The organism is Rhodobacter sp. TJ_12, from assembly GCF_020023995.1.
Classification (GTDB): Bacteria; Pseudomonadota; Alphaproteobacteria; order Rhodobacterales; family Rhodobacteraceae; genus Rhodobacter.
In genome coordinates, this window is the sequence record NZ_NRRD01000024.1 from 1 (window position 1) to 51,090 (window position 51,090).

Sequence of the window (51,090 nt, forward strand, 5' to 3'; positions counted from 1 at the left end):
CGCCAGCCCCCGCCGCGCGCGAGGCCGCCCGGCTTTCGGAGGGTTGCTTTGCGGGTTGCGGCGCGGGTTTGGGCGGTTGCTCTTCGGGCCGGTGCTGCTGCGCCTTGGGCGGCTCCTGCGGCTTCGGGCGCGGGCGCTCGGTGGGCGTGGGACTTTCGACCTCAATCTTTGGCGGCCCAGGCGGCAGCAGCACCGGATCGGGCAGCCGCACCTGTGGCACCTCGATCACCGGGGCGGTGAGCGGCAAGGTCATCTCGGGCGCGGGCAGGGCGATCTCGGGCGCCAGATCGACGAGCTGCGCCGCGATCGCCTCGAGGCTCTCGATATCTTCGCCGCCTGCCCCGGCCGCCACCAGCGCCGCGGGCGCGGCCTCGCGCCCCGAGAGCAGCGTGACGGCGAGCCCATGCACGACGACCGAAACCGCCAGCCCCAGAAGCAGCGCCCGACCGGGGCCTTCGGGGCGCTCAGGCAGCGCAAGGCTCATCGGGCCGCCTCTTCCAGCCCGACCAGCCCGATCTTGAGGTATCCGCCCGCGCGAAGCTGATCGAGAAGCCCCATCATATCGCCGTAAGGCACGGATTTGTCAGCAGACACGAAGATCCGCGTGTCAAGCTTGCCCTCTGTCGCCGCGGCCAGACGCGCGGGCAGATCGGCGGGCGCGACCGGCTCGCGCCCCAGCATCAGCCCCTGTTCGGCACTCAGGCTTAGAACCACCGGCGCCTTCGGGCGCGGCTGCGGCGCGCCGCTCGCCACCGGCAGATCGACCGGCACATCGACGGTGGAAAGCGGCGCTGCCACCATGAAAATGATCAAAAGCACCAGCATCACGTCGATGAAAGGCGTGATGTTGATCTGCGCTTCGGGGGCGAGATCGTCACCCTCAGAGACCCGGAGCGCCATTATTCCGCGACCAGATGCAGGGGCGTGGCCGAGGTGCCCTCGGACGCCAGCCGCGCCCGGTCAAGATCGCGCGACAGCGTGCGCTCCACCAGCGCCGCCGCGTCGGACAGACAGGCGCGATGCGCGCCAAGCGCCCGGGTCAGATGGTTGTAAAGCAGCACCGCGGGGATCGCCGCAACAAGGCCGAGCGCGGTCGCCATCAGCGCCTCGGCAATGCCCGGCGCGACCACGGCCAAGCTCGACGAGCCGCTTTGCGCAATGCCGACAAAGGCGTTCATGATGCCCCAGACGGTGCCGAAAAGCCCGACGAAGGGCGCGGTGGCGCCGATCGAGCCGAGCGCTGTCACCCCCGATTGCATCGCCCGCGCCGCCCCCGCCTCGATCCGCGCAAGCTCGATCGCGACGCGCTCCTTGATCCCGGCGGCGGGCAGGGCTTCCGAGGCGGCGATCTCGGCCAGCGCCGCGCGCTGCATCCGCGCGATCAACCCCTCGGGCAGCGGCCCACCCAGCCGCCCCGCCGCGGCCAGAGTGCGGTAATCGCGCGAAAGCCCCCGCCGCGCCCGCGCCAGATGCACAAGCTTCGCCACCCAGATCGCCCAGGCCAGCACCGAAGCCCCCAGCAGCCCTGCCATCACCGCCTGCACCAGCGCATCGGCCTGCGCGAACATCGACAAAGGCGTCAGCGCCTCCGACCCCGCCGCCGCCCGCAAGGCATCGGCAAGCGTGCCAAGACCAAGGCGGTCGAGCAGAAGGGACAGGGTCGGGTCGGCGGGGGGCATGGCGAACCTCGCAGTAGGGGGACAGACCGCGCGAAAGTGCTCGAGTCTTTCTATCGGACATTCATGGAGCTTATTTACTATTCTTGTCAACTATTAGCTTTGCCCCAGCCTCCTGGCCCCGATCAGGGCCTAGGGGGAACGCCCGCGATGGCTCTTGAAGGCGGTGGCGAAGCCCTCGACCGACACGAACCCCGCAACATGCGTCGCCTGCGCCACAGCGCATTATGCTGCATGTGAAAACGGGATCAATTGACAGATGACGGTGTCCGTAGCGCGCGATGCGGTCTCCAGATGTCGGGTACCAGTCGACATTGGCCACGGTGCATCGCGCGCGGAACGGGACGCATCAGGCGCGATGCGCGATACGGGCGGCGCGGGTCATTTGGCGCGCGCCCGCAGACGTGCTGCGGGGCGCACAAAACGCGGTCCAGAGGGCGTAGGACGTGTTGCATTGAGCGCGATGCGCGCTGCATTCGACAAAAGACGTCAAATCGGCCTGCGAGGCAGATTTTCTACATTTAGTACAAGCCCTTATTGCCTTCTCCGCTTGCGCTGAGAGAAGGCGGCCTTGTACGAAGTTGGGTACGAAGTTGGCAAGAAATAGGAACGTATACTTCACATGACGAGCCACCGCAGACTGACCGATCAGGAGCGCCGCCAGATCGTCCGGGAACGGGCGAAAGGCGTCTCGGTCAGTGCGATCAGCCGAGGCCTGAAGGTCTCGCTCAAGACCGCCTACAACGTGCTCGGACGGGGTCGTTCCGCCGTCTCGGCCAACGACAGCCGCACACGGGTCCTCACGATGCGGGTCAACAACACCTGCGCCCCGGTACGCCTGCCAACGATTGCGCTGTATTTGTTTTTGTTTCCGCCACCTGCAGCCCCCAATTCTTATGGTTTTTATTATGAATTCAGCCTGGCGTGCTCAACGGCGCTCAATTGTGATTTGCGAAACAAAGCTTGTGAGCGGCAAACGATCCAAAGACGGCACCGACAACACAACGCCTCCCGCCCGAGGCAAAGCCCTGGGCGGAAGAAACTCGATAGTCCGACTTGGCTGTTACATCCCGCCCGATTTCGCCGAGACGATCATCGCCGCGACCCGATCACGCAGGTCTTCTGGCATCCGCGTTTCCGCCGGAGCAAGGAAGCCCTGAACAATCAGGTTGCGCGCGGCCTCCTCTTCCATACCCGAGGCCATCAGATAGGCGAGTTTCTCGCCATCGATCCGCCCCACCGAGGCCTCGTGCGAAAGCGCTGTCCCTTCTGCCTGAGCGTCAAGGGCGGGCACGGCGCGGATCGCGCCCTGATCGGTCAGCTTCAACCCGTCGCAGCCCAGAAACCCTTCGGTCTGCGTCGCAGCGCCGATCATCCGCGCCAGGTTGTCGATCTCGCCACCTGTCGAGACCATCCGCGTGATTTCCTTTGCCCGTGCCCCCGGCGCGGTGAGCCGCGTTTCACTGTCGATCCGACGATGCGTCCCTTCGGGCGCAAAAACCACGGTCTGGGTGCTGCTGATCGCATCCGCACCCAGCTCCGTCCGGCTTTGCGCCACATGCTCCCGGATCGGAGCGAGCAAAATCGCTGTGGTGTCGGATTGCGCACCGGTTTCCAGCTGGGCGAAGCTGTAGGAATGCACCTCCATACCCGGCGCCCAATGCTCGATGCCAACCGAAGTGCAGCGCGCGCCCGCGCGCAGATAGGTTTCCGAAAGCGTGATATGGCGACCGCGATGAAGTGCTGGGGGGACCATCGCGCCGCCGATCATCTCGACCTCGGCACCGGCCTCGATCAGGGTGATATCATGCGTAAATTGTCGCGCCTGCGGAGTCTCGATCATCGAAAAGCACTGCACCGGCAGCCGCAGCTTCGCCCCTGCCTTGACCCAGATGAAATGGCCCAAAGGCGGTTGCATCGTATCTGCAATCGCACGGATATCGGCATTGGCCTCCGGCCCGACAAGGCCGAACATCAGATCCTGCACAAAATCGTGCGTTTCAAGCGCCTGCGCAAGCGGCAGGATCTCCAGTTGGTCGGGTATGTTAGACTGCGCCACCCGCATCCGGTCATCAATCAGCACGGCCGTGCCCGTGCGCAGGCTCTCGTCCGCGAAACCGACCTCGTGCAAAAGCGCACGCTCGGCATTGGAAAGGGGCAGCGGGGAAGTGAGCGCTTCATTCATGAAAATCTCCTCATCGTGAAGCCGCCGGCGTCAAACGTCGGGGGCGGTGTAGCCATGTGCCTGCACATGGGTGAAAAGCGCCTCCGCCGCGCCCGAGGCGATCAGTCGACCGCCGCGCAGGATATGGGCGCGATCAGCCCGTACATGGTGCAAAATGGTACCGGTATGGGTGATCACAAGGCCGGTGCGCGCTGCTTCGGGGCGGCGCACGATCCGGTCAATCGCTTGACCCACGGCGATCACATGCTCCAGATCTACGCCGCTCTCGGGTTCGTCGAACAGCACCAACTGCGGATCTTGCAGCATCAGCTTAAGGATTTCCCACCGCTTGATCTCGCCGCCCGAGAACCCCACGTTCAGCTCGCGCCGCGAGAAATCCGCCAGATCAAGCGCCGCCGCCTCGCTCTGCAACCGGTCCTGCGCCTGCAGCGCCGCGGCAAAAGCCGAAACCGTGACCCCGTCAAGCCCGGGCGGGCGCTGAAATGCCATACCTATGCCGCGTCTTGCACGCTCGGACAAAGGCATCTCGTTGATCTTCTCGCCGCAAAGCCGGATCTCGCCTGCGACGATGCGATAGGCCGGCAGACCCATGATCGCCGCCAGAAGGCTCGATTTTCCCGATCCGTTCGGCCCGAGCAACACGTGCAATTCGCCTTGCCCCAGCGAAAGGTCAATGCCCTCGAGCACCGACTTACCCGCAACCTCCACACTCAGACCCGAAATCTCCAGCATGATCCCTCCCGCGCACTTGCCTTGGATGAACCTCGCTGACGCATTTCGGCTGGGTCTTTGTACAGAGACTATCACTAACCTGATATTTTTTATCAGCCATATCGTCGCAGCCCGGATCGCATTGTGGCCAGAAAGCTGTATACCCCGCTCGGCGCCCCTGCGACATTTCACCAATCCAGATATTGACAGGAAGCGCGATGAGAGCCCAATAGAATGTTTCTTCGGGCCTTTGGTTGCTGTCGAAAGCGAAAATGGAAGCTGGCGCTGCCCCCGCAACCGTAAGCGGCGAGCCAAGTCAAGAATGCCATTGGGTGCTTTGATCCCCGGCACAGCCAGCCAAGCTGTGACCCGCAAGCCAAGAGATCCTCGGCTTGGGCATCGACCGACCCGGATCCTCTTCGTCGGCGCCCTTCCGGTTCCAGTCTTCGGTCGCAGCAAGCATGGCATAAAGCGCCGCGACCGCCTGACTGTCGAACCGTTTCACGTTGAAATTTATACCTTACATCCGTTTCAGAACGGGCCAGCCCGATCACCTGCTGTCCACGAAACCGGCCGCGTCTCAGACATAGCATTTTCACCATACCAGGCCCTTAACCAAGCTTTTTGGAATTGCTCTCAATTTAACAGCTCATTGACCGATCAGCCGCATTATAGAAACTTAAGAGTTAGGGGTGGACGATGACGAAATTTCCAGTGCAGCCGCGCGAACCAATCCAGTTGTCCGAGGCCAGCCCGCTTTCATTCGCCGTGTCGAGCCGCGACCGCGAAATTCTTGCGATGGTGCGCCAAGCGATCGAACGACGCGATGTGATGCTGGCCTTCCAGCCGATTGTACAGCCCGCCCATCCCGGACGCCCGGCCTTCTACGAAGGTCTGATACGGGTGATCGACGAGTCAGGGCGCATCGTGCCCTCGCATGATTTTATCGATACCGTTGAAACCAGCGACCTCGGTCGGAAGCTCGATTGTCTGGCGCTGGAAATGGGTCTGTTGACGCTCGCCGAAAACCCGAAGCTTCGGCTTTCGGTGAACATGTCAGCGCGTTCGATCGGCTGGCCCGAATGGATGCGTATCCTCACCCGGGGTCTTGCACGCGACGAAACAATAGGCGAACGGCTGATCCTTGAAATCACCGAATCCTCGGCGATGACGATGCCCGAGCTCGTTTTGGCTTTCATGAATGAGATGCAATTGAAGGGGATTTCTTTCGCGCTTGACGATTTCGGCGCGGGCTACACATCGTTTCGCTACCTGCGTAATTTCGATTTCGACATCTTGAAAATTTCCGGCCAGTTCATCTCCGGTATTGCGCGCAATACCGACAATCAAATCCTGACCCAAGCGCTTTTGTCGATTGCGCAGCATTTCGAAATGTTCACTGTGGCAGAAGAGGTGGAAAGCGCCGAAGATGCGGCATGGCTGACAGAAGCAGGCGTTGATTGCATGCAGGGCTATTACTTTGGCGCCCCCACCATCAGGCCGCCGTGGAGCGTGTCCGAGGTCCGGCAAGCGCGTTGTTAATCCCGCATCAAGCGCGCCGTGCCGGCGTTGCACAGCCCCCAGATGGACTGCTAAACTTCGTCCTCAGCATCTGGCGGACTGACAACGTAGCTTCGGCATTTTGAGGGAACTTGCATGGAGAATCTGGTGCGCGGACAATGCCTTTGCGGGGCGGTAACGTTCCGCATATCGGGACAGTTCGAGCGCTTCTTCCTTTGCCATTGTGGACGCTGCCGCAAGGATAGCGGTTCAGCGCACTCGGCCAATTTGTTCTCGTCCACGGCGAAGATAGACTGGGTGTCAGGTCAGGAGAATATCAGGACGTTCAACGTTCCGGGGACACGGCACATAAAGTGTTTTTGCGCAGCTTGCGGGTCCGCGCTCCCGTCTTACAACTCGAATGATGACGTTCTTGTTGTGCCGGCAGGCTCAGTTGACAGCCAAATCGACATTCTGCCCGAAGCGCATATTTGCTACTCCAATCGCGCGGAATGGGACGACAACCTCGACACCCTCGCAAAGATCGACGGGCTCCCAAAATAAGCACCACTCGCGGCAGGACATCTTCGGCGAAGCCATAGGATAAAGGCACGACAGCCATTTCCATAGCAACGCGAGGGGGCGAAACGCGCCCGCAGACAAAACCTGGCGCAAGTCTCTTCCTCGGGTGCTCTCCTCTTGCAAACCAACGTGGCCGATCACGTCAGAAATGCCCGTGTGCCGCAAAAAATAAATTGTCGCACACAGGGCGATGTGCAATAAATATGAAATCGTTGCACACAAGGCGCCCCATGCAGATCATCTCACACAGCCAGACCGCTCAGACGACCTATCAAGACCTGCTTCGGCTGCATCTCGACGAGCGCGTGGCAGAGGTGACGGGCACCATCGAAGAACGCCATCGCGCCGGACGCACCTATCTTTACGAGCGGTTTCGGCTCGGGACGGAGGCCCGCAGCCGCTATCTTGGCGAGGACAGCCCGCAACTTCGCGACCGGCTGGCGCGGGCAGCGGCGCTGAAATCGGATACACAGGCGCGACGTCAGAGGATGACCCGCCTGACTCGCATCCTGCGGGCCGAGGGCTACATCGCCACTGATCGGGACACCGGCTCGCTGTTTCTCGCCTTCGCCCGGACAGGGATGTTTCGCCTTGGCGGGACATTGATCGGAACAGCGGCCTTCGCGCTTTACCAGGGCGAACTCGGCGTGCGGATGGATGCGGAAAGGCTGGCACAGACCGGCGATATCGATCTGGCGAGCTTCCAGCGGCTCTCGGTCGCGCTGGAAGACAAGGTCGAAAAAGATCCGGGCGATATCCTTTCGGCGCTGAAATTCGACCCTGTGCCGGGGATATCGGACCGTCAAATATGGAAATGGCGGCAGAGCCGGTCAGAGGTGATGGTCGAGTTCCTGACGCCCGCCTTTGGCGACGAGACGGTAAAACCCCTGCCCGCGCTCGGGGTCTCGGCGCAGGCTCTGAACTATCTCAACTACCTGATTGCAGAACCAATCCCGGCGGTCGCAGTCTATCGCTCGGGCGTGCTCGTGCAGATCCCCCGCCCTGAGCGTTTCGCGATCCACAAGCTGATCGTGGCCGACCGCCGCCGCGAAAAATCGGATCGGGGCAAATCCGCGAAGGACCGGGCGCAGGCTGCCTTCCTGATCGAGGTGCTCGCGCAAGACCGTCCCGACGAGTTGGCCGAAGCCTGGGAGGATGCACGATCCCGCGGCCCGCGCTGGCGCAAGCGCCTGGACGCAAGCCTTGCCCGAATGGCCAAAACGGCAGAGAGACTCGCAAAGCTGGGCTAGCCCTGTGATTATGTCGACCACTTGGGTCCGGGCATCGGACCGATCGGCCCCCGCCGCAAGGGCGGGCCATGCAAGCCTTTGTCCGCCCTGCCCTGTTGCCGAACATCTTTGTCGCATGGCTCGGCTGCGTTTCCGCCATTGCGTCAACGTTTTTCGCTTGTCGCCCCTGAGTGGCTTTTGATAGCAGTTTCGCGATGGTTCTCGCAGGTCTTCGGGTTTGCGAGATGAAAAGGGAACGCGGTGCGACACCAGATATGGTGCCAACTCCGCGACTGCCCCCGCAACTGTAGGCGGTTAGCACGCTCGAAAGATACCACTGGCCCAAGCGGGCTGGGAAGGATCGGGCAAGCCATGAGCCGCGAGTCAGGAGACCTGCCATCATCGATGCAATCTCACGCCGGGCGGGGAGTCCCGGAAAGGAGTCTAAGATGCAACAGATCATGCGCTCGGCGCCTGTGCCCCCCTTTGGGGTGGGCCAAATCTTGTTGTGGCAGCCCTGCCCTTTTCATCCCTGATCGGCGCGATCCGCATTTTTCGCCCTGCTGTGCGCACAGGCCCGTGACGGCCCCTGCGCGCGTATTCCGGTTCTTAACCTTTTTCTGATGCCCGTCTTTTGGCGGGTCCTTTGAGGAGACGACAATGGTCCGCCACGCTATGCTTGCGCTGATGATGTCCTGCACCGCTTTGCCCGCTTTGGCGCATGATGGCGTGCTGGATGTCGTGGCCCCCTTTGAATTGAAAGGCCCAGACCCGATCCAGTCGGGCAACATCTTCTTGAAGATGGATGTGGTCGAAACTCTGGTGGATACCGATGAGGAAGGCCGGCTTCTGCCGGGCCTTGCCACCGCCTGGGACACCGCATCCGATGGGTTGCGCTGGAGCTTCACCCTGCGTGAGGGGGTTATGTTTCATGACGGAACCCCGATGGATGCGCCGGCCGTTGCCACCGCGCTGATCCGATCCTTGGAAAATGGCGGCTTGCTGGCCAAAGCGCCGATCAAAGACATCCATGCCTCCGGCGCGCACCGGGTGGACATCACGCTGCAAACTCCCTTCGCCATGCTGCCCGCCATGCTGGCCGAATATCGCGCCGCGATCATTGCCCCTTCCGCGATCAAGGCCGATGGCACCATCACCGCGCTGATCGGCACTGGCGCTTACAAGGTGACCGAACTTGCCCCCCCCAACAAACTCGCCTTGCAGGCCTTTGATGGCTATTGGGGCAAACCTGCTGCGATTGAAACGGCGGTCTATACCGCCAGTAGCCGCTCGGAAACCCGCGCGCTGATGGCGGAAAGCGGCGATGCAGATGTGACGATCAGCCTTGATCCGGCCTCGGTCCGTCGCCTTTCGGGGACCGAAGGGCTTGAGGTCCGTTCCGTCGCCATCCCGCGGGTGTTGATGCTGAAGGTCAATGGCACGCGCTATGATGCCCAAACGCGCAAAGCGTTGAGCCTTGCGATTGACCGCGACGGGATCGCACGCGCGGTGCTGCGCTACCCCGAAGGCGCGACGCAAATGTTCCCGCCGGGGATGGCGGGATGGCATGACGCCACGCTTACGCCGCTGCGCTATGACCCTGCCGCCGCCCGCGCCGCGCTTGAGGCGCTTGGCTGGACCGAAGGAGCCGATGGGGTTTTGCAAAAAGATGGCAAGAAACTGGAAATCGAAATCCTGACCTATCCGGACCGGCCCGAATTGCCACTGGTCGCCGCCGTATTGGAGCAAGAATTCGCCGCCATCGGCGCCAAAGCCACGATCAATTCCACCAATTTCTCAGAAATCCCCACGCGCCATACCGATGGCACGCTGGACACTGCCCTTTTTGCGCGCAATTTCGCTCTGCTGCCTGATCCGGTCGGCACGCTGTTGCAAGATTACGCGCCTGACGGGGAATGGGGGGCGATGGGCTGGTCGAATACCGCCTTTACAGCAGGCGTGACCGCGATGGCCGAGGGCACCGCCCCCGAAGACACGCGCGCGCGCCTTGTTGCCACCTTGCAAGCCGAACTGCCGGTGCTGCCGATTGCGTGGTATCAACAGACAATGGCCATTTCCGACAGCGTCAAAGGGGTGGTTTTGGACCCGTTTGAGCGCACACTGGGCCTTAAATCGGTGGAGTGGGCGGAATGATCCGAGCACTTGGGTGGCGGCTCGCCCAAGCCGGGATGGTGGCATTCCTTGTCGCCATCTCCAGCTTTTTGATGATGCGCGCTTTGCCGGGCGACATGGTGATGCGCATCGCTGGCGCGCGCTTTGGCTATGACAATATCACCGCCGAAAATGCAGAACTTGTACGCGCGCAGCTCGGCGACCCCTCTGGGATCGGGGCATTTTTCGGTTGGTTTTCCGGCATGTTGCGCGGCGATCTGGGCAATTCCCTGGTCTCCGGCATGCCGGTCTCCGCAGAGATCGGGCACCAATTGGGCGCCACGGCGCAACTGGCTGGGGGGGCGATTGTGCTCTCGCTGCTGATCGGGCCGCCGCTCGGAATTGCGGCCGGTCTGCGGCCGGGCGGCTGGTTTGACCGGCTGACGCTTTTGCTGGCCGCCGCGCTTAAGGCGACGCCGCAATTTCTGTTGGGACTAGTGCTGATCGTCCTCGTGTCGATCGCGCTTGGGCTGCTGCCCGCGGCAGGCCATGGCGCGCCGCAGCATCTGGTTTTGCCAGCGCTGACGCTGGCCTTGGGCCTTGCCGCCGCCACAACCCGCATCACCCGAGAGGCGCTGGTGCAAGCACGGCAGTCGGATTGGTGGCGTTTTGCGCGCTGGAAAGGCCTGCGCGAGGATCAAGTCTTGCTGTTTCACGGGCTGCGCCATGTTGCGGTGCCGGTGCTGACGTTGATCGCGGCGCAATTCGTAGCACTGATGGAAGGCGTGGTCGTGGTGGAAACGATCTTTGGCTGGCCCGGGATCGGCCATGCGCTTGTGCATGCGGTGTTTCACCGCGATGTGCCCATGGTGCAAGGCACCGCCTTGATGATGGGGCTCGCCTTTGTGCTGGTGAACGCCTGCGCCGATATTGCCGCCCGACTGTTGGACCCGCGGGAGGCGCGCCAATGATCGCCCGCTATTTTGGGGCGGCCATCCTGGCCGCTGTGTTGATGTTCGCGCTTGGCCTGCCGCTCATCCATCCGGTGGACCCGGTGGCGCAAAGCCTGATGCATGCGCTCCACCCCCCCTCCTTTGAAAGCTGGCTTGGCTATGACCATTTGGGCCGGTCAATGGCGGCACGGCTGGCGGCGGCCCTGCGGCTATCGCTTGGACTGGCGGCCGCCACGCTGCTCACCACCGCCGTCATCGGCGTGGCGCTTGGCGCTTTGGCAAGCTGGCGCGGGGGCTGGGTGGACCGGGCTGTGACTCTGTTTGCCGATAGCGTTGTGGCTCTGCCCGCGCTCTTGATCGTGCTGATGGCCGGGATCATTTTGCCCAATCAGCCGCTGGCCTTCTGGGCCGGGCTGTCGGCTACGCTTTGGGTGGAAATCTTCCGCCTCACCCGCGCCACGATCCGCGCGCAACTTGCCGCCCCGTCGGTGGAAGCCGCGCGGCTTTTGGGCTTCGGGCCGTTTTACATCTTCCGCATCCATCTCTGGCCGGAACTGGCCCCGGTGCTGCGCGCAACCTTTGCGCTGACCTTTGCGGCGGTGGTGATGGGGATCGCCGCGCTTGGCTTTGTCTCGGTCGGGGTGCGCGCCCCCACACCGGAACTGGGGCTGATGATGGTCGAATTGCTGCCCTATTGGCGCGAGGCCCCCTGGGCATTGTTGCAACCTGTTCTTGTAACGCTGGCCACGCTGCTGGCGCTGACCCTCATTGCCGGAGAAAAGCGCACATGAGCCTGCTGACTGTTGAAAACCTTTCTGTCCATAGCGCCCTGCAAGAGATGGTCGCGCCGATTTCCTTGCAGCTTGACCCCGGCCAGGCGGTCACACTGATCGGTGAGACGGGGTCGGGCAAAAGCCTGTTTGCGCAGGCTCTGCTTGGCACTTTGCCGACGGGCCTGCATGCGCAGGGGGTGCTTTCCCTGCTCGGCCAACAGGTTGCAATCGACAACCCAACCGCCATCGAAGGGCTTTGGGGGCGCGCCATATCGGTGCTGCCGCAAGAACCCTGGCGCGCGCTTGACCCGTTGATGCGGGCTTGGGGGCAGGTCGAGGAGGTCTATCGGCTGGTTGCACGCAGTGACACACCCGAAAAAGCGACCCGCGCGGTTCTCAACGCGCTTGATCTGGGCAAGGCAGGCGATCGGTTCCCGTTTGAGCTTTCCGGCGGGATGGCACAACGGCTGGCCATTGCCGCTGCGCGCGCGGGCGGCGCGAAAATCGTGATCGCGGATGAACCCAGCAAAGGGCTGGATCTGGCGCGCCGCGACGAGGTAGCCCGCCGCCTGCGCATCGTGCCGGAAACCGGCGGTGCGCTGCTGACCATCACCCATGATCTTGAACTGGCCGAAATGCTGGGCGGAGAGATCATCGTGTTGCGCGAGGGTCAGATCGTTGAACGCGGCCCCGCCATGCAGGTGCTGCGCGCCCCGCAAGCACCCTATACGCGCAAACTGATCGCCGCAGAGCCGCGCCACTGGCCCGCCCCCCCTGCCCCGCATCCCGGGGCGCCGATCTTGACCGCCACGGGGCTGACCGTGGCGCGCGGCGGCAAGGTGCTGTTCTCTGGGCTTGATATCTCTTTGCATGCGGGCGAGGTGGTGGGGCTTTGCGGCCCCTCGGGCGTTGGCAAATCGTCTTTGGGAGATACGCTTTTGGGGCTTGCGGATCCTGCGGCGGGGCAGATCAGCCGTGGCGCGGGCCTTGCCCCGATCCGGTTTCAAAAGCTCTGGCAAGACCCGCCTGCAGCCTTTGCCTCCCATCAGCGCATTGGCCAAGGATTGGCGGATCTGATGGCGCTTCATGGCATTGCCCGAGACCGTCTGCCACCGCTTCTGGCGCGGCTTCGACTGGACCCGGCGCTATTGGAGCGTTTGCCCACAGAGGTTTCGGGGGGCGAATTGCAGCGCCTTGCCATTGTGCGCGCGCTTTTGCTGGATCCGGTGATGCTGTTTGCCGATGAGCCAAGCTCGCGGCTCGATCCATTGACCCAACGCGAGGTGATCGGCATGCTGACCGATCTTGCCCGCAGCCAGGGCATCGCGCTTTTGCTGGTCAGCCATAGCCCGGATCTGATTGCCCAAGCAACAGACCGGCAGGTCCACTTGAATGAAAATCCGGGCGCGCCGCAGGCGGCGGCCACGCTTCAAACCGCCTAGCGGCGGCGCACTGACCCACAACACGCCGCAAAGGGCCAAGACCGCGATCTGAAACCAAAGATCCGGCCTTCGCCCCTTGCGAAACGTTACATCCGCCCCCGTCTGTCTGGCCCCGGCGTGTGGCGCATCTCGGAGGCGCTCATTTCACCTCCTCCAGCGGTATATAGAGATCGCCGCCCTCCTGGAACTTCTCCGCCATCTTCTTCATGCCTTCCTTTTGCGCCTCGGCACGGATGTCGTGGCTAAGGCGCATGGAGCAGAATTTCGGCCCGCACATCGAACAGAAATGCGCCACCTTATGCGCCTCCTTGGGCAAGGTTTCATCATGCATCGACCGTGCCGTGTCCGGGTCGAGCGACAGGTTGAACTGATCCTCCCACCGGAACTCGAACCGCGCGCGGCTCAGGGCATCGTCGCGGATCCGTGCGGCCGGGTGCCCCTTGGCCAGATCGGCGGCGTGGGCGGCAATCTTGTAGGTGATCACCCCCATTTTCACGTCGTCCCGGTCGGGCAACCCAAGATGCTCCTTGGGTGTCACATAGCAAAGCATCGCCGTGCCAAACCAGCCGATCATCGCCGCACCGATGCCACTGGTGATATGGTCATAGCCCGGTGCAATGTCGGTGGTCAGCGGCCCAAGCGTATAGAACGGCGCCTCGCCACATTCGCGGAGCTGCTTGTCCATGTTTTCCTTGATCTTGTGCATGGGAACATGGCCCGGCCCCTCGATCATCACCTGACAATCCTTGGCCCAGGCGATCTGGGTCAGCCGACCCAGAGTTTCCAGCTCGGCGAACTGTGCCGCATCGTTGGCATCGGCGATCGAGCCCGGGCGCAGCCCGTCGCCCAGGCTGAACGCCACATCATAAGCGCGGGCAATGTCGCAGATCTCGTCGAAATGCTCGTAAAGAAAACTCTCGCGGTGATGGTGCAGGCACCATTTCGCCATGATCGAGCCCCCGCGCGAGACGATGCCCGTCGACCGGCCCACCGTCATCGGGATCATATGCAACCGCACCCCCGCGTGGATGGTGAAGTAATCTACCCCCTGCTCGGCCTGCTCGATCAGCGTGTCGCGGAACACCTCCCAGGTCAGGTCTTCCGCGATGCCGCCGACCTTCTCCAGCGCCTGGTAGAGCGGCACCGTGCCGATGGGCACCGGTGCATTGCGCAAGATCCATTCACGAATGTTGTGGATGTTATGGCCCGTGGACAGGTCCATCACCGTGTCCGCGCCCCAGCGGATCGCCCAGACCATCTTTTCGACTTCCTCGGCCATCGACGAAGTGACGGCAGAATTGCCGATATTGGCATTGATCTTGACAAGAAAGTTGCGCCCGATGGCCATCGGTTCGGCCTCGGGGTGGTTGATATTCGCGGGGATGACCGCCCTACCCCGCGCGATCTCGTCTCGTACGAATTCGGGCGTGATCAAATCAGGGATCTCGGCGCCAAAGCTCTCGCCGTCGCGAGCCAGCGCCTCTTTCGCGGTTTTGCGCCCAAGGTTTTCGCGGATCGCGACGAATTCCATTTCGGGCGTTATGATCCCGGCCCGGGCATAGGCCATCTGCGTCACCGCCTGCCCGTCCTTGGCCCGGCGCGGCACCAGGCGGTGCGGGAATTCGGGTGTCAGCCGCGCACCTTCGGCAAAACCGTTGTCCTCCGGCTTCACATGACGGCCCTCACAGGTCTCTGTATCGCCCCTTGCGGCAATCCAGGCCGCGCGCAGACGCGGCAGGCCGCGATCAATGGCGATCTCGGCTTGCGGGTCTGTATAGGGGCCAGAACTGTCGTACACGGAGACAGGAGGCTCTCCGGCCGTGGGATGCAGATCGATCTCGCGCATGGGCACGCGTATCTCGGGGTAGTGTTCGCCCGTGTGCCAGACGCGGCGTGAAGCGGGCAGCGGGCCCGTGGTGACGGTTGGGGGCAGGTCTTTCATCGGTCGGAGCCTCCAGAGCTCAAGGCGTTGGAGACCCAGTTCCGCGTCGAATGGGATTGCCGGTATAGGATCGGTTCCTTCCCACAAGAACGTGGTCCGGGCCCGCGCGGCCAGTGCACCATCCCTACGCCAGTGTGAACTGGATCAGGTTCATCGGGTCACTGCGCTGCGCGGCTTCGGTGTCCGGCCAGCAGTATCTCAGCCTCTTGTCGAGACCCCCCGGGTGAGTGCGTCGAAATTGCGCTTCGGGCTATAAGTTGTCAACCTCCGCAGCCCGGCGAAACCGACCGCCTATCGTCAGGTTCGCCCCCCCCGGGCGCATGGCAGCAGCGCCGATTTCCGAACATGATTTTACTGGCATTCGGGGAAAATCAATCATATGGTTGATTTATGACCGAACAGAAACACCCCTATCTGAGAAAAGACCAACGCCGGACCATGATCGCCGAGGCGGCACGGGCGCTCATTCTTGAAAAGGGTTATGCCGCACTCCGCACCCGTGATGTTGCATCGCGCGCGGGCATCAACACCTCCACACTGCATTTCCACGTACCAACCAAAGCCGCTTTGGTGGCGCTCGTCGCCGAAACGACACGCGACAGCTTCCTCGCCCTGCTGCCTCCAGTGCCCGATCCCAAGCAGCCTGCCCGTATGCAGTTGCGCGCCGAAGCCGCAGCTTATCATGACAGCCTTCGCGACCACCCCGAATTGGCGGCGTGCTTCGCGCAGCTTCACCAGATCGCCGGGACAGAGCCCGCGATTGCCCAGATGCTCGACGGTTTCACCCAAAACTGGTGTCAGCGCTATGTCGAGATCCTGACCATCGGACAGAAGCAGGGCGTATTCCGGGCCGATCTGCACCCCTTGCCCGCAGCTTTGGCGCTTACCGGTGCGCTGGCGGCTTTTGGCCCCCGCGCGCCCACCGGGCTGGCCATGTTCTGGCCGGTGTTCGACGAAACGGAACGCGGTTTCTTAGCGACCCAGCCTCACTGAGGAGAAAATCATGAAGTTTTCCGACATGGCTGAACGACAAATCCTCAAGGCGCAGGCCGAGGGGCAGTTAGACAACCTCAAGGGGGCGGGACGCCCTCTGAACCAGGCAGGGGACGGGAGCGTTGACGCAATCGGCTTTCGGATCATGGCAGAGGCTGGGGCATTGCCGCGTGAAATCCAATTGCGCAAAGCCGTGGAAGAACAGACCCGTGTTGTGTCCGCCGCCGCCGATGAGGTGACCCGAAAGCAGGCGGCGAAAAAACTCGCCGATCTTCAGTTACGGCTCGACATAGAACAAGAAGCGCGGCGGCGTTTTTACGGCCGCTGACGTTCTTGAGGCTGGTGCCTGCACATCCGCGCCCCCTGCCCTTTCAAACAGCCGCCGTCTCACGTTCTGCCGGGTCCGCAACCGATCCTGAAACCAGATCGCCGGCGCCGGATGCCAAGGCGACCGGCGCCGGCGAAAAGCATCCGCACGCGCGAAAGCCTTGAAGGCTTCCCCGCGGGGAAGATCAGGCGATATCCCCAAGAAGACGGGCCAGCGCGGCCTCAAGCTTGCGCCGATCAAGGGCCGAAAAATCGCGGTCGAGCTTGATTTCGAGACGCCCGTTCGCGGCGGTACATTTCGCAGCCCCAAGCGGCGAGGCCACCTGAAACGTGGTCTTGGCACGCGCCGGGGGCCGGGCTTTGGAGGCACCCGGATCAGGCGGCGGCGCCCCCTGCCCGGCCGTCTCTGCCTCCATCCCGGCCGCTTTGCGCAAAACCTCCAACTCGTCGGCCACCGAGCGGTTCTCCCAATCGCGCAACACTGCGTTGATCTGCGTAACCAGTTCGGGGCGTTCCTCGATCGCCGCCGCCAGCCTGAGCCCCAGCGCGCGTGGAATATGCGGCGCAAAGCGCAAAGCGTCGCCCAACCGATCCATCACCCGGATGAACTGCCGGATGTAGCTGCGCTTTTGGTAGCCCGCCGATTTGAACAGCTCGGCCACAGCGCGATCGGCATCGCTTTCAGCCGTCTGCGGGTCGCGCGCATAGCTCAGCGCTAACATCGCCATTTCAGCAAAGGAAATGTCCTTGCGCACGAGGTTCTCGTCGACCATGCGCCGATAAAGCCCCTCCAGATTTTCCCCGCGGGGAAGAATGCCCGCCGGAATCTTGCCCCACCGCTCCGCGTCGCCGGTCTCGGCAAGAAGCGCCTTGTAGGCGGCAAGACGGCGGAACCCCTGCACCAGTTCGAACCGGCCATCCTCGCGCGCCTCGACACGGATCGGGTTCGACAGACCGATGTCGCGGATCGAGGCCACCAGCTCGGCCAGTTCAAGGTCATCTCCCTTGGCGCGGTCGCGCACCAGCTTCCAGCTGTCGATTGCCTCAAGCGCCACCATGTCGACGATCAGACCGAGCCGCTTCATCCGAACATGCTCGGCGGCCAGCGCATCGTTTTCGGCACGGATCTTGTCCTCAAGCGCACGGCGGTCGCGCAACGCCTCGGCATTCTCGGAGATGGCGGCGGCCATCGGCGAGCGGCGCGGGGCAGGGGAGGGGGACGGGCGCTCCTTCCCCGCGGGGAAGGTCTCGTCTTCGGGCAGATCGATATCGAAGGTACGACGCTTTTTCATTGCTCATCCTCCATCTTGTCCCACGCCGCCAGCATGCAGGATCTAAATTCCGCATAGGCGCGATCAAACGAGGCGCGGGCGCGGCGCCAGGTTTCGCGGGTCATGGTGCGATAGTCGATTTCATAGACCGACGAGAGAAACCGGCCCGACTGTTCGACCGCGCGCGTCATCTCGATCGGCTCCTTGCAGACGGTATCGCCAAAGACCTTGCAGAAAGCCTCATACATCGCGCGGTGCAATTCGTTGCCCGGCTCGTAGCGCGTCATCAAAAAGCGCATGTCGATGAACGCCTTCGGCAGACGCATCTTCCCCGCGGGGAAGGTGCCGTCGAACCCCTGCGAAAGATCTTCGAGCGCCTCGGCCAACTGCCCGATGAACGAGGTGGTGCTGTCATATTCCCAATAACCGGGGCCCGACGGGATATAGAGCACATCGGCCGCAAAGACGGCGTTCATCGATTGATACCCGATGGCGGGGGGGCAGTCGAAGAGGATGATGTCATAGGCATCGTTCGACAGCGCATCGAGATAGCGCGAGACGGCCGCGAAAAAGGACCAGTCGGGGTTGAGATGGCGATACTGTGCGCTTGCAAATTCGACGAAGGCGGCATTGGCGCAGCTGGGCACAATATCGATGGTCGGCCAGGCGGTGGGCCGGATGAAGTCGGTCACGCGCAGATCGCCCAGACCCAGGTCCCGCACAGAAGCCGGCAGACGCCGCTGGGGCAGGGCGGCCCCGCTTTCGGCGGCGCGGGGCGCGGCATTCATCCGGTCGGTTTCATGCACCAGATCGCGCGCGATGATCCCCCAAACCGTCAGTTCCTCACTGACATCATGCAGCCCCATCGAATGGGTCAGCGTGGCCTGCGGGTCAAAATCGACGACCAGCACGCGATAGCCATCAAGCGCCGCCGCATGCGCCATGTGCAAAGCCACGGTCGATTTGCCCGCGCCGCCCTTGAAGTTCGAGATCGCCGCACGGATCGCGCGCTTGCCGGCGGGACGTTTGGGCATGAGCGAGGTGCGGTTAATCTTCATCTTGCGCCGCAGCTCGTTGATCTCTGTCAGCGAAAACCAGCGCTGGCGCCCATCCTCCTCGACTTCCCCGCCGGGAAGGTCGGGATCGGCGGCGAAGCGCCCGCGGAAGGTCGACTGGTTGATCTTGAAGATCAGCTCCGACACCTCCCAGGACGAGAATCTGCGCAGGGTCTTTTCATGCTCGGGCGAGAAGGTCTGGCGTCGGATAAAGCCCTGCATCTTCAGTGACTGCGCCTGAAGAGCGGCGAGATCTTCGTGGGTGTACATGCTCGATTCCATTGTCTGGACGTAGATTGTTTGCAATTTCTGAAATACGATGGATTTGGCAAAACTTCAAAACCTAAGTTATGCTTAGATCGTGTTTTGCCGAGATGCCCAAATTGTCCGGCTTTTCCAGGACCTATGCGATTCGGCAGTGAAGCCCTAAACACGACGGCGCAAGAGGTCTGGGCCGGCGCGCAGAAGCAAATATTGAGGTGACATGCGGCGCCCTCATCCAGAGATTGAGGGGACAACACTGCCCCTATTAGGGGACACGGAGGATGTCCCCTAATACCATTAAGAACCTTTTCTTTTTGATTTTGAGAACGGGTTCGACAGATCCAAACTGCGGAATGCGCAAGCACCCCTTGACAGAATCGGCCAACAGGACGCTAATGCCGACAACAAAACGAAAAACGCTTGGCGGTGGCGTAGAGAGTTGAGAAGCAACGTTCTTCGGAACTCTTTGCAGGATAACGACGTGACTGCCAGTTCATAAGCGGTGGGGCATCGTCTCCGAGGGCAGGACATGTTGATGAAGAAGGCCGTCGGTCGCGGCGGGGCTACGCGCAAATACGATCTGCTGACGATCCTTGGCGTGCATGCGCTTTCGCAAGGGAAAACCTTGCAAAGGCAAACCCTGCGTCTCATCTGTCTGATCACTGCCCGCTATAATTGGCAAAACGATCATCTCTCTGTCGGTCAAACTGAAATTGCGCGGCTTTGGTCGGTCGATACCCGAACGGTCAAGCGCGAGATGGCCGTCTTTCGCGAACGTGGCTGGCTGATCGAGAAGCGGCCCGCGGCGCGGGGACGGGTCACCGTCTACGGCCTTGGGATTTCGCAGATTCTGGAAGACACGCGCGCAAGTTGGGAAATGGTCGGCCCCGATCTGGTCAAGCGGCTCGATGGCCCGGTCGCCGAGGTCGAGGACAGTAAAGTGATACCATTTCCACAGGTGGCTTTGCCGGCAGGGGAGGGTGTCTGGCCCCGGATCGCGCGTCGCCTGCAGGAGGAAGACGCAAGTATCTACCGTGCGTGGTTTGCGGCTCTCGAAGTGGAAGAGATGGCAGAAGAGTTGTGGCTGCGGGCGCCTTCGGCATTTCATGCGACTTATGTGCGCACGCATCACATGTCACGTCTTGAGGCTGCCTTGGCATTGGAAGCGCCGGGATATGGGGTGCGCCTTAGCTGACGCCTCCGTTGTCAGGGCAGGCAGATCCGCAAATAGGATAAGGGCGGCTTGCCTTTCGTGAGCCGCGCTGTCAAATTCCCCGTGTCAGCCATGCTGTGCATTGCCACAGCCCAGCCAGAGATTGCAGTCATGCATGAAAAGGCGCGCATATGGCGATTTCAGAACAGATGGGCACAGAGGCACCGGGGGCAGCGGCCGTTCCGGACCGGCGGGCAGGGCGCAAGCCGTCTTCGCCCTGGCGCATCCTGAAACCCGTGCGGGGGCAGATCCGGCTGGCGATGGCGATCTCGGCGGGCTCGGCGCTTTCTGCCCTCGGGGTGATGGTGTCGCTGATGCTGGTGGTCAGCGCGCTGCTAGAACGGCCGGGCACGATGCCCTGGGGCGCGCTTGGTGCGGCGGCGCTTTGCACCGTCGCATCCTATGCCGCCCGGCTCGGGGCCTTCAACCAGGCGCATTACGCGGCCTTCCGGCTTGAGCGGATCTTGCGCATCGGTCTGGCGAACAGGCTGGCGCGGGTGTCTCTGGGTTATGTCGAGGCGCAGGGCGCGGGGGCGCTTGCCAAGGTCATCCATGACGACGTGAAGGCGCTGCATGTCTTTGTCGCCGACAGCACGCCGCTTTATGCCCGTGCCTATGTCACCCCGGTCGTGACCTTCGCGCTGCTTTTGCTGTTCGACTGGCGGCTGGCGCTGGTGGCGCTGGCGGTGCTGGCCCTGGGCTGGGGCATCCTGCGCGGGGCGCAGCGGCGGCGGCGCGACATGGTGCGGGCCTATAATGCGGCCCGCGAAAAGGTCAGCGCGGCGGTTGTGGAATATGTGCAGGCGATGCCTGTGGTGCGCAATTTCGACAGCGGCCAAAGCAGTTTCGGCCGCTATCAGGCGGCGCTGGACGGCTATCTTGCGGTGATGCTTGACTGGTATCGGGCTGCGGGCTTTCCGGCGCGGTTCTCCTGGCTGATGCTGGGCCCGATGCCGACGCTGACGCTGGTGCTGGGCGCGGGGCTTTGGCTCAGCGCGATGGGCGATCTCTCGGTGCCGCGCTGGCTTGGGGTGCTTTTGGCCTGCACCGGCATGGCCGAGGCGATGATGCCGATGATGATGCTGCGCCACATGATCGAAAAGGTCGGGCTGAGCGTGGCGCGGATCGAGGAGGTGATGGCCGCCCCCGATCTGGATGATGCCGAGGCGACGCCCGGGCCGCTCGCCTTTGACCCCGCAGCGCCTGCACTGCGGTTTGACCGGGTGCGGTTTTCATATGCGCCGGACCTGCCCCCGGCGCTCGACGATGTCAGTTTCGAGGTCGCGCGCGGCAGCGTGACCGCGCTGGTCGGGCCTTCGGGCGCGGGCAAGACCACGGTGGCGCGTCTGGTGCCGCGGTTCTGGGATGTCACCGCGGGCAAGATCGAGATCGGCGGCCATGACATCCGCAAGATCGGCGCCGAGCGGCTGATGCAACAGGTCGCCTTCGTGTTTCAGGAAAGCTTTCTTTTTGCCGACACCATCGCCGCGAATATCCGCATCGGCCGCCCCGAGGCCACCGAGGCCGAGGTGATCGCAGCCGCAAAAGCCGCGCAGGCCCATGATTTCATCACCGCGCTGCCCCAGGGCTATGAGACTCGCGCGGGCGAACGCGGCGTGTTTCTTTCGGGCGGTCAGCGCCAGCGCATCGCCATTGCCCGGGCGCTGTTGCAAGATCGCCCGCTGCTGGTGCTGGACGAGGCGACGGCCTTTGCCGACCCGGAAAACGAGGCCGAGCTGATCGCGGCGCTGTCAGAGCTGATGCGCGGGCGCACGGTGATCATGGTGGCGCATCGATTGGCGACGGTCCGCGATGCCGACCAGATACTTGTCTTTGAGCGCGGCTGCATCGTCGAGCGCGGCCGCCACGCGGCGCTGGTGGCGCAGGGCGGGCTTTATGCAAAGCTTTGGCAGAATTACGAAACCGCGCAAAACTGGTCGCTTGGCGCGGCCCGGGGGGGGATCTGATGGCGGTCATCGGCAAACAACCGGCCGGGCGGGCGGGGGCAAGTTCCTTTGCGACGACGTTCCGGCAACTGGCTGAAAGCGTCGGGCCGGAAGATGCACCTGGGCTGCGGCGCGCGCTTTTCGGGCTGATCGCGGCGGCGGCGCTGCAGGGGCTCGGGCTGGCGGTGATCGCGCCCCTTTTCACCGCCGCGGCGACGCCGGGCGGGCTTGATCGGGCGCTTTCGTGGTTTGCCGCCCTGCTTTTGCTTATGGGCGCGGCCTCGGCGCTGCGCTGGCGCGCGCAGGGCTTCGATTTCGACGGACGGATGGTGCGGGCGACCTGGCGGTTGCGCAGCCGTCTGGGCGCGAAGCTGCGCGAGATCCCGCTCGAACAGCTTCAGGATAAGCGCGCGGGCGAAATGAACGCGGTCGTCTTGGGCAATGTCGACGAAAACCTGCTTTATGCGCTGACCGTGCTCAATCTGGTCTTTGCCGCGGTCATTACGCCGTTTTGCGCGGCGCTGGGGCTTATGCTGTTCGACTGGCGGCTGGGGCTTTTGCTGCTGGCGGTGTTTCCGGCGATCGTGCCGCTTTACCGCTGGCGACGTCCGGCGCTGGGGCGCGGCAAGCGCATCTTGGCACAGGCGCATCAGGAGGCAAGCGCCGATGTGCTGGAATATACGCAGGGGCTGGCGATCCTGCGCGCCGCGGGGCGGGCAGGCGAAAAGGCGGCCCGGCTCTCGCAGACCTTTGAAAAGCTTGAGGCGATTCAGGTCTTTGGCCATCGAAAAGGGGCCAAGCCGAACATCCTGGTGGCCAGCGTGGTCGAACTGGGGCTGCTGGCCGTCCTGATGATCGGGGTTTTTCTGGTGACGCAGGGAAGCCTTGCGCCGGCGGCGCTTGGGGCGGTTTTCGTGATCGTGGTGCGGCTCTCGGAGCCGCTGTCGACCTTCATCCTTTACACCGCGATGCTTGAGGTGATGGAGGCCGCGCTGGAACGGATCGGCACGCTTCTGGCGATGGCGCCCCTGCCGCAGCGGACGCCTGCGGCGATGCCAACCCGCCATGACATCCGTTTCGATGCGGTCAGCTTCACCCATGCCCGGGCCGAGACGCCCACAATTCGCGATTTCAGCGCCGTGTTGCCCGAGCATTCGCTGACCGCGCTGGTCGGGCCCTCGGGGTGTGGCAAGACCACGCTGACACGGCTCCTGCTGCGTCATTTCGACCCGCAGGAAGGGGCGGTGCAGATCGGCGGCCTCGATCTGCGGCAGATCCCGGCCGAACAGCTCAACGATCTGATTTCGGTGGTGTTTCAGGACGTCTATCTGTTCAATGACACGGTGCTGGCAAACATCCGCATGGGCCGGCCCGATGCCACCGAAGCCGAGGTGCGGGCCGCGGCACAGGCGGCGCAATGTCTCGATTTCATCGAACGGTTGCCGCAGGGCTGGCAGACGCCTCTGGGCGAGATTGGCGGCCGGCTTTCGGGCGGCGAGCGGCAACGCATTTCGATCGCGCGGGCCTTGCTCAAGGATGCGCCGATCGTCGTTCTGGACGAGCCGACAGCCGCGCTTGATACCGAAAGCGAATTGGCGGTGCAGCGGGCGCTGGATGCGCTGGTGGCCCGCAAGACGGTAATCGTGATCGCGCATCGGCTTTCGACGATTGTCGGCGCGGATCAGATCCTGGTCATCGAGGGAGGGCAGCTCGTGCAGGCGGGGCGGCATGCCGCGCTTCTGGACGCGGGCGGGCGCTATGCGCGGATGTGGGCGGCGCAGGGGGCGGTAAAACGCTGGTCGGTCGGGCAGTAATCAGCGTGCGACGATCAGCGGCGTGTGACTGATCGGATCGTCAAGGATAACGGCCTCAAGCCCGAAGACCTGCCGCAGCAGGCCGGGGGTCATGAGCCGGGCCGGAGGGCCCTCGGCCACCACCCGGCCCGCCGCCATCACCACCAGATGGTCTGCATAACGGCAGGCCTGGTTGAGATCGTGCAGCACCGCGACGATGGTGCGGCCCTGATCGCGGTTGAGACGCTGCAACAGTTCCAGCAGTTCCAGCTGATGTGCGATGTCAAGGAAGGTCGTCGGTTCGTCCAGCAGTAAGATCGGCGTCTGCTGGGCCAGCACCAGCGCAATCCAGACCCGCTGCCGCTGCCCGCCCGATAGCGCGCCGACTTCGGTCTGTGCCAGATCGGTCACGCCGGTCGCTGCCATCGCCTCTGCGACGATGCGGGCATCTTCGGGACTCCACTGCCGGAACGGCCCCTGATACGGATAGCGTCCGCGCGCCACCAGATCCTCGACGGTGATCCCGGACGGCGCTTGCGCGCTTTGCGGCAAAAGCCCGATCTGCTGGGCGAGCCGCCGCGCGGGCAGCCGCGCGATGACCTGACCGTCCAGCAGCACCTGCCCGGCCTGCGGTGGCAAAAGATTGCACAGCCCGCGCAGAAGCGTCGATTTCCCGCAGCCATTTGGCCCGAGGATGACGGAAAACCGCCCCTCAGGCACCGCAAGCGAGACCTCGGCACAGATCTTGCGACCCGCATAGCCCAGCTGTAAGGCCTGCGTTTTCAAGCGGCTTTGCGCCCCGGTTTTGGCAGCGCCTTTCCCTTCGTCCCTCATTCCCTCTGCCCCATCCTGCCTTGCCGTGTCAAAAGCCAGATCAGATAAAGACCTCCCAGCACGCCGGTGACCTGACCGACCGGCAATGTTGCCCCGATCGGCAAGACCCGGGTCAGCAGATCGGCGCCGGTCAGCAGCAGCGCCCCCATCAGCGCCGCGCCGAAAAGCGGTTGCGCGACCGTGCGGCCAAGCCTTTGCGCCAACTGCGGGGCGGCCAGCGCGACAAAGGCGATCGGACCCGCAGCACTGGTGGCGAGCGCGACCAGCAGCAGCGCGGCAAAAAGCATTCCGGCCCGCACCCGCTCGACCGCGACGCCCAGCGGTCCGGCCAGATCGTCGCCCATCGCCAGCAGGCCAAGTGGGCGCATCCCAAAGAGCATTGCCGGCAGCAGCACCGCAAGCCCCGCCCAAAGCGGCCGGACATGGCCCCAGTTCCGCCCCTCCACCGAGCCTGCCAGCCACAGATTGGCAGAGATCGCAGCATCAAGATCGCCCTTGACCAGCAAGAGCGCGTTGAGCGCGGTCAACATTGCCCCGACGCCGATACCGGTCAGCACCAGCCTATAGGCGCTGACGCGGCCATTCTTGCGCGCCAGAAGATAGACCCCGATCCCGGTCATCAAGGCCCCGGCCATGGCCGCCGGCACGATATCGGCCCCTGACCCGCCAAATGCGATGATGTGCAACAGCGCGCCCGATGCCGCTCCTGCGGTGAAGCCGATCACATCGGGCGAGCCAAGCGGGTTGCGCGCGATACTTTGAAACACCGCGCCCGAGGCGCCAAGCGCCGCCCCCGCGCCGAGCGTGACTAGCAACCTTGGCAGCCGGACGTCGAAGACCGCATAGGCAATCGCGCGCGAGGGCGCCTCTCCGGTCAGCACCTGCCACAGATCGGCGGGGATCACCGGAATGCGCCCTTGGAGCAGCCCGGCAATCCCGCTGGCCAGCAGCATGCCGAGCAAAACAAGGTTCAGCACCAGCCCGCGCAGATAAAGCCGCAACGACCAGCGCCGATACCGCAGAGTGATCCAGGCCGGGACGCTCACAGCCCGCCCATCCGCAACCGCCGTGCCAGCGCGATGAAGATCCCGCCTCCGATCAGCCCCGCCATGATGCCGACGTCGATCTGGCCGGGGGCGCCGATGACCCGTCCGGCCAGATCGGCAAAACCGACCAAGGCTGCACCGGTCAGCATCGAGGCAAGCAGCAGCGGCCGATGTGCGGGACCGGCGATGGGCCGCGCCAGATGCGGCGCTGCCAAACCGACGAAGCTGATCGGTCCTGCCGCAGCCGTTGCGGCACCCCCCAGCGCCACGATCATCGCTGCGGAGGCAAACAAGATCCGGCGCGGATCGGCCCCCAGACTTTGGCCGAATTCCTGCCCGAGCGCCAGCGCATCCAGTGGCCGCGTCAGCCCCAGCGCCACGACCGTCCCCACGGCCACGATCCCAGCCGTAGGCCCCAGCACCGCCCAGCCACGCCCCTGCAAGGACCCGACCGCCCAGTGGCGGAACTGATCGAAGACCGGTGCTTCGGCATTGACGGTGATCACCCGGGTCAGGGTCATAAGCACGATCGAAAGGGCTGCCCCCGCAAGCACCAGCCGCACCGGATCATGCCCCCGCGCCAGCCCCCCGAGCCCGAAGACGGCCGCGCCTCCGAGCGCCGCCCCGAGAATGCCCGCCCAAAGCGCAGCCGTCACCCCGACATAGCCTAAGACCACGATCTGGCAGACAATCATTAAGGTCGCCCCGGCGGAAATGCCCAACAGCCCCGGATCGGCCAGCGGATTGCGGGTCAGCGTCTGCATCAGCGTCCCTGCTGCGCCAAGCGCCGCCCCCACGACCAGCGCCAGCAAGGCCCGCGGCAAGCGTTGTTCGCGCACCAGAAGATGCGCGCCATCGCCCGGATCAAAGGCGCTGAACGCCGCAAGCGTCACCTGCACCTCGATGTCGCGCGGGCCGATGAAGGGGCTTGCCAGCGTGGTGCATAGCACAAAGAGAAGTGCTACCCACAGCAGCAGGCGCGGGCGCGCAAGCGGGCTTTGCATGCTCAGGCCCCGTCGAATTGTGCGGCGATACCGGCCACAATTTCTTGCGCGCTGTAATAATCTATCCGGAACGAGTTCGGCCCCAGCCCGTAGACCTGTCCGCTTCGGACCGAGGGCAGGTTGGCCAAGATCGGATCGGCGCAAAACCGGGCGACATCGGCCTCGGTGCCCGAGAGTAGGAAGGTGGTTTCGGCCTCAAGCAAGGTAAGATGTTCATACGCGGCGCGGACGAAATCGGCTGAGGCGGGTAGCCCTGCCGCCTGCCAGGACTTCGGCGGATCTTCGAGACGAAAGCCAAGCTGCGCCAGCAGCTGGCCATGCGCGCCCGTCGCGGTGGCGATCGGATTGGGGGCGCCTGCGCCGTGGTAGCTGACGATATTGGCGCGACCTGCGGGCAGGACCAGCCGGGCGCGCTTGGCCTGAAGCTCTTGTGTGAAGCCCGAAAGGAGCGCCTCGACCGCGGTTTCGTGACCAATCGCGCGGCCAAGCTGGCGCGACAGCTCTTGCCAGTCCAGCGCGCCGTAATCGAGCACCAGAACCGGTGCCACCTCGGCCAGCGCGTCGCGATAAGCGAGCGCGGAATCCGCGCCACTGGTCGAGACCACGATCAGATCCGGGGCGAGCGCCCAGACCGCTTCCAGATCGACCGATCCGGCAGGCCAAAGCTTTTCGACGCCGCGGTTTTCGGCCACGGCCTGCCATTGCGCGAAAAAATCGCCATGCGTGGTGGTGGCAGAGGCGATCAGCGGCGCTCCGATCGCCAAGAGGCTGCCCGAGAGCGTGACCGAACTCGACAGCACGCGCGCGGGTGGCGCGGTCAGCTCTGTTTCGCTGCCGTCGGCATTCGCAAGCCGTCGGGGCCAGCCCTCGGCGGCCCCGGCACGCGCAGGCAAGCCCGGCCAGGCGCTTGCGCAGAGGCTGGCGATCAGAAAACGGCGACGATTCATGCTTCCTCCGGTGCGAGGCCATGCGCCGAAGCATCGGGTCCGGCAGCGCTTGCCCTTGGGTTAATTGCTGAGAGAAATACTCATATATGCTTTGCCGTCAAGCTTTGCCTTGCAGGCGACGGCAGAATCGGGTGTGTTCGGAGGGGCTTGGCGCGACCAAATTGCAACAACTTATTATTTCTATCAGGAATGTCTTTTCGCGGCCGTCGCATCACGTCATCGTGACGGTTCGACCGGCGAAAACGATGCCGGTCCCTCTCACAGCGATGCCAGCCGTTTCTCGCCAGCCGTCCGCATTTCAAGGAAAGAAGCATGGAACGACTGAAAGGAGCGCGCTTTCTGCACAGCGCGAGCATTGCGGCCTTATGTGTTCTCAGCCCGCAAACCGGGTTTGCGCAGGACGGCACCGGTGACGCTTTCTCGTTGGGCACGATTGTCATTACGGGGGAAAAACTGGCCAGCAGCCTGCAACGCACCGCCGCTTCGGTGACTGCGCTCAAGGGCACCGACGCCGAGGAGCAAGACGAGTCCGGCAAGGACAGCGTGGCCAAGGCCGTCGAGGGAATCGCGAACGTGACCTACCCCGCCAGCGGCGGCCAAGGCGGGGCACCGACGATCCGCGGGCAGGACAGCGAGGGGCCGAATTCGGGCGCTACCGCGTTTTTTGGCGGCACCGTGCCGCGCACCGCGGTCAGTGTCGATGGCCATTATCTGACCTACAACGAACTGGTCTGGAGCTCTGCCGCGATCTGGGACGTGGACAGCATCGAAGTGTTCCGCGGACCGCAAACGGTGACGCAGGGCGCCAACAGCATTGCCGGGGCGATGATCGTCACCACGAAAGACCCAAGCTTCACCCGTGAAGGTGCGGTACAGCTGCAATATGGTAGCGATGACCGCCGCCGCGTCTCGGCGGTGGTGTCTGGGCCGGTCGCGACCGATCTGGCGGCGCGGCTTTCATTCGATTACAGCGCCCGCGACACTTATATTTCCTACACCAACCCCGCTTTTTCGCTGGGCGGCACTGATCAGGATTTCGATGCGAAGACCCTGCGCTTCAAGCTTTTGTGGCAGCCCGCTGCGCTGCCCGGTTTCGAGGCTAAGCTGAGCTTTTCGCATATCGACACCAGCCGTCCGACCTGGGAAGCGGCGATGGCACCTTATGAGGATCTGGAAAGCACGGTCACCAGCAACCCGAGCTGGGAGGTGCGCAGCAATGCAACCGTGCTGGATCTGAGCAAGGAATTCGGAAATGGTGTCAAGATCGTCAACAGCTTGCGCGTGGCCGATGTGCATACCTCGCGGATCACTGAGCCGGTGACTTCGGGCAGTGCCGAAAACGATCAAGACATCGTCTCGAACGAAACCCGATTGACCTTTGGTGACGAGATGTCGCAATTCAGCGGTTTGGCGGGGCTTTATCTGTCTTCTACGACGACCGACGAGACGCTGAGCCTGCGCGGCACGACCGTTTATGAGGACGAAAAGCGCAGCACCGGCGTCTTTGCCGAGCTGAACTATCGCTTTGCTCCGGACTGGATGGTGACCGGCGGGCTGCGCTATCAGCGCGACTCGGTCGAGCGGCGCGGCACCACCAGCTTCACCTCCGAGGTGCTCGATTACGACCGGACCTTTGATGCCTGGCTGCCCAAGCTCGCGCTGACCTATGACCTGAACGACACCACCAGTGTTGGCGCGATGGTCAGCAAAGGCTACAACCCGGGCGGCGTGACTTTGGGCTTTGTGTCGCAGGAGTATGTTGCTTTCGAACCGGAAACGGTCTGGAACTACGAGCTTTTCGGCCGCACCAAGCTGTTTGACGAGCGGCTAGACCTGACCGGGAACCTGTTTTATAGCCGGATTAAGGATGCGCAGCGCTATGTGACCTCGGTGGTCGAAGGCGGCTATACCGACGCGGTGACCGTCAATGCCGACAAGGCGGAATCCTACGGGTTGGAACTGGGCTTCAGCTTCGCGGCGCGCGACAACCTGACCCTGCGCGGCAGCCTTGGCCTGCTGCACACCGAAATCGTCAGCTTCGAGAATGCGCTGGCCGATTACGAAGGGCATGAATTTGGACGCGCGCCAAACCGCACGCTCAGCCTGGGCGTGGATTGGGCGATCCGTCCCGATGTGACGCTGGCGGGCACGGTGCGCTATACCGATGCCTATTTCTCGGATGACACCAATGCGACGGCGCTTTTGATCGATGCGCATAGCGTGGCTGATGCGCGCATAACCTGGACCCCGCGCGAGGATCTGTCGGTTTATGCCTATGTGAACAACATTTTCGACGATCGTTCGGTGACCAACCTGCGGTCGTTGCAAGGCACGTTGCAAGGTACGGTGATTGATCCGCGTTCGGTCGGCATCGGTCTCAAGATGACCTTCTGAACGACCGCCACTTCCGCGCCCCGCAGACGGTCTGCGGGGCGCGGGCTCTTGGGCGTGCCCGGATTAGGGCAGCAGCGCGTCGAGCGTTCGGTCGGCGGCTTCGGGGTCGGCGAAGGCGGCAAGGCTGCGGCTGACCGCCGCTTTCAGAGCAGCGACATCGGCCGCATCGTAATGGGCGTGGCGATAGCTCATCATCACGCGCAGCCCGCGTTCCCCCTCGATCACGTCTTCGACGACCTCGAATTGCAGCCCGAGCACCGATCCTGCCTTTTCGGGATCGACCTGGCGGAACCGGATCGGCCCCTGCGGCCCCGGCAGCGCGCCGTTCAGCCGGTTCTGGGCGTGGATCTGGATGAACACCTCAAACATATGTTCATCGGGCGGGGCGGTGCCGCCCGATAGCGCCGCTTCGACCAGATCGATCGGGATTTCGCTGTGCGGCATCGAGGCTGTGATCTGGTCGCGCACGTCAGTGATCAGGGCGCGCGGGGTCGCATCGCCGGGTGCGCGCAGGCAATGCGCGGTGACGGTCGTGAAATAACCGATCGTGTCGAACCAGGCCGGATCGGTGCGCCCCGCGGCCGAGGTGCCGATGGTCAACGCCTCAAGTCCCGCCAGCCGTTGCAGCGCCACAGAAATCGCCGCATAGACGGTGTTGAACAGCGAGGCGGAGCATGTCTTCGCCAGGGCGTGCAGCCCGGCGCAGACCCCGGGCGGCACGGCGATTTCGCACCAGCCGCCCTCGGTCGCGCCGGCCGGGGCAGCGGGCAGCGGCGCGGCGCCCGGAGCGCGGATCGGCTGCGGCTGTGGCGCTTCGCGCAGGGCCCTAACCCAATGATCCAGCGCATTGGTATCGATGCCGGCGCGGGCTTGGGCGCGGGCGAAGGCGTGAAACGATGCGACCGGGCCAGCCCAGTCGGGGGCCCGTCCCGCCGCACGGGCGCCATAGGCGTGGGCAAGCTCGTCCATCATCAGGTTGACCGACCATTCGTCCAGCACGACATGATGAAAGAGGAAGGACAGGATCTGTCCCTCGGCCGTGCGCAGGAAGCGCAGCCGCAGCGGTAGTTCTTGCGTCAGGTCGAAGACATGCCCGGCTTCGGCCGCCAGAACCGGCCCCGCGTCGATGACCGGCCCGGAGGGATGAAACCAGTCGAGCTGATCGACCTCGGCCATGGGCACGGTTTCTTGCAGCACCGTGTCGCCCTTTGTCCGGAACCGGCTGCGCAAGGCGGGATGCCGCTCCAGCAGGTCGCGGAAAGCTGCGGCGAAGACCGTCTCTTCGACCGGGTCAAGAAAGCGCAGCACGAAGGGGATGTTGAAAGCGGAACCGAAGCCAAGCGCGGCATGGATCTTCCACAGCGATTGCTGTGCAAGCGAAAGCGGCGCCTGTTCGACAGGATCGGGCGCCGTGCTCCGGATTTCGACCGGCGCAGCGGGCGACGGGGTTGCCGTGGGCTGCGCCAGCGGGGCCAGCGCGGCGGCGGTCGGATGTGTGAAGATGTCAGCGAACCGCAGCGCCAGGCCGTTTTCGGTGGCAAGCTGGCCGATCACTCGGGTTGCCACCAGGGAATGACCGCCCATATCGAAGAAATCGCAGTGCGCGGTCATGGTCGGGGCCTCAAGCGCGGCGCGGAAGGTTTGCAAGATGATCCGCTCGATCCGGGCGATTTCAGGTTCGGGTTCGGGATCTGTCTGCGCCTGAGGCGCCAGAACCGCCAGCAAGGCGGCGCTTTCGGGCAGGTCTGCGGCGATCGGGTGGCGGATCAGCGCCAGCCGGGCGGCCTCGGGCGCGAGGGCAAGCACGAAGCGCAGCGGTGCGCCCTTGGCCAGATCCCAGGGCTCTGCAGCGAGTGCCTCGATTACGGGGCCAGCCTCGGGGGCCGTGCGCAGTGCCCGCAGCCAAAGGTCCGGCCCGCGCGGCGCAAGGTCGACCCGCAACTCGCCTTCATCGTCGAACCGGTAGCGGCGTGTCAGCTCGGGGCGCGCCAGAACGCCCTGCACCAGTGTGCTGACGACGGCGCCCGGCTCGCTGCAGGGCAGGGTCGCCGTATAGATCGCCGGGACAAGATCGGGGGCGCCCTGTTGCAAGGCAAGCCAGGTCCGCGCCTCGTCGGGGCGCGCGGGGCGGCTGTGGGGAAGGCTGTCTGGGGGCGGTCCGGGCTCGGTCATAGTTGCTCCTGCGGTGAGGGAAAAAGGGCAGGGCTTGCACGGCCTGGGCCGGGGCTGGCACCGCGCAGCCAAGGGCAGGGCGGCCATAAAGTCAAGTTAATTTATCAGGTTTTGGGCCGCGACGTGCGCCTTGCCGTGGGCCCGGGCACGGGTAGACAGCGGGTCAGGGTTACCCCTCCTCCAGCCACCCGGCGATCGGCCGGAAGGCATGAGCGGGCGGCGGAAAGACAGCGCCCGTAAGGTCGATGGCGGCAGGGCTTGCCAGCAGCGTTGCAAGCGGAATTTCCGCCGCACCTTCGCGGCAACAGCGCGTAAGGAAAGGCACGAGCCCGGTGCAAGCTGCGTCGAAGTTGCGGGCAGAGGCCGGGTCAGCATCGATCGACAGTGTCAGGCCGGTGCCGTCGGCGGCGGCAGCAAAGGTCATGTTGAACCCGTCGCCCGGGCCTGCGGCCAGCACCTCGCGCCGGGCACGACAGCCCACGAAACGGGGCGAATCGAACGGTAGCAGGTTGATCAGCGGCGAGAAGAAAAAGCGCTTGCCCTTGCCAAGACCGTGATCCTGGGCGATCTGCTCGACCCGGTAGCGCCCATGCCGCCGCAATTGGCGCAATGTCGCCGCGCTGCGGCGCAGCCATGCGCCAAGCGTTTCGTCCGTCTGCCGCGTCACCACGAGCGGCAGGATATTGACCACCAGCGCCGGGATCGTTGCGCTGACACTGCCCAGCCGGCTCATGTAAGGTAGCCAGATCGTTCGGCCGGGTCCGTCTTCGGGCAGATCGCGCGCGAGCCAAGCGGCGCACAGCAGCGTCAGCAGATCGGGCCAGCCAAGATCGGCCGTCGCGGCGGCGCGCGCAAGCGCGCTGGACAGATCTGCGGGCAGCGCGGGCTCCGCTGCAAGCGGGCTGCACCCGTAGTCTTCGGCGCCCTTGCGCAGCACCGCGAGTTTCGGCCCCCCCGCCAGATGTTGCGCCCACCAGGCGCCGTCGCGGGCATGTTGCGAGCTAGCGCGATAGCACTCTTCTTCCTCCAGATATTGCGCGAAGGGACGCAGCGGTCCCGGGTCTGCCTCTTTCCCGCGGGCCTGCGCATAAAGCGCGGCCGCCCGCCGCTCGATCAGCGCCACGCTATAGCCGTCAAGCAAGATATGATGGCCGCGCAGATACCACAGCCAGCGCTCGGTGCCGACCCGCAGCAGCCACAGCGCCGCCAGCGGGTCATGCCGCAGGTCGATCGGCGCGGCGATGTCGCGTTCCATCATCTTGCGCGCCGTGGCCCCGGGATCAGATTCGTAGCGCAGGTCGTGATAGCGCAGTACCGGTATGCGCGCGGGGTCGATCTGCTGCTGCGGCCCCTCCGGCCCGTCGCGAAAGCGCAGCGCCAGCACCTCGGCCTCTTGTGCCAATTGGCGCAATGCGCCGATCAGCGCCGCCTCGTCCAGATTGCCCTCGATCACCGTGCAATGCGCCACGGTCGACAAGGGCCGGTCTGGATGGAAGCCAAATTCCTCCCAGAAATCGAGTTGCGCCAGCGTCAGGGCGTGCCAGGGGCGCGCGGCGTCGATCAGCGCCGCCACCGCGCGGGCGTTGCGCGGCGCCAGAAGCTGAGCCGGGGTGAGGGCGGTGCCGAAGCGCGCATTCAGCGCCGCAGCCATCGGCGCAAGATCGTCGGGCAAAAGCCCGAGATCAAGCAGCGGGCTGTCCGCCGTCGCGCCTGCCGTCGCCGCCGCGCCGTTCCGCGCCCTGAGCCGCTCAAGATAAAGTGCCAGAACCTGCGCCACAAGCGCCGGTTCGGCCTGTTTTTCGACCACGGGGGCGGCGGGGGGCGCGGTTGGCGTGGCGCTGGCAAGCCGACGTACGGCGGCGCGGTCCGGTTTGCCGTTGGCAGAAAGTGGCAGCTTTGGCACCTGTACGAAGCGGTCGGGCAGATGCGACGGCGGCAAGGTTTCTCGCAGGAAGGCGCGTAGCGCGCCGGGGCCCGTTTCGACATTATCGCGGCAGGCGTAAACGGCGGCCAGCGTCGTCTCGCGCCCGTCGCCCGAAGCGAGATCGACCACAATCGCCGCGCGCACCCCTGGGTGACAGGCCAGCGCCGCCTCGATCTCGGTGAGGCTGACGCGCACCCCGCGCACCTTGATATGGCTGCCAAGGCGACCGGAAAACAAGATCACCCCATCCGCCCGCCAGCTGCCCAGATCGCCGGTGCGAAAGGCCCGCCGTGGCGGATCCGTGGCCCCCCCGGCGGACAGAGGCACGAAATCGGTCTGCGCTAGGCGGCCGTCTTTCAGATAGCCAAGCGCGAGGCAGTCGCCAAGCGTGTGGATGCGGCCGGGCACGCCGGGCGGGCAGGGCTCTCCCAGCGGGTTGCAGATCCGATATTCGGCACCCGCCAGAGCCCGGCCATAGGGGATCGCGCCCGTTTCGTTCTCGGGCGCGGTTTCGATCTCGTGCCAGATGCTCCAGATCGTCGTCTCGGTCGGTCCGCCAAGCGAGACAAGCCGCGCCCCGGGCAGCTCTTTGCGCAGCCGGGCGATCACGGCGGGCTTGATGTAATCGCCGCCCTGCGCGACCAATCGCAGCCCCGTGAGCTGATCGGGTCGGGCACAGGCCAGCAGCATCTCAAGAATGGCCGGCACCGAAACCCAAAGGGTCACCCCGTGCTGCGCAACCAGCCGGGCCCAATCCATCGCATCCTTTTCCTGCTCTGGCAGGACCAGCGTCGCCCCGGCGCAAAGCGTGCCGAAGACATCGAAAACCGACATGTCATGGTGCAGCGGTGTGACCGAGATAAGCACATCCGTGCCGGTCATCTGCCAGGCCTGCAGCGATTGCGCCAGCACGTTCGCGGTGGCGCGGTTGTTCAGCACCACGCATTTCGGCGTGCCGGTGCTGCCCGAGGTGAAAAGGTAGTAGCCCGGATCGCGAGACAGGCTGCGCGCGGTCAGCGTGGCATCGTCGGGCAGGGTGCCGCCGGGCCTGTTCAGCGCCTCGGGCGTGACCGTGGCGAAACCGTCGATTGCGCGGTGCGACACCACCAGGGCCGGGGCGCAGCGGGCCAGCAGCTGATCGCGCCGGGCGGGCGGGGCTGCGGCATCGATCGGCACCCGGATCACCCCGGCCATTGCGGTGGCAAGTTGCAGCGCGACATGTTCGGGGCTGCGCGGCAGCTCAATCGCCACGACGTCGCCGGGACCGATGCCCCGCGCGGCAAGACCGTCCAGAAGCTCTTCCACATGGCGGCGCAAGGCGGCATAGCTTAGCCGCCTCTCGCCAAAGATCAGCGCTGTGCCTTGGCCCGCGCGCAGCTGCGCGGCCAGGCGCGGCAGATGTGGCACCGGATCGGGGATTTCGGCGCTCTGCGCGGGCAGCGCGACCGGCACAAGCGGATCGGGCAGCACCAGCTCCCCCGCGGCGCAGATCGCCGCCAGCGCCGCCGCGATGGCGTCGAGCATCGCCGCGACGGTTTCGGGCGCCAGCGCGTTTTCGGCGTAATCGGCCGCAATCTCGATTCCGCCTTTGGCGGCCCATAGCAGCCGCAGATCCAGCGCGACCTGCGGGGTCTGGGTCAGCCGGGCGACCTCGTGCAGCGGGGCGGAGGGGTCGGACAGCGGCCAGTTCAACTCGTTCGTCAGCACCACCGGCAAGGCCAGCGCTGCGCCCGTGCGCGCCAGCAACTGTCGCACCAGATCGACGCCCGACAGGCTGGAATGGGCCAGGGCCTGCATCGTCTGGCTTTGTAGCGCCGCGGCCCGCGCGCAGGCTGGATCCGGGCCGACCGCGTGGTCGATCACGATAAAGGACGCGCGGTTGCCAAGCGCCGTCCGGTCAAGGGCGGGGGCTGTGGGCAGGCCGACACAGAGCCGCAGATTGGGGGTGAACCGGGCCAGCACCTCCAGCACGGTGAAGCTCAAAAGACTGTTCAGGAAGAGCTTCTCCCGGGCAGCGATGCGGCGCAGAGTTTCGACCTGCGGGGCGGCGATCCGTCTTGCGCTGCGCCGCCGCCGCGCCGGGCCAAGCTGCTGAAGCGGCATCCGCCAAGGTAGCCGGGGGGGCTCCTCGATCCCGGCCAGCGCCTCGGCCCAATAGGCCGCATCGGATTGCCGCTGCGCCGGGTCCATCGGTGCGCTGCGGGCCGGTTCCATGGCGGGTTCGATCTCGGGCGGGGCGGTGGCAAGCATCTCGGCGCAGATCTGCGCGATTGCCGGGCCGTCAAGCGCCAAAGCGTCGAATTTCACCGCCAGCGCATCCGCCTGCCCGGCAGGCATCTGCACGGCAACGACCTGCCACAGTGCGCCATCAAGCGGACAAGGCGCATGGGCGAAATCTTCCCAAAAGGCATCAAGCCGCGTCGCGGCATCGGGGGGCTGTGTCAGATCGAGAACGGTCCAAGGCAGTTCGATCTGGGGCAGGCAGTGCTGGCGCCCGGTGCTGGCCTCGACGCGCAGCCGCAGCGCGGGGTGTGCCGCGACCAGTTGCGACAGGCGCGCGCGCAACGTCTCGGGGTCGAGGACGCCACGAAACAGCCGCGCCTCCTGCATCGCCACGCCACCGAGCGGCAGCACCGTCTCGCGCCCCATCAGATAGGCCCGTTGCAGCGGCGCAAGCGGCCAGCTGCGCGGTGGCACCGGCGCTTGCGCCAGCGCCCGCAATCGTTCGAGCACCCGCGTGAAAAGCGCTTCGGTCCAGGCGCGGTCCAGCAGGTCAAGCCGGATGTCCCAATTCACCAAGATCCCGGTGCCAAGTCGGGCGATCTGCGCATCCAGCGCCACGCCCGGCCCCTGCGATACGCTCCAGACCAGATCGCCCAGCACGCGCCGCGCCCGTTCACCCAGGATCGAGCCGCGCGGATGGTCGAGCCCGGCGGTGAAGACAACCGGTGCTTCGGGCATCCGGCCGCTTTGGCGGGCAAGATCGCGCAGCAACTGCGGGCCGGGGTAGGCGGACTGCGAAATGCCTTGCACGAGCCCTGTCTGCACCCGTTGCGCCAGAGCGGGCAGATCCTCTTGCAGCCCCTCAATCCCTAAAAGGGTGAAGTTGGAGGCGTCGCCGATCACCGGGTCCGCATCGTCGCGGTGAAAGATCGGCACCGTCAGGCGCAGTGCCGTCTGGCCACAGGCCCGGCCAAGCTCCTGCGCGAAAACCGCCAGCGCCAGCGCCGAGGGGGTCACCCGCAGCGCCCGGGCTTGGGCGATGAATCCGCGCGCCTGCGCTGGATCGAGCGTCGCCGCCAGACGCGTGCTGCATGCGCAGCGGCCATTTGGCGCAGGGTCCACGGCGGGCAGGCAGGGGGGCTCGGGCAATGCGGAAAGGCGGTCGCGCCACCATTCCCGCGCTTGGGCCCGTGCCTGCGTATCGTCTGACCGATCAACCCGGTCCGGCCCTGGAGCGGGCGCGGCGTCACCCGGGCCGTCTTCGTAAAGCTGCGCCAAATCATCCAGCAAATCAGGCAGGCAGGAGGGATCGGCGGCCACCATGTCAAGATCGAGATGCAGTCGATGCCCGCCCCCGGGCAGTAGACTGAGCGTGCCCTCGAAGGGCTGACCGGCCGCCAGCGGCAAGCGCTGGTCGGTTTTGTCCGCGCGCAGCCGTGCCAGCGCTGCTTCGACCGCTCTTGCGTCAAGCCCGCGCAGATCGTGCTGGCGCAACGCATGCGCGGAACCAGGCGGCACGATGGTGGCCCGCCCCTCGGTCGAGACCGAGAGCCGCAGGTTCGGATGTCGCGCGATCAGTGCCGCAAAAGCTTCGCTGAGCCGCGTCGGGTCAAGCGGCGGCGTCGCGTCGCGGGTTTCGAGTTCGACATAAAGATGCGCCGAAGGGGTCTGTGCATCCCCTGCTGCGGCATGTCCATTGATCCAGCACGCGGTCTGCATCGGCGTCAGGTCAGGCATCGGATCTCACCCAGTTGACATTTGTTGATATAAATACTCAAGTATAGGTGCCCGTCAACCTGTGATCTGCGGGCGCCGGATCTGAACGGCACAGACAACGGGGGCGGGCACAGGCAACCCCGAACGGACCGATTTGCAATGACCGATTTTACCCCATGGCCGGAGGACTTCGCGCGGCGTTACCGGCAGAAGGGCTACTGGCTGGACGCGCCGTTGACGCGCGGGCTTGAGATGCAGGCACGCGCCCGGCCCGAGGCCTGCGCGATCCACTGCGGCGCGCGCGCGATCAGCTATGGCGCGCTGGACCGGATGTCCACGGCGCTGGCAAGACGGCTGCTGGCGCGGGGGCTACGCCCGGGCGATCCTGCTTTGGTGCAGCTGCCGAACCGTGCTGAGTTCTTTGTCACCTTTCTGGCGCTGCTGAAGGCTGGGATCACCCCGGTCAATGCGCTGTTCAGCCATCGCGCGCTGGAGCTGCGGTCCTATGCCGAACAGCTGCGCCCGAAGCTGTTGATCGCGGCGCGCAGCCATCCGTTGTTTCATGATGATCACTTTGCGACCGAGTTGCGGGTACGCTCGGGCCGGCTTGCCCTGTGTCTTTTCCTCGACGATCCCGACCCGGTGCAGGACCTTGCCGCCTGGGCCGCGCCCGACGGGGCGGAGGAAACGCTGCCATTGCCCCGGATCGATCCCGGCGCGGTCGCCTTCTTCCAGCTTTCGGGGGGCAGTACCGGCACGCCGAAGCTGATCCCGCGCACCCATAACGATTACGATTATTCGATCCGGGCCAGCGCCGAGATCTGTGCGCTGACGCCGCGTACGGTTTTTCTTTGTGCGCTGCCCGCGCCGCATAATTACCTGCTCAGCTCGCCCGGGGTCTTGGGCGTATTCCATGCAGGCGGTACTGTGGTGATGGCACCCAACCCGGAGCCAGAGTTGTGTTTTGAATTGATTGCCCGTCATCGGGTGACGATGGTGGCGCTGGTCCCCTCGGCGGTCGGGCTCTGGCTGGAGGCGGTGCGCGGCGGGCTTGCGGTGCCCGAGAGCCTTGCACTGGTGCAAGTCGGCGGGGCAAGTTTCGCCGAAGCCCTGGCCCGGCAGGTGCCGGAGGTGCTTGGCTGCGCCTTGCAGCAGGTCTTCGGCATGGCCGAGGGGCTGGTGAACTACACCCGCCTTGACGATCCGCCCGAGCGCATCTTTACCACCCAGGGACGGCCGATCAGCCCCGATGACGAAATCCGCGTGCGCGACGGTGCGGGGCGCGATTGCGCGCCGGGCGAAACAGGGCATCTTTGGGTGCGCGGGCCCTATACGTTTCGCGGCTACTTTCGCAGCCCGGCGCAAAATGCCACCGCCTTCGACGCCGAGGGCTTCTATCACAGCGGCGATCTGGTGCAGCGCGACGACGAGGGCTATCTGCGCGTCGTCGGCCGGGTCAAGGACCAGATCAACCGCGGCGGCGAGAAAATCGCGGCCGAGGAGATTGAGGCGCTGCTTTTGCGCCATCCCGAGGTGGTGCAGGCCGCGCTCGTGTCCGAACCCGACCCACGGCTGGGCGAGCGCAGCTGTGCCTTTCTTGTGCTGCGCCAGCCGGTGCGGCCGGTCGCGCTGCGCCGCCACCTGATCGCTGCGGGCGTGGCCGATTACAAGCTGCCCGACCGTTTTGCCTTTATCGACGCGATGCCGCTGACCCCGGTCGGCAAGATCGACAAGCAGGCGCTCCGCGCTGCGGTCGTGCCTGTGTCGTAATGACCCCGATGACCAAGGAGATCCTAATGACCCTGACTGCCCATACCGACCCCGTCGATCGTGACTGGCTTGTTGCCCGTGTCAGTGCGTTGCTTGAAGACGAGGGGCCGATCGATCCGACCGAGAACCTGATCTATTACGGGCTCGACTCGCTGCGGGTGATGAAGCTTTCTGCCGAGCTGAAGAAGCATGGAATCGCCGTCAGTTTCGAGGATTTGGCAAGCGCGCCGACGCTGGAGGCTTGGGAAGCGCTGATCGCAGCGCGACGCGGTGGCTGAGCCGCATCCGGGTCTGGCAGGCTGGGAAAGCGCGCTTGCGCAATTGCGCGCAGCGCTGCCCGCCTGCCGGATCGAGATGCGCCCGGCCGCGCCGGTCCCTCCCGGTGTGGCGCGGGCGCGGCGTTTTGCGGAGTATCGCGCCGGGCGGCTGGCTGCCGCCGCCGCCGCGCGCGCGTTGTGCGGCATGCCCTGTCTGGCAGGTCGCAGCGTCAGCGGGGCGCCAAGCTGGCCCCCGGGGCTGTGCGGCACCATCAGCCATTGCAAGGGGCAGGCGATTGCCCTGCTTGGCGCTGCCACCGCCTGGGGAGGGCTTGGCATCGATATCGAGCAGCACCTGACACCAACCCTCGCGCAACAGATTGCCCCGGTGGCCCTAACCGCACAGGAGCAGGCCGCTTTCGGGGCGGATCCGCACTGGGTCGGGTTGATCTTCTCGGTGAAAGAAAGCCTTTTCAAGGCGTTGAGCCCGCATCTCGGGCTGCGCTTCGATTTCGACGCGGCCGAGCTTTGCCCCGCAACACCGGCAGAGCCGCCCGCGCTGCGGCTGACCCGGGATCTGGCCCCGCGCTGGTGGGCGGGGCGACGGATCGGGGCGCTGCTTCTGGCCGGTCCGGCGGGGGTCATGACGGCCGTTGCCCTGCCGCGCGATGACGACTGGACCGGAGCTCAGCCGCGCAGCGTGGCGCCGCCGTCGATGTAAAGATCGGCCATGGTGATGTGGCCCGCCTGATCCGAGAGCAGGAAAACCGCCGCCTGGGCGATATCGGCGGGCGTCGCCAGCTTGCCAAGGGGGATGCCGGTGCGGAAGCTGGCGACATCGCCCGCGATCACCCGCGCCTGGCCTTGATCGTCGGCCCACATCTCCGTCTGCATCGGTGTCAACGTCGAGCCCGGCGCGATCACGTTGCAGCGCAGGCCCTGTCGGGCCAGTTCCAGCCCGAGGCAGCGGGTCAGCATGGTCAGGGCCGCCTTCGAGGCGCAATAGGCCCCCATGTCGACCCGGGGAATTCCCGCAGCATTCGAGCTGACCACGACGAACGCCGCCCCCGGCTGCACAACGAGCCGCCGCCCGAGCGCCTGAAGCAGATGGAAACTGCCGTCGAGGTTGATCGCCATCACCCGGCGCCACTCCTCGGCCGTCATCTCAAGCAACGGGCCAAGCGCCAGCACCCCGGCGGTATGAGCGGCAAGGGCGATCGGTCCCGCCTGCGTCTCGGCCGCGACAAGCATCGCCTCGATCGCGGCGGGGTCGCGCAGATCGCACGGCAGCCAGATTTCTGCGCAGGTGCGGATGTCTGCGGGCAGGGCCGCCAGCGCCGCGTCGGTATCGGTGGCAACGACAGTCGCGCCGGCCTCGTGCAGCAGGCGAACGGTTTCGCGGCCGATGCCGCCTGCGGCACCGGTGACCAGCGCGCAGCGCCCGGAAAATCCACTCAAGCGCATCGGGCTGCCTCGGTCAACGTAGCAAGGACGTCGCGCGTGGCGATCACCCCGCCGCAGGTGCCTGCCACCCATTGCAGCGCCATCTGGTGGCGTTCGGCGTCGAAATCGGCCTGCGCATCGGCGATGGCGAAAGGCTCGATATCGCGCTGAAACGCCTCGGCTGCGGTGGCAAGACAGCCGATATGTGCGTAGACCCCGGTGATCAGCAGCTGATCGCGGCCGCGCGCGCGCATCAAGGTTTCCAGGTTCGACCGCTGGAAGGCGCTGTAGCGGTGTTTCGTCAGCACCAGATCGCCCGGCGAGGGGACAAGGTCGGGCAGGATGTCCTGATGCTCCGGGCGGCACGACATCCCGGGCCCCCAGAGATCGGCCTGCAGGCCACGGTCGAAGCGAAGCTGGGCGCCCTCTTGCGCGGTATAGAAAACCGGCATGCCACAGGCCCGGGCGGCCTGGGCGAGGCTGGCGATATTAACGATCACCTCGGGCAGGGGCGCTGCGTCCTGCGGGAAAGGCGCGCAGAAATAACGCTGCATGTCATGGATCAGCAAGGCCGCGCGGGTTTGCACGGGGTGCCATGGGGCACGAGCCGCGGGCAGGGCCTCAGGGCGGGGCAGGGGATAGGAGACGATTCCGGGAAGGGCCATCGGGGTGTCCTGTAGTTAGTCGTGGCGAAGATCGAGGTCATGCAATGCGGCATCGCGCGGCAGGCCAAGCGCGGCGAGTAGCGCGCCGAATTTCGCACTGGTCTCGGCCGCCTCGGCGCGCGGCTCCGAGCCGAGCACGATGCCCGCCCCCGCATAAAGCCGCGCCTGCGCGCCGCACAGTTCCGCGCAGCGGATCGCCACATACCAGTCGCCATCGCCGTGCCGGTCGCACCAGCCCACGGCCCCGGCATAGAAGTCGCGCTCGATCGGCTCCAGGCTGCGGATCAGACTGGCCGCCCGGGCGCAGGGCAAGCCGCAGACCGCAGGTGTCGGGTGCAGCCGCGCGGCAAGCACCACCGCCGGGGTGTCGGGGTCCTTCAACCGCCCGGTGATCCGGGTGCCGATATGCCACATCGAGCGGGTGGTCGTCAGCGCAGTGCCCTCGGGTGTCGAGAGCTCGGCGCAATCCGGGGCGAGAAGATCAAGAATATATTCGACTACCAAGCGGTGCTCACGCTGATCCTTTTCGGACTGCACCAGCGCCTGAGCCGCCTCGGCATCGGCCTGTGGCGATTCCTGCCGCCTGGCCGAGCCTGCCAGCGGATGCGACAGGATCACCGCACCGCGCTTTTGCAAAAGCAGCTCCGGTGTTGCGCCCACCAGATGGCGCGGCGTGACCTGATCTGCGCGCGCGGGCAACGAGACCTGGAAGGCGGTCACCGAGGGGTCTTCGCTCGCCCGGGCCAGAATCGCCCCCATAGAGAAGGCCTGCGCGTCTTCGATCAGCAGGGTGCGGGCAAGGACGATCTTTTGCAGCGCCTCGGGCAAGCCGTCTTCGCTGCGCATGATCTCAAGCGCGCGGGCGACGCTGTCTATATAGCCGCGCGCAGGTGGTTGCGGGCGCGGCCGGGTGACGGGAAAGCGGGCGACATGAGAGGCCGAAACGGCGTCTCCGGGCCAGATCCCGTCGCCGCCCGCAGCCTGCCACAGGCAGTCCGGGCGGGTGGTATCGAAAGGCAAGGCCCCGCCGATCACCGCGCCATCGGGCGGACCAGAAAAGAACGGCGCGAGGCGGTCGGCAAGGTTTTCACGCGTGCCGCGTGCGAGGGCCCGGCCCGGCCCCGAGGCGCAGACCCGCCCGGCAGAATTGCGAAAGGCGAAGGGCTGGTCAAGCCCGACGGAGGCGCCGACATCGGCGCTCGAAGCGAGGGATGGCTTAATCATGCAGCGAACTCGGCATTGCGCGCGAGGGCGTTTCTCACGCTGGGGATGTGTCCTCGCGCCGCCAAAACGCCGATCGCACAAGGCGATGCGGAGCGGGGATATGCGGGAAAGGTCGCTCTTCCTGTCGGGACGCCTCGACGGCTCCCCGGCAGGAGCATGCCCCTGCGGGACTTGCTGCCTGCGCGCACCATGTCAGAGCAGCGCTCCGGGTTCAAGATTATTTTTTATAAAAAGAATCGGGTATTTTGATGCCGCAGATCCAAGCGGTGGTCCGGCCGTGATCACCGCCTTGGGCACGGAGGACGTCAGACGCAAAGCGTTCAGGATAGAGTGAGGATTTGATGCGATATGTTTTGACATAATATACATTAGCCGACCTATTTGTGTAGGCGCAAAGTAGAAATACCTCATGCGAACAAAGTTAAAGTGTCAGCCACCCTCGCAAGCTTCACAGATCACTAGCTTCCGGCGTTGGCGGAGCATCAAGCGGCTGTGTCGCGCCGCGAAAGTGTTCCCGTTGCCGCGCATCCGAAAGCAGCGAAAGCGACCACAAAGAGCAAATCTTCAACCCGCAAGAACTTTGCGAAACCTGTCCAGAACGATCACGACCGCCACCGCTGCCATCCCGGCCATCATCGCCATTTCGGGCCAGACAAGGCTGAAACCGACGCCGCGGTACAACACCGCCTGCGCAAAGATCACGAAATGCGTTGCCGGTGAGATTGTGCGCAAGAGCCCTTGCAGCCAGTCAGGCATCGATTCAAGCGGGGTCATGCCCCCCGAAAGCAAGATCATCAGCACGATCACCGGAATGACCAAAAGCCCGAATTGCCCCATCGTCCGGGTGAAAGACGCCAAGAGCAGCCCAAGGCTCGCCACCGCCACCACATAGATCGCCGCGCCAAAGGCATAAAGCCAAAGCGCCCCCGCAATGGGCACCCCCATCGCCCCTTGGACCACAAAGACAAGGCTGAGAAGCGAGGCCGTCAGGATCACCGCCCCTGAGGCCATGATTTTCGAGACAACAATCTCGTGTGGGCGCACCGGCATTACCAGCACATGCTCAATCGTGCCATGTTCCCGCTCGCGGATCATCGAGGCCCCCGAGAGGATCAGCATCAAGATGGTGACATTGTTCATCAACTGCATCACCGCACTGAACCAGCTTGAGGTCAGGTTCGGGTTGAAAAAGTTGCGCATCACCACGGTGACAAGATCGCTGCTTTCCGCCCCGGGAGACAGCAGCTCGCTCAGTTCTTGGCTAAGAGTCTGGCGCAGAAAACTGGCCCCATTTCCGGCCTGTGCCACCGCCGTTGCATCGACCAAGATCTGTAGTGTGACATCGCGCCCGGCTTGCAGGTCGCGTTCAAAATCGGGCGGGATGGTCAACACCAAGATCGCCTCGCCCGCCCGTTGGGCGGCCTGCGCTTGCGGTGCGGAGAGGAACACCGGGGGCGCGAAAAGCGGCGGTTGGATCGCGTCGATCAGGCTGGCGGAAAGCTGGCTTCGGTCTTCATCCACCACGGCGGTGGCCAGATGATCGACCTCGGTGCTGCCGGCATCCGACACCAGCCAAACCGCCAGCGTAAAGATATAGGCGATCAGCACCAGCATCACCCGGTCGCCCCGGATCGCGCGCAGCTCCTTCCCGGTCAGCCATAGAATGTTGCGAAGGCTGCGCATTCATCGCTCCTGCTTGGAAAGGGAAAGGATCGCAAACACCAGATAGGTCGCGGCGAACAAGCCCAGAACAGCGGTGGCGAATAGCGCCTCGGTCCAGCCAAAGCCCTTGAGAAATGTGCCGACGGAAACCGGCTGAAACCACGCCCCGGGAAAGGCCAGCCCGAACAGACGTCCGCCATCCCCCAGTGAGGAAACGGGGACAATCAGCCCCGAAAAGTTCACCGTGGGAATGATCGAGATCACCGCCGTGGCAAAAACGGCGGCCACCTGCGTGCGGGTAAAGGCCGAAATCAATTGGCCAAAACCCGTTGTTGCCGTGACATAGGCTAAAGCGGCAAGACCCAGCGCCACTAGGTTCCCCGACAGCGGTACGGAAAAGACGGTGAGCCCCAAAATCACCAACACCCAAAAACTGATCCAGGCCAGCGCCAGGTAGGGCAGTTGCTTGCCTACCAAAAACTCGATCCGGCTCACCGGCGTGGCGTGGAAATTGGCAATCGTGCCAGTTTCTTTCTCGCGCACAACGCTGACCGCCGCCATCACCGCAGGCACCAGCATCAAGATCAGCATCAAGACCGAGGGCACCATCGCATTGGCGCTTTCGAAGGTCTGGTTGAAAAGGTAACGGGTTTCAAAGCCGATCTGACTGGTGGTGCCCAGCCCTTCTTCCACGGCGGCCTTTTGCGCAAAATCTTGCAACACGCCAAGCGCATAGCCCTGCGCGGTTTGCGCGCGAAATGGCATCGCCCCATCAAATGTCAGTCCGATCTCGGGCACATCGCCCCGGTGCAGATCGCGCTCGAACCCCTCGGGGATGTCAAGCGCCAGTGCCACCGCGCCCAAGCCCATTCGGTCTGGCAAATCCGCGGGGCTGGCAAAGGGGGGCGCAAGCGCAAATTGTGGGATTGCGGTGAACCCCTCGGTCAGGCGGTGGCTCGCGGCGCTTTGGTCTTGATCCAGCACCGCCAAGGACAGACGGTCTACGTCAAAAGAGATCCCAAAGCCCATCGCTAGCATCAAGATCACCGGGCCAAGCAGTGCGAAGAACAGTCGGATCGGGTCGCGAGCGAGTTCCAAGGTTTCGCGCCAAGAATGGGCATAAAGCCGGGTCCCTGCGGCAAAGCGCTTGCGCGGCGTCGGCTCTGCGGACGCAGGCAGCGCATCTTCGGGCGCTGGGGCGGGGTTTTCGGCCTCGGCCTCAAGGGCAGTGATGAAGGCAGCCTCAAGGCTTTCGGCCCCGCGCCGCGCCACAATGTCTTCGGGTGTGCCAATGTCCAGCACCCGTCCCGCATGCATCAGCGAGATCCGGTCGCAGCGCGCGGCCTCGTTCATGAAATGGGTCGAGATGAAGATCGTCACACCCTTTTCGCGCGACAGCCGCATCAGCGTGGCCCAGAATGCATCGCGTGCCACAGGGTCCACGCCCGAGGTCGGTTCATCCAAGATCAGGATCGGCGGCTCATGGATCATCGCCACCGCCAGTTGCAGCCGCTGGCGCAACCCCAGCGGCAGGCTTTCGGGCATTTTATCCGCAACCTCGGCCAGATCGAATTCGGCCATCACTTCCGCCACACGGGCCAGCCGCCGTTCGGGGGCGACGCCGTAAAGCCTTGCGTGCAAAACCAGATTTTGCCGCACTGTTAGCTCGCCATATAACGAAAACGCTTGCGACATATAGCCAATGCCCAGCCGCGCGGCCATATCGGACCGGCCCAAGGTGCGCCCGAACAATTTGGTGGTGCCTTCGCTCGGGTCCAAAAGCCCGGTCAGCATTTTCATCGTTGTGGTTTTGCCGCAGCCATTCGAGCCGAGAAAGCCGAAAATCTCGCCCTCCGGGATCGAAAAGCTGACATGATCGACGGCGGTAAAATCGCCGAAGCGCTTCACCAAACCTTCGGCCTCAATGGCGATCCGGCCGCCGGATTGCGGCCTTGGCAGGCTCGGCACCGCCACATGACGGGCGCGAACCTCTTCTGGCAAAAGCGCGACGAACGCCCCCTCAAGACTATGGGCCCCGGTGCGGGCGCGCAGTTCTGCGGGGCTGCCAGTGGCGATGACCCGGCCCGCGTCGAGCGCGGCGATCCAGTCGAAGCGGTCGGCCTCTTCCATATAGGCGGTGGCGGTTAGCACACTCATGCCCGGCCGGGCCTCCCGGACCCGGTCGATGAGTTCCCAAAACTGGCGCCGCGACAGCGGATCGACCCCGGTCGTTGGCTCATCAAGGATCAACAAATCCGGATCATGGATCAGCGCCGCACAGAGCCCAAGCTTTTGCTTCATCCCACCCGAAAGCTTGCCCGCCGGGCGGTCGGGAAAGGGCGCGAGCCCCGTTGCCTCCAACAGCATCGCGATGCGCGCCTCGCGCTCTGCGGTGCCTTGTCCGAACAGGCGGCCAAAAAACTGAAGGTTCTCCGTCACTGTCAGTGTGGGGTAAAGGTTCCGCCCCAAACCCTGCGGCATATAGGCGATACGGGGGGCGACCGCAGCGCGATGCGCGCGTTGCCCCATCGACCCGCCAAGGCTTTCGATCTGGCCTGTTTGTCCGCGGCGCACCCCGGCGACCAAGGCCAAAAGCGAGGATTTCCCGACCCCATCGGGGCCGATCAACCCCGCCATTCCGCCCGCGGGAATGTCGAGCGTCACCGCATCAAGTGCCGTGACGCCCCCATAACGATGGGACACATCGATCAGGCGGGTCACAGGTTCCATGCGGCTACTCGGGCACATTGACCGCCAAATCGGCGGGCCAAGGCGTGTCGGGCGTTGCGCGCACAAACCCAATGCCGCGCACCCCGACCTTGACCCGATCGGCAAAGCGCATCAGCAGATCGCGCGGGACCGCCAGCTTGACCCGAAACACCAGATCGGCACGTTCGGCGCTTGTCTCAACCGATTTCGGGGTGAACTGCGCTTGCGGCGCGACAAAGCTAACCCGCGCGGGCACCACATATTGCGGAACCGGGTCTAAAACCAGCCGTGCCTCATCGTTCACGGCCAATGTACCCACGACCGAGGCCGGCAGATACACGACCATATAGACATTGGTCAGATCGAGCAGCGTCACCACCGGCGTGCCCGCCGCGATCACTTCGCCCGGTTCGTGCAGCCGATAGAGCACCCGTCCGCCGATCGGGGCCCGGATTGTCAAATCCTCCAGTGCGATCTTAGCCTGTTCCCGGCTCGCCTCGGCGGCGGCAATCAAGGCGGTGGCATTTTCCACCTGCGCCTGCGCCGTGGCCAAGGCGGCTTTGGCGGCTGTGGCCGCGTTCACCGCATCATCTAGCGCCGCCTGAGCCGCATGGCCCTCTGCATGCAAGGTGGTCACCCGGTCGCGGTTCGTGTTGGCGACATCAAGCGCACTTTGCGCCTGCATCACAGCCGCATCGGCCTGGGCTTTGGCCGCTTTGGCCTGCAAGACCGACGCCTCGGCCGCCAAAACCTGTGCCTGCGCCTCTCGGTCATCCAGCCGGGCAAGCACCGCGCCCGCCGCGACCATCTCGCCTTCTGACGCACTCACCTCGGTCAAACGGCCAGCATATTTTCCGGCCACATCGACGCTTTGCGCCTCGATCCGGCCATTTGAGGCTGTCACCCCCGTCTGATCCTTTGCCCCTTCGAGCCGCGCCAAAAGCCCGGCAAACGGCGATTGTGCCTGCACCGGGGCTGCAACAGCCATCAAGATGGCAAGGGAAAAGATGGCGACGGCTTTTAAGGACATGGAAGGCCTCCGGTGGGCTTCTAAAATCTGAACAGAAGCGTTCACCCATTTCCGCCCTGGGTCAACCCGCCAGCCCATCCCAACCGCGTGAACCTTTGAAGATCACCGCGAATTTTGCGTTTGATCTGCCCCATGTTGCATACCCCATGTGCATAGATGCGTATCTTAAGGAGCGGGAGCGACGCTGCGCCAAGATCGAAGTCTATGCGCAGGATCCAAGCGCGCAGGCCATTAACGTGAAGCCCTTGAAAGGCCGGGAGGGTCTTCGGCTGAGAGTGGGGGATTGGCGGGTAATAATGGATGATCGGGGTAATGTGCTGGCCATTCTCGATATCGGGCCGCGCGGCGGCGTCTACGACTGAAAGGATTTGAGATGAACGAGATGGTGACGATCCCGCGCGAAGAATATGACCGCCTGCGGGCTGCCGCGGAAGATCTGGCCGACCTGCAAAGCTATGACCGCGCCAAGGCGCGACTGGCAGCGGGAGAGGACGAGTTGATCCCGGCGGACTATGCGAACCGCCTATTGAATGGCGAAAGTGCCTTGCGCGTCTACCGCGATCTGCGCGGGCTGACCCAAGCTGCGCTGGCCGAAAAATCGGGCGTGAAGCGGGTCACCGTGGCCGAGATCGAGACCCGCCGAAAGCAGGGCTCGATCGCAACATTGCGCGCCCTGGCCAATGCGCTTGGCGTGAGTCTGGATGATCTGACGGAGTAACGCGGCCAAAAGCGGCCGTCCATGGCACAATGCAGCAAAATCCCGGGCCGAATGTCGCTGATGCGGACAAAGCGGCCGCTTGCTGCGGCGAGTCGAACGTCGGCAATGCACAGGTCTATGCGCTGGACAGCCCGAACATGTCGGTCAGTTATTTCTGGCGCTATTGACGCCAAACAAAATCCCCTAAGAAGTTGATTTGCGGGGAGTGGGTGCGGGAAGGGTTCGAGCCCCCCCACCCGATTGAGCCGTTGGGCAGGAAAACCCGACAGAAAGAAATTACTGATCCCTACAGCAACGTCAACTGCGGCGGCGGTGGGGGGGGGCGCAATATCTCAAGCCCTTTCTGCAGGCCGAGCCCGCGCAGTATCGCGAGGTGGTGGGTAGTCAGTTGGCGGGAATTGGCGCACAGCTCTTGATGCAAACGCGAATGGCTCGCCATATGATGACATTGGGATTGCCGCAGGTGCAGTAGGACTTGGCGCTGGCCTAGCCGATTATACCGGACGCGGCAGATAAGCGAAGAATCCAAACTGGCAATTACGATCGCGTGCGAAGGCACGCGATCACATAGCACGAGGACCCAATTGATGCTGAAGTATTCAACGTCTATTATCTTTGCGTTGATATCAGTGGCTCATTTTATTTTGCCTATGAATTTAATCGCGTTCAGTTCACTTATTTTTGTCTTTTCGATTACAAATGCACTTCGCGCGAGTCCATCATCTCAGGTCGGCACATCGGCTTCCTCAGTTAAATATGAAAAGGTTCTTCGCTGGCTGATTTTTGTAATTTTAAGCTATCGACTGGCCATTTTGGTCCTAGGATAATTCTGAACGAAGAATACAGGATCTTAATTTTTTGCTGGGAGACGCAGCATTTGCAGCGCGAAAGATAGAATAGGATCAAATGGGCCTATGGTCTTTTAGGCTTAGGACCCATTGATTTCGAAGTTTTGACATGATTCAGGCTCCACAAGGAGACCTGATCAATGAGCAATCTTTATTGGCTGAGCCTGAGCGATCTGAGCCTGCATTTCGGCTGCCCCCCCCCGCTTAGCGCGCGAATTCGACCGCCAGCGAAAAGGCATAGCTGGGCTGGGTCAGCCCCTCAGGGGCGGGCGCAAACCGGCCCGCCCTGCGCACCGCCGCCAGCGCCGCGGCATCGAGCGCGGCATGGCCCGATGAGCGGTTGACCGAGGCCGAGACCAGCGCGCCGTCGCGCCCGACCCGCAGCGCCAGCCCCACCGATCCCGAGGCCCGGCCGGCGGCGGAAGGATAGCTTTTGCGCCGCTCGATGCGCGCGCGGATCGTGGCACCCCATTTAGCGGTCAGGCTCTTGACACGCCCCGCCGAGGGCGCAGCTATAGCCGCCCGCCCGCCCGTGCC

38 protein-coding genes, 1 pseudogene and 3 riboswitches are annotated in these 51,090 nt (G+C 64.3%); of the genes and pseudogenes, 18 read left to right on the forward strand and 21 right to left on the reverse strand.

The window, feature by feature from the left end:
* The 5 genes and pseudogenes from CKO11_RS14705 to CKO11_RS14725 all read right to left on the reverse strand — a co-directional run.
* Positions 1-484: pseudogene (locus tag CKO11_RS14705) on the reverse strand (hypothetical protein); the annotation flags it as partial.
* Entirely contained in the window at positions 481-900 is a 420-nt protein-coding gene (exbD, locus tag CKO11_RS14710; protein WP_223640381.1) for a TonB system transport protein ExbD, read from the reverse strand. The gene exbD and the pseudogene CKO11_RS14705, both read right to left, overlap by 4 nt.
* Positions 900-1,679 (reverse strand): tonB-system energizer ExbB, encoded by a 780-nt coding sequence (gene exbB, locus CKO11_RS14715; RefSeq protein WP_223640384.1) that lies wholly within the window; start codon positions 1,677-1,679, stop codon positions 900-902. Before exbB ends, exbD begins: the two co-directional genes overlap by 1 nt.
* 1,060 nt (positions 1,680-2,739) lie before the next feature.
* Positions 2,740-3,861 (reverse strand): SufD family Fe-S cluster assembly protein, encoded by a 1,122-nt coding sequence (locus CKO11_RS14720; protein ID WP_223640387.1) that lies wholly within the window; start codon positions 3,859-3,861, stop codon positions 2,740-2,742.
* Between the two features lie 30 nt (positions 3,862-3,891).
* The gene (locus tag CKO11_RS14725) at positions 3,892-4,593 is read right to left on the reverse strand and encodes an ABC transporter ATP-binding protein (RefSeq protein WP_223640390.1); all 702 of its coding nucleotides are present in this window, start codon (positions 4,591-4,593) and stop codon (positions 3,892-3,894) included.
* Positions 4,594-4,799: 206 nt separating this feature from the next.
* A riboswitch (cobalamin riboswitch) is annotated at positions 4,800-4,978 on the forward strand.
* A 293-nt stretch (positions 4,979-5,271) separates the two neighbouring features.
* Here CKO11_RS14725 and CKO11_RS14730 point away from each other — a divergent pair.
* From CKO11_RS14730 to CKO11_RS14760, 7 genes are all read left to right on the forward strand, one after another.
* The gene (locus CKO11_RS14730) at positions 5,272-6,114 is read left to right on the forward strand and encodes an EAL domain-containing protein (RefSeq protein WP_223640393.1); all 843 of its coding nucleotides are present in this window, start codon (positions 5,272-5,274) and stop codon (positions 6,112-6,114) included.
* 114 nt (positions 6,115-6,228) lie between these two features.
* Positions 6,229-6,636: a GFA family protein gene (locus tag CKO11_RS14735; protein WP_223640396.1), complete on the forward strand. Its 408-nt coding sequence runs from the start codon at positions 6,229-6,231 to the stop codon at positions 6,634-6,636.
* A gap of 248 nt (positions 6,637-6,884) precedes the next feature.
* Positions 6,885-7,904 carry a GSU2403 family nucleotidyltransferase fold protein gene (locus tag CKO11_RS14740; RefSeq protein WP_223640399.1) on the forward strand — a complete coding sequence of 340 codons (1,020 nt, stop codon included), beginning with the start codon at positions 6,885-6,887 and terminating at the stop codon, positions 7,902-7,904.
* Between the two features lie 178 nt (positions 7,905-8,082).
* A riboswitch (cobalamin riboswitch) is annotated at positions 8,083-8,299 on the forward strand.
* 244 nt (positions 8,300-8,543) lie between these two features.
* A complete protein-coding gene (locus CKO11_RS14745; RefSeq protein WP_223640401.1) occupies positions 8,544-10,037 on the forward strand; it encodes an ABC transporter substrate-binding protein in 1,494 nt (497 codons plus the stop codon).
* Positions 10,034-10,966, forward strand: coding sequence for an ABC transporter permease (locus tag CKO11_RS14750; protein ID WP_223640404.1), 933 nt, complete (start codon positions 10,034-10,036; stop codon positions 10,964-10,966). The genes CKO11_RS14745 and CKO11_RS14750 overlap by 4 nt, the downstream gene beginning before the upstream one ends.
* Positions 10,963-11,739: an ABC transporter permease gene (locus CKO11_RS14755; protein ID WP_223640407.1), complete on the forward strand. Its 777-nt coding sequence runs from the start codon at positions 10,963-10,965 to the stop codon at positions 11,737-11,739. The genes CKO11_RS14750 and CKO11_RS14755 overlap by 4 nt, the downstream gene beginning before the upstream one ends.
* A complete protein-coding gene (locus CKO11_RS14760) occupies positions 11,736-13,163 on the forward strand; it encodes an ABC transporter ATP-binding protein (RefSeq protein ID WP_223640409.1) in 1,428 nt (475 codons plus the stop codon). Before CKO11_RS14755 ends, CKO11_RS14760 begins: the two co-directional genes overlap by 4 nt.
* 139 nt (positions 13,164-13,302) lie before the next feature.
* Here the strand turns inward: CKO11_RS14760 and thiC are convergent, their stop codons facing one another.
* A complete protein-coding gene (gene thiC / locus CKO11_RS14765) occupies positions 13,303-15,105 on the reverse strand; it encodes a phosphomethylpyrimidine synthase ThiC (protein ID WP_223640412.1) in 1,803 nt (600 codons plus the stop codon).
* A 103-nt stretch (positions 15,106-15,208) separates the two neighbouring features.
* Positions 15,209-15,337, reverse strand: a riboswitch (TPP riboswitch).
* A 206-nt stretch (positions 15,338-15,543) separates the two neighbouring features.
* Here thiC and CKO11_RS14770 point away from each other — a divergent pair.
* Positions 15,544-16,098 (forward strand): TetR/AcrR family transcriptional regulator, encoded by a 555-nt coding sequence (locus tag CKO11_RS14770; protein WP_223640415.1) that lies wholly within the window; start codon positions 15,544-15,546, stop codon positions 16,096-16,098.
* Between the two features lie 10 nt (positions 16,099-16,108).
* The gene (locus CKO11_RS14775) at positions 16,109-16,426 is read left to right on the forward strand and encodes a DUF1992 domain-containing protein (RefSeq protein ID WP_223640418.1); all 318 of its coding nucleotides are present in this window, start codon (positions 16,109-16,111) and stop codon (positions 16,424-16,426) included.
* A gap of 184 nt (positions 16,427-16,610) precedes the next feature.
* On the opposite strand, the gene CKO11_RS14780 is transcribed toward CKO11_RS14775, so the two are convergent.
* Positions 16,611-17,717, reverse strand: coding sequence for a ParB/RepB/Spo0J family partition protein (locus CKO11_RS14780; RefSeq protein ID WP_223640420.1), 1,107 nt, complete (start codon positions 17,715-17,717; stop codon positions 16,611-16,613).
* A complete protein-coding gene (locus CKO11_RS14785; RefSeq protein ID WP_223640422.1) occupies positions 17,714-19,021 on the reverse strand; it encodes an AAA family ATPase in 1,308 nt (435 codons plus the stop codon). The genes CKO11_RS14780 and CKO11_RS14785 overlap by 4 nt, the downstream gene beginning before the upstream one ends.
* Before the next feature lie 529 nt (positions 19,022-19,550).
* Here CKO11_RS14785 and CKO11_RS14790 point away from each other — a divergent pair.
* From CKO11_RS14790 to CKO11_RS14800, 3 genes are all read left to right on the forward strand, one after another.
* Positions 19,551-20,210, forward strand: coding sequence for a DnaA N-terminal domain-containing protein (locus CKO11_RS14790; protein ID WP_223640424.1), 660 nt, complete (start codon positions 19,551-19,553; stop codon positions 20,208-20,210).
* A gap of 149 nt (positions 20,211-20,359) precedes the next feature.
* On the forward strand, positions 20,360-22,195 hold the full coding sequence (locus CKO11_RS14795) for an ABC transporter ATP-binding protein (RefSeq protein WP_223640426.1): 1,836 nt from the start codon (positions 20,360-20,362) through the stop codon (positions 22,193-22,195).
* Complete coding sequence (locus CKO11_RS14800) at positions 22,195-23,988, forward strand: ABC transporter ATP-binding protein (RefSeq protein WP_223640429.1); 1,794 nt, start codon at positions 22,195-22,197, stop codon at positions 23,986-23,988. The genes CKO11_RS14795 and CKO11_RS14800 overlap by 1 nt, the downstream gene beginning before the upstream one ends.
* Here the strand turns inward: CKO11_RS14800 and CKO11_RS14805 are convergent, their stop codons facing one another.
* Genes CKO11_RS14805 through fepB form a run of 4 tightly spaced genes read right to left on the reverse strand, consistent with a single transcriptional unit; the run spans position 23,989 to position 27,798 of the window.
* Positions 23,989-24,801 (reverse strand): ABC transporter ATP-binding protein, encoded by an 813-nt coding sequence (locus tag CKO11_RS14805; RefSeq protein ID WP_223640432.1) that lies wholly within the window; start codon positions 24,799-24,801, stop codon positions 23,989-23,991.
* Positions 24,798-25,847, reverse strand: a complete 1,050-nt coding sequence (locus tag CKO11_RS14810; protein WP_223640435.1) for a FecCD family ABC transporter permease — start codon at positions 25,845-25,847, stop codon at positions 24,798-24,800. The genes CKO11_RS14805 and CKO11_RS14810 overlap by 4 nt, the downstream gene beginning before the upstream one ends.
* On the reverse strand, positions 25,844-26,851 hold the full coding sequence (locus tag CKO11_RS14815) for a FecCD family ABC transporter permease (protein ID WP_223640438.1): 1,008 nt from the start codon (positions 26,849-26,851) through the stop codon (positions 25,844-25,846). Before CKO11_RS14815 ends, CKO11_RS14810 begins: the two co-directional genes overlap by 4 nt.
* A 2-nt stretch (positions 26,852-26,853) precedes the next feature.
* Positions 26,854-27,798, reverse strand: coding sequence for a Fe2+-enterobactin ABC transporter substrate-binding protein (gene fepB / locus CKO11_RS14820; RefSeq protein WP_223640440.1), 945 nt, complete (start codon positions 27,796-27,798; stop codon positions 26,854-26,856).
* A gap of 312 nt (positions 27,799-28,110) precedes the next feature.
* Here fepB and CKO11_RS14825 point away from each other — a divergent pair, with 312 nt between their 5' ends.
* A complete protein-coding gene (locus tag CKO11_RS14825; RefSeq protein ID WP_223640443.1) occupies positions 28,111-30,192 on the forward strand; it encodes a TonB-dependent receptor in 2,082 nt (693 codons plus the stop codon).
* 63 nt (positions 30,193-30,255) lie between these two features.
* Here CKO11_RS14825 and CKO11_RS14830 read toward each other — a convergent pair whose 3' ends face one another.
* Positions 30,256-32,364: a condensation domain-containing protein gene (locus CKO11_RS14830; protein WP_223640446.1), complete on the reverse strand. Its 2,109-nt coding sequence runs from the start codon at positions 32,362-32,364 to the stop codon at positions 30,256-30,258.
* 169 nt (positions 32,365-32,533) lie between these two features.
* Positions 32,534-38,248, reverse strand: coding sequence for an amino acid adenylation domain-containing protein (locus CKO11_RS14835; protein WP_223640449.1), 5,715 nt, complete (start codon positions 38,246-38,248; stop codon positions 32,534-32,536).
* Positions 38,249-38,386: 138 nt separating this feature from the next.
* Here CKO11_RS14835 and CKO11_RS14840 point away from each other — a divergent pair, with 138 nt between their 5' ends.
* Genes CKO11_RS14840 through CKO11_RS14850 form a run of 3 tightly spaced genes read left to right on the forward strand, consistent with a single transcriptional unit; the run spans position 38,387 to position 40,975 of the window.
* Complete coding sequence (locus tag CKO11_RS14840; protein ID WP_223640451.1) at positions 38,387-39,997, forward strand: (2,3-dihydroxybenzoyl)adenylate synthase; 1,611 nt, start codon at positions 38,387-38,389, stop codon at positions 39,995-39,997.
* 26 nt (positions 39,998-40,023) lie between these two features.
* Positions 40,024-40,275, forward strand: coding sequence for a phosphopantetheine-binding protein (locus CKO11_RS14845; protein ID WP_223640454.1), 252 nt, complete (start codon positions 40,024-40,026; stop codon positions 40,273-40,275).
* Positions 40,268-40,975, forward strand: coding sequence for a 4'-phosphopantetheinyl transferase (locus CKO11_RS14850; RefSeq protein ID WP_223640457.1), 708 nt, complete (start codon positions 40,268-40,270; stop codon positions 40,973-40,975). The genes CKO11_RS14845 and CKO11_RS14850 overlap by 8 nt, the downstream gene beginning before the upstream one ends.
* Here the strand turns inward: CKO11_RS14850 and CKO11_RS14855 are convergent.
* From CKO11_RS14855 to CKO11_RS14880, 6 genes are all read right to left on the reverse strand, one after another.
* A complete protein-coding gene (locus CKO11_RS14855; RefSeq protein ID WP_223640460.1) occupies positions 40,942-41,718 on the reverse strand; it encodes an SDR family oxidoreductase in 777 nt (258 codons plus the stop codon). The two genes, CKO11_RS14850 and CKO11_RS14855, sit on opposite strands and share 34 nt — an antisense overlap.
* Positions 41,709-42,362: an isochorismatase family protein gene (locus CKO11_RS14860; RefSeq protein ID WP_223640463.1), complete on the reverse strand. Its 654-nt coding sequence runs from the start codon at positions 42,360-42,362 to the stop codon at positions 41,709-41,711. The genes CKO11_RS14855 and CKO11_RS14860 overlap by 10 nt, the downstream gene beginning before the upstream one ends.
* 15 nt (positions 42,363-42,377) lie before the next feature.
* Positions 42,378-43,586, reverse strand: a complete 1,209-nt coding sequence (locus CKO11_RS14865) for an isochorismate synthase MenF (RefSeq protein ID WP_223640466.1) — start codon at positions 43,584-43,586, stop codon at positions 42,378-42,380.
* A gap of 564 nt (positions 43,587-44,150) precedes the next feature.
* Entirely contained in the window at positions 44,151-45,269 is a 1,119-nt protein-coding gene (locus CKO11_RS14870) for an ABC transporter permease (protein ID WP_223640470.1), read from the reverse strand.
* Positions 45,270-47,978, reverse strand: a complete 2,709-nt coding sequence (gene rbbA / locus CKO11_RS14875) for a ribosome-associated ATPase/putative transporter RbbA (RefSeq protein WP_223640473.1) — start codon at positions 47,976-47,978, stop codon at positions 45,270-45,272.
* Positions 47,979-47,982: 4 nt separating this feature from the next.
* Positions 47,983-48,987: an HlyD family secretion protein gene (locus CKO11_RS14880; protein ID WP_223640476.1), complete on the reverse strand. Its 1,005-nt coding sequence runs from the start codon at positions 48,985-48,987 to the stop codon at positions 47,983-47,985.
* A gap of 373 nt (positions 48,988-49,360) precedes the next feature.
* On the opposite strand from CKO11_RS14880, the gene CKO11_RS14885 reads away from it, so the two are divergent.
* Together CKO11_RS14885 and CKO11_RS14890 are read left to right on the forward strand one after the other, a co-directional pair.
* Positions 49,361-49,705 (forward strand): helix-turn-helix transcriptional regulator, encoded by a 345-nt coding sequence (locus tag CKO11_RS14885; RefSeq protein WP_223640478.1) that lies wholly within the window; start codon positions 49,361-49,363, stop codon positions 49,703-49,705.
* Positions 49,706-49,734: 29 nt separating this feature from the next.
* Positions 49,735-49,872, forward strand: coding sequence for a hypothetical protein (locus CKO11_RS14890; RefSeq protein ID WP_223640481.1), 138 nt, complete (start codon positions 49,735-49,737; stop codon positions 49,870-49,872).
* An 885-nt stretch (positions 49,873-50,757) separates the two neighbouring features.
* On the opposite strand, the gene CKO11_RS14895 is transcribed toward CKO11_RS14890, so the two are convergent.
* Positions 50,758-51,090, reverse strand: a 333-nt coding sequence (locus tag CKO11_RS14895) for a TonB family protein (RefSeq protein ID WP_223640484.1), incomplete at its 5' end; no start/stop codon positions are given.

Excerpts from the sequence above, each read along its gene's own strand:
- CKO11_RS14735 (WP_223640396.1), top strand. The coding sequence starts at position 6,229 with ATGGAGAATCTGGTGCGCGGACAATGCCTTTGCGGGGCGGTAACGTTC.
- CKO11_RS14790 (WP_223640424.1), top strand. The coding sequence starts at position 19,551 with ATGAAGAAGGCCGTCGGTCGCGGCGGGGCTACGCGCAAATACGATCTG.
- CKO11_RS14860 (WP_223640463.1), bottom strand. The coding sequence starts at position 42,362 with ATGGCCCTTCCCGGAATCGTCTCCTATCCCCTGCCCCGCCCTGAGGCC.
- exbB (WP_223640384.1), bottom strand. The coding sequence starts at position 1,679 with ATGCCCCCCGCCGACCCGACCCTGTCCCTTCTGCTCGACCGCCTTGGT.
- CKO11_RS14805 (WP_223640432.1), bottom strand. The coding sequence starts at position 24,801 with ATGAGGGACGAAGGGAAAGGCGCTGCCAAAACCGGGGCGCAAAGCCGC.
- CKO11_RS14840 (WP_223640451.1), top strand. The coding sequence starts at position 38,387 with ATGACCGATTTTACCCCATGGCCGGAGGACTTCGCGCGGCGTTACCGG.
- CKO11_RS14880 (WP_223640476.1), bottom strand. The coding sequence starts at position 48,987 with ATGTCCTTAAAAGCCGTCGCCATCTTTTCCCTTGCCATCTTGATGGCT.
- CKO11_RS14775 (WP_223640418.1), top strand. The coding sequence starts at position 16,109 with ATGAAGTTTTCCGACATGGCTGAACGACAAATCCTCAAGGCGCAGGCC.
- CKO11_RS14865 (WP_223640466.1), bottom strand. The coding sequence starts at position 43,586 with ATGATTAAGCCATCCCTCGCTTCGAGCGCCGATGTCGGCGCCTCCGTC.
- CKO11_RS14795 (WP_223640426.1), top strand. The coding sequence starts at position 20,360 with ATGGCGATTTCAGAACAGATGGGCACAGAGGCACCGGGGGCAGCGGCC.
- CKO11_RS14890 (WP_223640481.1), top strand. The coding sequence starts at position 49,735 with ATGCAGCAAAATCCCGGGCCGAATGTCGCTGATGCGGACAAAGCGGCC.
- CKO11_RS14750 (WP_223640404.1), top strand. The coding sequence starts at position 10,034 with ATGATCCGAGCACTTGGGTGGCGGCTCGCCCAAGCCGGGATGGTGGCA.
- CKO11_RS14730 (WP_223640393.1), top strand. The coding sequence starts at position 5,272 with ATGACGAAATTTCCAGTGCAGCCGCGCGAACCAATCCAGTTGTCCGAG.
- CKO11_RS14830 (WP_223640446.1), bottom strand. The coding sequence starts at position 32,364 with ATGACCGAGCCCGGACCGCCCCCAGACAGCCTTCCCCACAGCCGCCCC.
- CKO11_RS14825 (WP_223640443.1), top strand. The coding sequence starts at position 28,111 with ATGGAACGACTGAAAGGAGCGCGCTTTCTGCACAGCGCGAGCATTGCG.
- CKO11_RS14770 (WP_223640415.1), top strand. The coding sequence starts at position 15,544 with ATGATCGCCGAGGCGGCACGGGCGCTCATTCTTGAAAAGGGTTATGCC.
- CKO11_RS14785 (WP_223640422.1), bottom strand. The coding sequence starts at position 19,021 with ATGTACACCCACGAAGATCTCGCCGCTCTTCAGGCGCAGTCACTGAAG.
- CKO11_RS14835 (WP_223640449.1), bottom strand. The coding sequence starts at position 38,248 with ATGCCTGACCTGACGCCGATGCAGACCGCGTGCTGGATCAATGGACAT.
- exbD (WP_223640381.1), bottom strand. The coding sequence starts at position 900 with ATGGCGCTCCGGGTCTCTGAGGGTGACGATCTCGCCCCCGAAGCGCAG.
- CKO11_RS14885 (WP_223640478.1), top strand. The coding sequence starts at position 49,361 with ATGAACGAGATGGTGACGATCCCGCGCGAAGAATATGACCGCCTGCGG.
- CKO11_RS14870 (WP_223640470.1), bottom strand. The coding sequence starts at position 45,269 with ATGCGCAGCCTTCGCAACATTCTATGGCTGACCGGGAAGGAGCTGCGC.
- rbbA (WP_223640473.1), bottom strand. The coding sequence starts at position 47,978 with ATGGAACCTGTGACCCGCCTGATCGATGTGTCCCATCGTTATGGGGGC.
- CKO11_RS14855 (WP_223640460.1), bottom strand. The coding sequence starts at position 41,718 with ATGCGCTTGAGTGGATTTTCCGGGCGCTGCGCGCTGGTCACCGGTGCC.
- CKO11_RS14755 (WP_223640407.1), top strand. The coding sequence starts at position 10,963 with ATGATCGCCCGCTATTTTGGGGCGGCCATCCTGGCCGCTGTGTTGATG.
- fepB (WP_223640440.1), bottom strand. The coding sequence starts at position 27,798 with ATGAATCGTCGCCGTTTTCTGATCGCCAGCCTCTGCGCAAGCGCCTGG.
- CKO11_RS14740 (WP_223640399.1), top strand. The coding sequence starts at position 6,885 with ATGCAGATCATCTCACACAGCCAGACCGCTCAGACGACCTATCAAGAC.
- CKO11_RS14720 (WP_223640387.1), bottom strand. The coding sequence starts at position 3,861 with ATGAATGAAGCGCTCACTTCCCCGCTGCCCCTTTCCAATGCCGAGCGT.
- CKO11_RS14845 (WP_223640454.1), top strand. The coding sequence starts at position 40,024 with ATGACCCTGACTGCCCATACCGACCCCGTCGATCGTGACTGGCTTGTT.
- CKO11_RS14725 (WP_223640390.1), bottom strand. The coding sequence starts at position 4,593 with ATGCTGGAGATTTCGGGTCTGAGTGTGGAGGTTGCGGGTAAGTCGGTG.
- CKO11_RS14745 (WP_223640401.1), top strand. The coding sequence starts at position 8,544 with ATGGTCCGCCACGCTATGCTTGCGCTGATGATGTCCTGCACCGCTTTG.
- CKO11_RS14780 (WP_223640420.1), bottom strand. The coding sequence starts at position 17,717 with ATGAAAAAGCGTCGTACCTTCGATATCGATCTGCCCGAAGACGAGACC.
- CKO11_RS14815 (WP_223640438.1), bottom strand. The coding sequence starts at position 26,851 with ATGCAAAGCCCGCTTGCGCGCCCGCGCCTGCTGCTGTGGGTAGCACTT.
- CKO11_RS14760 (WP_223640409.1), top strand. The coding sequence starts at position 11,736 with ATGAGCCTGCTGACTGTTGAAAACCTTTCTGTCCATAGCGCCCTGCAA.
- CKO11_RS14800 (WP_223640429.1), top strand. The coding sequence starts at position 22,195 with ATGGCGGTCATCGGCAAACAACCGGCCGGGCGGGCGGGGGCAAGTTCC.
- thiC (WP_223640412.1), bottom strand. The coding sequence starts at position 15,105 with ATGAAAGACCTGCCCCCAACCGTCACCACGGGCCCGCTGCCCGCTTCA.